The sequence below is a fragment of the Streptomyces griseoaurantiacus genome (assembly GCF_036189845.1).
In the GTDB taxonomy this organism is placed as follows: Bacteria; Actinomycetota; Actinomycetes; order Streptomycetales; family Streptomycetaceae; genus Streptomyces; species Streptomyces griseoaurantiacus.
Genome location: NZ_CP108326.1, coordinates 7351062 through 7408732 on the forward strand (window position 1 = coordinate 7351062; position 57671 = coordinate 7408732).

Here is a 57671-nt window from a genome sequence, read left to right on the forward strand (position 1 = left end):
CTCGTGCACCGCGGACCGGCACACGCGCCGCTGCTCGGCGTACGTCTCCAGGACCAGATCGCGCTTGGTGGGGAAGTGCCGGTACAGCGTGGCCGGGCCGACGCCCGCGTGGCGGGCGACCTCGCGCATGGGCGCGCCGAGGCCCTCCTCGCCGAACACCGCGCGGGCGGCGTCCAGTATGCGGGCCCGGTTGTCGCGGGCGTCGGCGCGGGCGGGGTGAGTCATCTGCTCGCTCATCGTCTCTCACTTTAGCCAACCGGACGGGGGCGTCCGTTACGTTCGGGAACCGGCGGGGCCCGCCGGGAGGAAGCGCGGGCCGGCCGCCCCGAGGGAACGAGGAGTCGCCATGAAGGCCGTTGTGATCAGGACGTTCGGAGCGCCCGAAGGGCTGGAGGTCGTCGACCTGCCGGTGCCCGCCCCGGGCCCGGGGCAGGTGCGGGTCGCGACCGAGGCGATCGGGGTGGGAGGAGTCGACGCCGTGATCCGCCGGGCCACCATCGGAGGCCTCGGCCTCAAGGAGGGCCATCTCCTCGGCAGCGAGGTCGCCGGCGTCGTCGAGGCGGTGGGGGAGGGCGTGGACGCCTCCTGGAAGGGCCGGCGCGTATGGGCCTTCACCGGGCTGACGGGCGGATATGCCGAGCGGGCCGTCGCCGCCGTCGAGGACGTCCTGCCGCTGCCCGAGGGGCTGACCCCGGCCCAGGCGGTGACCCTCGGCGGCTCCGCCGTCGTCGCCCACTTCGCCCTCGAACGCGCCCGGTTCGCGCCCGGCGAGAGCGTGCTGGTGCGCGGCGCGGCGGGCAGCATCGGCATCGCCGCGGTGCAGCTCGCGGCCCAGGGAGGCGCGGGCGCGGTGGCGGTCACCACCTCCTCGTCGGAGCGCGGCGGACGGCTGCGCGACCTGGGCGCCACCCACGTCCTCGACCGCGCGGGCGGGGGTGGCCCGGACGCGCCCGAGGGCTTCGACGTGGTGATCGACGTCGTGGGCGGCCCCGGACTCCCCGGATTCCTGGACCGGCTGAACCCCAACGGCCGCTACCTCATCGTCGGCGTGGTCGGCGGGCAGCTCCCCGCGGACTTCGGCACCCCCCTGGTGACGGGCTTCCGCAGGTCCCTGACCTTCGCCACCCTGAGCCTGGACACCGTGCCCGGCCCCGAGCGGCAGGCGGTGCGGGCGGCGCAGTTCGCCGAGGCCGCACGTGGCGGACTGCGCACGGCCGTGCACGAGGTACTGCCCCTGACGGAGGCGGCGGCCGCCCACCGGGCGATGGACGAGGGCACGGTGTTCGGCAGGATCGTGCTGGTCCCCTGAGCCGGGCCGCACGGAACGTGCCGGATCTTCACGAGTGCCCGAGGGCACCCCGGGCCAGGCTCACCGCCCCGTCGAGCCGTCGAGGAGTTCGCGCAGGATGTCCGCGTGACCGGCGTGGCGACCCGTCTCCTCGATCAGATGGGTGAGCGCCCGACGGACGGCCGGCGGGCGCCCGCCCGGCCGGGCGCGGGGCAGCGGCGCCCCGGGGTCGGTGCAGGTGTCGAGCACCTCGTTCGCCTCGGCGACCGCCCGCCGGTAGCGGGCGACCACCTCGTCCACACCGTCCTCGGCGGGGGCGTGGAAGGTGGCCTGCCAGTCGGTGACGCGGTCGCCGAGGAACGTGGCCCGCTCCACATGGGTCAGATGGTGGAGCAGACCGAGCAGATTGGTGCCCGAGGGCACCGCCGCCGAACGGACGCCGGGCTCGGGGGCGCCCTCGACCTTGGCGGCGACGGAGGCGCGCAGGTAGTCGAGGAAGCCGCGCAGGACGTCCAGCTCACCGTCACCGGTGCGCGGCGGCGGGGTGTCGGTGCGGACGGTGCGGCGGGAGGACGAGGTGACCATGGTGGCTGCCTGCTTCCGGGGGGTGATCGAGGTGGGGGACCGGGTCCGGGGTCAGTGTCCTCGGGCCGACCGTGCCTCGCACGCTTCCTTGCGGCTTCGGCAAACCGGCGGGAGGCGGCCCGCGTCCGTGAATCGGCGGGAGGCGGCCCGCGTTCGTGAACCGTCGGGAGGCGGCCCGCGTCCGTGAACCGGCGGGAGGCGGCCCGCGTCCGTGAACCGGCGGGGAGGCGGTCCGCGTCCGTGAAGCGGCGGGAGGCGGTCCGCGTCCGGCGCCGACGGTGGACCCGGGGCCGCCCCCGTGGTGGACTCTGCGCCCATGAGGTTCACCCACACGACGCTGCCCCAGCGGGTCGTCTTCGCCCCCCGGGACGCGCCGCGGGCGGTCGCCCGCGAGGCCGGGCGCCTGGGCGCCCGCCGCGTCCTGCTGATCGCCTCCCGCCGCGCCGCGGCCGCCGCCGACCCGATCGCGGCCGAACTGCCGGTCGTGCGCCGGCACGAGGAGGTCGTCATGCACGTCCCGGCCGAGGTGGCGGAGCGGGCGCGGGCGGCCGCCGCGGACGCGCGGGCCGACACCCTCGTCACCGTGGGCGGCGGCTCCGCCACCGGACTCGGCAAGGCCGTCGCCCTCACCACCGGCCTGCCGCTCCTCGCCGTCCCCACCACCTACGCCGGCTCCGAGGCCACGAACGTCTGGGGACTGACCGAGGGCGGCACCAAGACCACGGGCGTCGACGACGCGGTCCTGCCGCGTGCCGTCGTCCACGACGCCGCGCTGCTCACCTCGCTGCCCACCGCCCTGGCCGTCGCCTCGGGACTCAACGCGCTCGCCCACTGCGTCGACTCGATGTGGGGGCCGCGCGCCGACCCCATCGACCGGGCGCTGGCCACGGAGGGTATCCGGGCGCTGTCCGCCGGGCTGCCCGCCCTCGCCCGGAACGGCGGCGGCCTCGAGGGCATCGAACAGACGCTGTACGGCGCCCACCTCGCCGCCGTCTCCTTCGCCTCGGCCGGCTCGGGCCTGCACCACCGGATCTGCCATGTGCTCGGCGGCATGTTCGACCTTCCGCACGCCCAGACCCACGCCGTCGTCCTGCCGCACGTCCTCGCCCTCAACGCCCCGCACGCGCCCGAGGCCGAGGGGCGCATCGCCGCCGCCCTCGGCGCCCCCACCGCCGTGGCCGGACTCGCGGCACTGCGTGCTCAGGTCGGCGCCCCGCACGCCCTGCGCGAGCACGGCATGCCCGAGGAGGGCATCGCGCGGGCGGTCGCGCCGATCCTGGCCGCCGTACCCGAGGGCAATCCTGCCCCCGTCACCGAGGAGAACCTCACGGCCCTGCTGTACGCCGCGTGGAGAGGAGAACGAGGATGAGCACCGAGGCACACCCGGAACCCGCCCCCGAGAACGCCCGCCCGCGCCCCGCCACGGGGCCCGGCCCCGCGCGGGAGGCCGCCGAGGGAGCGCTCGTCGACGCCGTCGTCGCCTCCTTCGACGCCTGCCCCGACCCTCGGCTCAAGGAGCTGATGGTGTCTCTGGTCCGGCATCTGCACGCCTTCCTGCGCGAGGCGCGGCCGACCCAGGAGGAATGGGCCGCCGCCATCGACTTCCTGACCCGGGCCGGCCACCTCACCGACGACACACGCCAGGAGTTCATCCTTCTCTCCGACGTCCTCGGCGCCTCGACACAGACCGTCAACGTGAACGGCACCGCCCACGGGGGAGCCACCGAGGCGACCGTCCTCGGACCGTTCTTCGTCGAGGACGTCCCGCGGGTGCCGCTCGGCGGCGACCTCTCCTTCGGCGCCCCGGGCGAACCCTGCTGGGTCGAGGGCACGGTGACCCGCACGGACGGCACCGCGCTCGCGGGCGCGCGCCTCGACGTGTGGGAGGCCGACGAGGAGGGCCGCTACGACGTCCAGTACGACCCGGCACGGCGCTCCGCGCGCGGCAGCCTGCGCACCGACGAGGACGGAGGCTACCGCTTCTGGGGACTCACCCCGACGCCGTACCCCATCCCCGAGGACGGCCCGGTCGGGCGGCTCCTGCGCGCGGCCGGCCGTTCACCGCTGCGCGCCGCGCACCTGCACTTCAAGGTCGCGCACGAAAGCGCGGGCACGCTGGTGACGCACATCTTCCCCGAGGGGGACCCGGTCGGCCGCGAGGACTCCGTCTTCGGGATCAGGGACTCCCTGATCAAGCGGTTCGAGCGGCAGCCGGCCGGTACTCCCACACCGGACGGCCGGACCGTCGAGGGCACCTGGAGCCGGGTGCGTTTCGACATCGTGCTCGCTCCCTCGGAGGGCTGAAGGGGACCCGCGCGCGGGGACACGACCGGGCGTCCGGACTGCGGGACCCGGCGCGACGCGTGGAGCATGCCCCGCACATCGGCGATCTCTCCTCCCCGCGAGGCGTTGTCCGAAAAGTGATCCACTTCGCCACCGGCCACCCCCGGGCGGACCCGGGCCACCTGCGCCGACGCGCGCACGCCGGGCGACGGCGAGGGAGCACGCTGACCCGAATTCGCCCCCGCACGACCCGGTGAACCGTGCCGTGACCACCCACCGCGAAAACCGGGTCGCGCACCCGAATTCCCGCCGCTCAACGCCCCGTTGGCCACGCACACGAACGGAATGATCGCTTCGGCCGGCTCCCGCGCGTCCCCCGGGCCGCCATTGACATGGTCATCGCGCTGTCCAAAACTCTTGTGCTGTCCGAGCCAGTGGATCTTCGTCCGACTCTGATTCCCCCACCCTCCCAGTGACCACCTCGCCTCGTCCGGCACGTCGCCGGCCGGGCGTCCGCCGGTGCGCAGTTTCCGCACCCCGCACCTTCCGGTATCACGACTGAGAGGCTGCACCCGTCGATGACAACGTTGCCCGGCCTTGCCTCCTCCCCCCTCTCGTACGGCCAGCGCCGGCTGTGGCTGCTCACCCAGCGGGAGGGCGCCCACGCCGCGTACAACGAGCCGATGCCCTTCCGGCTGCGCGGCCCCCTCGACCGCACGGTGCTGCGCCGGGCGCTCGACGCGGTGACCGCCCGTCACGAGGTGCTGCGCACCCGCATCGTGCCGTCCCGGGGCGAGCCCCAGCAGCGGGTCGACCCCCCGGACAGCGGGTTCCGGCTGGCCGTGGACGACCTCACCGGCCTCCCCGACGCCGAGGCACGCGTCACGGAACTGGTGCGCCGGGAGAGCTTCGCCCCGTTCGACATGGCCGACGCACCCCTGGCCCGGGGACGCCTGCTGATCCTCGGCCCCGAGCACCACGTCCTCGTCCTCACCGTCCACCACGCCATGTTCGACGGCTGGTCCCGCAGCATGATGCTCCGTGAGACGGGCGCCCTCTACACCGCCCTGCTGCGCGGCGAACCCGACCCGCTGCCGCCGGTGCCCCTGCAGTACACCGACTTCACCCGCGGGCAGCGGACGTGGATGGCCGGCCCGGGGCCGCTCGCGCAGGAGACCTACTGGACCGACCTGCTCGAGGGCGCGCCCCCACTGCTGGAGCTGCCCACCGACCGGCCCCGCCCGCCCACGCAGGACCACACGGGCGCACGGGTGCGGCTGGAGATCGGCCCCGAACTGACCGTCGCGCTCAAGGCGGTCACCGAACGGCACGAGGGGTCGCTGTTCTCCACCCTGCTGACGGGGTGGGCGATCGTCCTGTCCCGGCTGTCCGGGCAGCGGGACCTCGTGGTGGGCACCCCCACGGCCAACCGCCGGGGCGAGCACCTCGACGGCCTGATGGGCTTCGTCGTCAACACCTTGGCGCTTCGGATACGCCTGGCGGACGCCCCGACCGGGTCCGCGCTGCTGCGGCAGGTACGGGCCACGGTCCGGGCCGGGGTGCGCAACGCGGAGCTGCCCTTCGAGCGGGTCGTGGAGCTCGTCAACCCGCCCCGCAGCACCGCGCACACCCCGCTGTTCCAGACGATGCTCGCCTGGGTCCCGCCCACGGACGGCCTCATGGAGCTGCCCGGAGTGGAGGTGCGGACGCTGCCGGTGCCCTTCGCCCCGGCCAAGTTCGACCAGGTGCTGGCCCTGCGCGAGGAGGACGGGCGGATCGTCGGCGAACTCGACTACGCCACGGCCCTGTTCGACCGGACGACCGTCGAGCGCCACCTGCGCTATCTGGTCCGCGTACTGGAGCAGCTGGCCCGGGCGCCGGAACGCGCGGTCGACGAGTACGCGCTGATGGACGAGGCGGAGACGGCCGCACTCCTGGCGGACTGGGACGCGACGGGGTTCCGCGCGCCGGGGGAGCGGCCCGGTGCGGACGGGGACGGCGCGGGCGCCCCGGACGCCCGCGCCGCCGCGGGGGAGGAGCGTGCCGCCCCGCCTTCCCGGCCCGCCGGGCTCCTCGCACGGTTCGAGGAGTGGGTCCGCACCGCGCCGGAGGCCACGGCGGTCGTCGCCGGTGACCGGAGCCTGACCTACGCCGCGCTCGACCGGCGGGCCAACCGGCTGGCGCACGCCCTGATCGCGCGCGGTGTGGGGGAGGACCAGGTGGTCGCGCTGCACGCCGGGCGCACGGCCGAGCTGGTGGTGGGCGTGCTCGGCATCCTCAAGGCCGGCGCCGCCTGGCTGCCCCTCGACCCGGGCCAGCCCGTCCGTCGCCTGGCCGCGATGGTGGCCGACGCCCGGCCCGCCCTCGTCCTCACCGACCAACGGGACCCGGACGCGGACGCTGGACTGGACGGGGACGCCGCACCGGACGGGGACGCCGAACGGGGCCGGGACGCGGACGCCGGTCCGCATGCCTTCCCGGCCGCCGCCCGGCCGCTCACCGCCGTCGAGGCGGAGGGCGGCAGCGAGGACGCCCCCGGTGTCACCGTCCCGGACTCCGCCCTGGCCTACGTGATCTACACCTCCGGCTCCACCGGGCGGCCCAAGGGCGTCGCCGTCACCCACGGCAATGTGCTCAACCTCTTCGACCAGTGGCTCGACCGCTTCGGCGCCACCCCCGGCGAGGCCACCTCGGCCTGGTCCAGCATCGGCTTCGACGCCTCCGTCCACGAACTGCTGCTGCCGCTCACCACCGGCGCGGCCCTGCACCTCGTCCCTGAGGAGGTGCGCGGGGACCCGGCCGCGCTGATGGACTGGCTGCGCGAGCACCGCGTCGTGCAGGCCTTCCTGCCGCCGGCCTACGTGCGGTGGATCGACGAGGCCCCGCACGAGCGCCTCGCCGGGCTGGCGCTGCGTCAGGTGCTCACCGGGGTGGAGTCGCTCCCCGAGGGTGCGCTGCACCGGATGACCACCGCCCTGCCCGGACTGCGGATCTGCTTCGGCTACGGGCCGACCGAGACCACGCTCTACAGCACCGCCCACCTCGACCCGCGGCCGGTCGACGGACCGTGCCCGATCGGCCGTCCGCTGCCCGGCACCCGGCTCTACCTCCTCGACGAACGGATGCGCCCGGTGCCGCCCGGCGTCGTGGGCGAGGTGTACATCGGCGGGGCGAGCGTGGCCCGCGGCTACCTGGGCCACCCGGAACTCACCGCCGAACGCTTCCTCGACGACCCCTTCGTCCCCGGCGGCCGCGTCTACCGCACCGGCGACCTGGCCCGCCGGCTGCCCGACGGCAACGCCGAGTACGCCGGACGCCGCGACGACCAGATCAAACTGCGCGGCTTCCGGATCGAACCGGGCGAGGTCGAGGCCGCCCTGCTCGCCCTGCCCGGGGTGCGCGAGGCCGCGGTGCTGGCCGACCGCGACCCGGCCGGCGAACTCCGGCTGGTGGCCGGCCTCGGACGGGGCGGGGAACCCGCCCGGCAGCCGCACGAATGGCGTGCCGCCCTCGCCGCGCACCTGCCCGACCACATGATCCCCTCGGCCTTCGTCGAACTGCCCGCCCTGCCGCTCGGCCGGGGCGGCAAACTCGACCGGGCCGCCCTCCTGGAGAAGGCCCGGGCGGCACTCACCTCGCGGGTCAACACGGGCACACCCCGCGACCACGTGGAGATGACCCTGCACCGCATCTGGTCCCGGCTGCTCCTGCACCCCCGCATCGGCATCACCGACGACTTCTTCGACGTCGGCGGCACCTCCGTCTCCGCCATCAAGGTGGCCCACGCGATCGGCGAGGAGTTCGGCACACCCCTGCCGATCCAGGACGTCATCCGGCACCGCACCATCGAGGCGCTCGCCGAACGGCTGCGCCGCGGCGGCCCCCGCCCACCCGGCGGCAACCTGCTGGAACTGCGGCCGGGCACCGGCCGGCGACGCCTGATCTGCGTCCATCCGGCGGGCGGCACCGCGTTCTGCTACCTCCCCCTCGCCGACGCCCTCCCCGAGGACATCGGGGTCTTCGGCATCCAGGCCCCGGGCATCGAACCCGGCGAGGAACCGCTTCCCGGCGTCGAGGCGATGGCCGAGGCGTACCTGGACCTCGTCGACGCGCGCCCCGAGGAGTTCCTGGTGCTGTGCGGACTCTCCTACGGAGGGCTGATCGCCCACGAGATGGGCCGGCTCCTGGCGCGCGCCGGCCACCGGAGGCTGAGCGTGGTCCTGCTCGACACCCAGGCCACCGAGGACCCCGCCGCGAGTGCCGCGATCGAACCGGTGACGTACGAGGAGTTCACCGAGAAACTGGTGCGGTTCAACGGCATGTACCCGGGCATCGAGGCCGACCAGCTCGCCCGCTACCACGCCACGTACAACCACAGCAGGGCCACCGCCCGCGCCCACGAGCCGCGGCCCACCACCGTTCCCCTCACCCTGATCGAGGCCGCGGCGGACGGCCCCGGACCCGGCGGCCCGCACCCCACCCGCGACTTCTGGCGGCGGCGGGCCCGCGCCGGACTCACCGTGGTGCCGCTCGACTGCGGACACTGGGAACTGCTGGAGGGGGCGCAGGTGACCTCGGTGGCCGAGGCGATCCTCGCCGACATGGACCGGCTCCACGCCGCGGAACCCGTCCGCCGGTCGGTGCCGTCCGGAACGCGGGGGCTGCGATGACACTGCCGCTCCACGGCACGGGCGGACCGCTCGCGCACGGCACCCCGGCCACGAGCGCGACCGGCCTCGCGCACGGCGTCCACCTCCAGGCCCGGCGCACCCCCCACGCCCCGGCCCTGGTGGACGGGCGACACCGCTTCGACTACGCGGCACTGGACGCCGCGGGCGCCGCGGTCGCGGCCGCCCTGGACCACGAGGGCGTCCGCCCGGGCGACGCCGTCGCGGTCGTGCTGCCCCGCTCCTGGCAGCTCCTCGTGGTGGTGCTCGGCGCGCTGCGGCGGGGCGCCCGGGTGGTGCCCCTCGACGCCCAGAGCCCGCCGGAGCGGCAGGCCCACATCCTCACCGACTCCGGCAGCGTCGTCCTCGTGCACGGCACGACACCACCGGAAGGACTGCCGGACGGACCGCGCCCCCTGCCCGCGGCACGGCTGCTGGCCGGCCTGCCCGACGTGCCCGAAGCGCCCGACGTGCTCGACGTCCCCGGTCGAGCCGGACCGGCCACCGGGGACGCCGGTGACGCCGGACGCGCCGCGGTCACCGCGGAGGCCACGCACCCCTTCCCCGAACGGCCCGCCGGGATGACCCTCTACACCTCCGGCACCACCGGCCGGCCCAAGGGAGTGGAGGTCCCCGAGGCCGGGGTCCTGCGCCTGGCCCGCCCCGGCTGGCTGCGGACGGAACCGGGGCAGCGGTACTCCTGCCTGTCCAACCCGGCCTTCGACGCGATCAACTTCGAACTGTGGGTCCCGCTGCTGACCGGCGGCTGCTGCGTCGTCCTGCGCGACGAGGACGTGCAGACCCCGCACCGGCTGGCCGCCGCGCTGCTGCGGGAACGCGTCGACACCGTGTTCGTCACCACCGCGCTCTTCCACGCCGTGGTCGACACCGTGCCCTCCTGCTTCGCCGGCACCCGCGAGGTCCTCATCGGGGGCGAACAGCTCAACGCCTCGGCGGTGCGCCGCTGGTACGCCCACAACGCCGGCGCCGCCACCGTGCTGCACAACGTCTACGGACCCACCGAGGTCTGCACCTTCGCCCTCATCCACCCGATCTCCGAGGACTTCGACGGGGACGTCGTCCCGGTCGGCCGCCCGCTGCCCGAGACCGGGGTGCTGCTCGTGGCACCCGGCACGGAACGGCCCGCCGCCCCGGGCGAGGTGGCCGAACTGCTGCTCTCCGGCACCGGCGTCGCCACGGGCTACCGCAACCTGCCCGAGGAGACCGCACGCCGCTTCGTCCGCCTGCCCCGGCAGGAGGGCGGGCGGGAACGCTTCTACCGCACCGGCGACCTCGTCCGGGCCGAGCCGGACGGCGCGCTCACCTGCCGGGGCCGCGCCGACCGCCAGGTGAAGGTGCGCGGTTTCCGCATCGAACCCGCCGAGGTCGAACGCCGAATCGCGGCCCACCCCGCCGTACGCCAGGTCCACGTGAGCACCCGCCCGCACCCGGAGACCGCCGCCCTCGAACTGCTCGCCCACCTCGTCGCCGAACCCGGCCTCGGCTACGAGGAGTTCGACCGGCACCTGGCCTCCGCACTGCCCGCCTACATGCGCCCCCACCACGTCTACCGGGTGGACGCGCTGCCGCACACCGGCAACGGCAAGGTCGACGGCCGGGCCCTGCTGCGCCGCACCGACCCGCCCTGGCAGAACCCCGCCGGGGCCGCCCCGGCGGCCGAGGTCACCGCACGGCAGCGCGAGGTGCTGGAACTGGCCGAGCGGGTCCTCGGAACCTCCGGGCTGCGCCCCGCCGACCGGTGGATACCCAGCGGCGGCGACTCCCTGCGGGCGCTGCGGCTCCGCTTCGAGATCCGCCGCCGCTTCGGACGCGAACTGACCCAGGCCGCGGTGCTGCGCTCCGACTTCGCCGCCCTCGCCGAGGCGATCGACGGCACGCCCGAGGCGACCCGCCCCCGCCACCCGGTGCCCGACCCGCCCGGCGGCGCGCGGCGCGGCCCCGCCACCAGCGAGCAGCAGCGGCTCTGGCTGCACCAACGGCGCTTCCCCGACTCCCGCGCCTACACCGTCGGGCAGGCGTTCCGCCTGGACGGCCCCGTGGACGCCGCCGCGCTGCGCCGGGCCCTCCGTGACCTGGTGGCCCTGCACCCGGCCCTGCGCACCGGGTTCGAGGAGTCACCCGAGGGCCTGACGCAGTTCGTGGGCGACCCTTATGACCCGTGGACCGCACCGGCCGACCTCACCGCGCACACACCGGCACCGGACGGCGTCCAACCGCCCCCCGCGGAAGCCGAGTCCGTGCTCATCGACACGTTCTTCGGCCTGCCCCACGACCTGTCCCGCCCCCGCATGCTGGACGCCTGCTGGCTGCCGCGCCCCGAGGGCGGCACCCTGCTGCTCCGCCTGCACCACATCGCGGTCGACGGCTGGTCGATGACCCTCCTCCTCCGCGACCTCTCGCAGGCCTACACCCGGGCACTCGACGTCCCGGACACCCCCCTGCCGGACGCCTCCCCGGCACCCACCCCCCTGGACCACGCGCACTGGCAGCAAAGGTGGTTCGCCCACGACACCTACCGGGCCCTGCGCGAGGAGTCCCGCAACCGAGGGGACGCCGAGGAGGAACCCGCCGAACCACTCCCGTCCGCCGGCCCCGAGGGCACCCGGGGACGGCTCACGCACACCGTCCTCGGCGCGGACCGCCGGGCCGCCGTCGACCGGCTCTGCGCCGAACTGGAGCTGAGCCGCTTCGAGTTGCTGCTCGGCGTGTTCGCCTGCGGCCTGTACGCCGTCACCGGCACCACCCGGCCGCGCATCGCCGCACCGGTCACCGGCCGCGCCGTGCCGGAGTTCGAGTCGAGCGTCGGCATGTTCGCCAACACCGTGCTGCTCCCGGTGACGCTCGCACCCCGGGGCGCGCTGCGCGCCGAGGTACTGCGGCTCGGCGCGGCCGTGCGCGAGACGCTGGACCGGCAGGACGTGTCCCTCGCCGACGTCCTCGACGACCGGGGCCACCCCGCCGGAGAGTCCCCCTTCGACATCCTCTTCGTCCTGGAGAACACCGAGTTCGACGCCCTCCGGCTGCCCGGCGTCACCGCCCGGCCCGCCTGGCGGGCACCCGCCGAGGCCAAGGTCCCGCTGACCTTCTCCGTGGTGGAGCGCCCCGACGGCTTCGACTGCCTGTGGGAGTACGCCGCGGGACACTTCACCGAGGCCGAGATCGAGGCGATGGACCGGATGTTCCGGACCGGCCTCGACCTGCTCGCCGACCGCAGGCCCGGCACCCCGGCCGAACTCGCCGCCCCCTACCGGCGGGCACTGCCCGCCCTCGGCCGGGGCGGCGCACCGGCCCCCGGCTGGGCCACCGTGGCCGAGGGCTTCGCGGCCCAGGCCGCCCGCACCCCCGACGCCCCCGCCCTGAGCACCGGGGACGGGGACATCACCTACGCGCGCCTCGCACGCTGGGCGGCCGCCCTCGCCGAGGAACTCCGCACCGCCACCGAGGAGTTCGAAGGGACATCCGAAGAGACGGACGGGACGGAGACGGAGCAGCGGCACGTGGCCCTGTTCCTGGAGCCCTCGGTGGAACACGTGGTCGCCCTGCTGGCCCTCGCCCGCCTCAACTGGACCGCCGTGCCCCTCGACCCGGCCTACCCGGCGGAACCGCTGCGGCAGATCCTGCGCCAGATCACCCCCGTGTGCGTGCTCCTCGCACCGGGCGGCGGACCCGCCTTCGACGCGGTGGACCCCGGAGGAACGGTACGCCGCACCGTCACCCTGACGGAGACCGAGCCCACACCCCCGCCCCCGCACGCCGGGCGACCGCTGTACACACTCTTCACCTCCGGCTCCACCGGGGTCCCCAAGGGCGTCCAGGTCCACGACCGCACCCTGACCAACCTGCTCCACTGGCAGGCGGCCGAGGGCGGCCTCACCGGGCCCGCCGTCACCCAGCAGTTCTCCATGCTGTCCTTCGACGTGTCGTTCCAGGAGATCTTCACCACGCTGTGCGGCGGCGGCTGCCTGAACCTCGTGCGCCCCGAGTGGCGGCACGACGTCCCGGCGCTGCTCGACCGGATGGAAGCGGCGGGCGTGGAGCGCGTCTTCATGCCGTACGTGGCCCTCCAACTGCTCGCCGAACACGCCGTCCACCTCGGCCGCTACCCCTCCCGGCTGCGCGAGGTGGTCACCGCGGGCGAGCAACTGGTGTGCACCGACGCGATCCGCCGCTGGTTCGCCGGACTGCCCGGCGCCCGCCTTTTCAACCACTACGGGCCCACCGAGACCCACGTGGTCAGCGCCCTGTGCCTGGAGGGCGACCCGGCGCTCTGGCCGGAACGCCCGGCCATCGGCACCCCGGTGGCGGGTGCGCGGCTGCGCGTCGTGGACCCGGGAGACCAGCCGCTGCCGCCCGGCCGCGTCGGCGACCTGCTGATCGGCGGACTCATGGCCTCCCGCTGCTACCTCGGCGACGCGGCCCTCAACGAGGAACGCTTCGTCGAACTCCCCGGCGAGGGACTCTTCTACCGCAGCGGTGACCGGGCCTCCTTCACCCCGGACGGGCTCCTTCACTACCACGGCCGCCAGGACCAGCAGATCAAGCTCAGCGGCCACCGGCTCGAACTCGGCCAGGTGGAAGCGGCGTTGCTGCGCCACCCCGACGTGGTGAACGCGGCCGTCGGACTGGAGGACGGCGCCCTGACCGCCTGTCTCGAATGCCGCGCCGGGGCGCCCACGTCCCGTGCGCTCACCGAACACCTCGCGCCCCTGCTCCCGCCGCACGTACGGATCGGCCGCTTCCGGGTGCTGGCCTCGCTGCCGCGCACCCCGAGCGGCAAGGTCGACCGGCGGGCGGCCCTGCGCGCCCCCGGCACGGAACTGCCCGCGGCCTCCGCCGGGACGGAGGGCGCGTCCGGGCGCGAGAGGGACCTGTCGGCCGCCTTCGAGGAGGCCACCGGGCTGCCCATCAGCCCCGACCGGACGTTCTTCGAGGCCGGCGCCTCCAGCCTCGGCCTGATGCGCTTCCACCTGCGGTGCGGCACCGCACTGGGCCTGCGCTTCGAGATCACGGACCTGTTCGAGCACGTGACGATCCGCGCGCTCGCCCGGTTCCTGGACCGAAGGGAGGCGGACCACGGGACGGATCACGCGCCGGGGCGGGGGACGGACGCCGGGGCCGCGGACGCGGGCACCGACGCCCCGAGGGCCCCGGCGAGCGGCACCGTCCCGTCGTCCTCCGCCGAACGGCCCGGCACCCCGCCGGCCCTGCCGGGGCACCTCGAACCGATCGCGGTGGTCGGCATGGCCGTCCGGCTGCCCGGGGCCCCCGATCTGGCGTCCTTCTGGGACCTGATCCGGCGGGGCGGCACCGGCATCGAGTACTTCGAGACCGAGGGCGAACTCGTGGGCGCGCGCAGCGCGATGGACGGACTCCTCGACTTCGACCCGGACCACTTCGGCATCAGCCCGCAGGAAGCCCGGCTGATGGACCCCCAGCAACGGCACATGCTCATGACCTGCGTCGAGGCCCTGGCACACGCGGGCGTCGCCGACACCTCCGCCCTCCGGGTCGGCATCGTGGCCGCCGCCGGGGAGAACACCTACTTCCAGGACATGCTCCGCGAGAGCGACCCCGGCCGCCTCCCGGACGACTTCCAGCTCGCCCTCCACCACGAGAAGGACTTCCTCGCCACCAAGGCCGCCTACCACCTCGACCTCACCGGCCCCGCCTTCACCGTGCAGGCCGCGTGCGCGAGTTCGCTCTTCGCGCTGCACACCGCCGCCGGACTGCTGCGGCAGGGCGACGCCGACGTCATGCTGGCCGGCGGCGTCCTGGTCGACACCAGGCTGAGCGGGGGCTACCGCTACCGTCCGCAGCACATCTTCTCCGAGGACGGCCACTGCCGGGCCTTCAGCGACGACGCCACCGGCACCGTCGGCGCCAGCGGCATCGCCATGCTCGTCCTCAAGCCGCTGCGGCTCGCCCGCGAGGCCGGGGACACCGTCTACGCCACGGTCACCGGGTCCGCGGTCAACAACGACGGCGCGGACAAGCTCGGTTACAGCGCCCCCGCGCTCGCCGGGCAGCGCGAGGTGATCCGCACCGCCCTGCGGCGCAGCGGACGCACCGGCGCCGACGTCGGCTACGTCGAGGCGCACGGCACCGGCACCCGGCTCGGCGACCCGGTCGAGGTGGGCGCACTGCGCCAGGCCTACGACGTGGCCGAGTCCGGCCGCACCGCCATCAGCTCGCTCAAGAGCCAGATCGGCCACCTCGGCGCGGCGGCCGGTGCGGCCGGGCTGGTGCGGGCGGCGCTGTGCGTGCACCACGGCATCGTCCCGCCCACCCGGGACTTCCGCGCCCCCAACCCCCGGCTGGGCCCCGACCCCACCCCGTTCCACTTCCCGACCGAGGCCCGCGCCTGGCCCGCCGGCCGGCCGCGGGTCGCCGCGGTCAGCAGCTTCGGCATCGGCGGCGCCAACGCCCACGTGGTGATCGAGGCGGGTGAGGAGGGCAGGCCCGCCGGCGAGGTCGTGCCCTCCCTGCCGCTCTCCGCCTCCGGCCCCGCCGCGCTGCGCGCCGACGCCGAACGCGTCGCCGACTACCTCCAGGCCCACCCGGAGTCGTACCCGGCCGTGCTCCAGCACCTCCAGTCGGGCCGGCCGGCCCGCCGCTGGCGCATGGCGGCGGTCTGCCCCGACCCGGCCTCGGCGGTGCGGTGGCTGCGCGGCGCGGAAGGCACCGAGGTCGAACCGTCGGGCGAGACCGTCGCGGCGCAGGGCCTCGACGCGCGGCACCTGGCCGAGGCGTTCCTCGCCGGCCACCGTCTCGACCGGCCGAAGGCACCGGCGCAGGCGCCGTGGGACTTCCCGCCACCGGCCTTCGCCCGGGCCGCGTACGACTTCCCGCGCACGGCGACGGCCGCGACGACGGTGAAGGCGGCGGAGGCGACAGGGGCCGCCCCCGGTCCGGAACGGCTCCCCGAGGAGAGGTGGCTGCACCAGCCGCACTGGGTGCGCCTCCGCCGGGCCGGCACGGCCACTACGGCGGACCCGGCACCCCGGCCCCTCGTCCTGGTCACGGACGACCCGGCCGGACCCGCGCGGGCACGGGAACTGCGCGCGCTGCGGCCCAGGGTGGTGCTGGTGACGGCGGGGGAGACGTTCGCCCGCCTCGACGAGGACTCCTACCGCGTCGACCCGGCCGACCCGGAGGCCCTCGGCCAGCTCCTGGACGTGCTGGACGGTCTCGGCACCGTGGACTGGCTGCACGCGCTGCCGCTCGGCGTGCCGGACGGACCGGTCGACGAGGAACGGCTGCGGCGGGCCCGCCGCGCCTGCCTGGACGCCCCGGCCGCTCTGGTCCGCGCGGCGGCCGGCCGGACCGGCATCGTGCCGCGCCCCGTCTGGCTCTCGTACCGGGCCCGGCCCGTGGACGGACCGGTGGACCGGCCCGAACTGGCACTGCTCACCGGCGTCACCGAGGTGGCACCGCAGGAGGGCGCCGCCCCCGGCCTGTGGGTGGACCTCCCCGCGGCTGACCTCGCCGCCGTGCCGCCGCTCGCCTCGCTGCTCGCGAGCGGCGAGGAACTGCCCACGCACCTCGCCCTGCGCCGCGGTTACTGGTGGCGGCGGGACACCGCGCCCGTCACGGCACCCGCCACCGCCGCCGACACCGGTGTGCCGGCCGGTCCCGACACCGTGCACCTGGTGCTGGGCGGGACCGGCGGCATCGGCGCCACCCTCGCCGGGTGGCTCCTGGAACGGACCGCGGGCCGGGTCCTGCTGCTGTCCCGGCACCCCGCGCTGCCGGAGCCGCTCACCGCCCGGGCCGACCGGATCGACCTCGTCACGGCCGACCTGACCGCGGCGACCCCCGACGCGCTCGCCGCCCTCGTCGCCGGACGGACCGGGCGGCTGGACACCGTCGTCCACGCGGCCGGGGAGGGCACCGGCGGACTGCTCGCCCGCCGGGACCCCGCCACCGCGCACGCCGGTTCGCTCGCCAAACTGAACGGGGCGCTCCTCGTGGAACGCCTCATCGAGCGGTTCCGGCCCCGCACGGCCCTCTACTGCTCCTCCATGGCCGGCACCCTCGGCGGAGTCGGCCAGTACGACTACGCGGCGGCGGCCGGCGTGCTGGACGCCTTCGCCCACCACGAGCCCGAACGGCCCCCGCACGCCGGGGACACCCTGCGGCTGTCGCTCGCCTGGGACGTGTGGCGGGAGGTCGGCATGGCGTTGCGCGTCCCGTCCGCCGACGCCCGCCACCGCGCCCACCTGGCGGTCGGGCTGACGGTGCCGGAGGGCCGCCGCACCCTCGAACGGGCACTGTCCGCCGGACTGCCGCACGTCCTGGTCTCCACCACCGAACCGCAGGCCTCCCGCGCCTTCTACGCCGGCCCCGCGCCCGCCCCGGCGGCGACGGCGCCCGCCACCCCGGCGGCGACCGTGCCGGCGGACGCCGCCACCTCCGCGTCGGCCGCCGTCCCCGGGGAGGGCGAGGCGGCCGCACTGGTAGGCGGCTGGCTGCGCGAGTGGCTCGGCCTGGACACCCTCGCCCCCGACACCCCGCTCTACGACCTCGGCGCCGACTCCCTCACCCTGCTGGAACTCATCGACCGGATCAAACGCCACTTCGACGTGGAGCTCGACCTCGCGGAACTGAGCCCCGACGTGACCCTCACCGAGGTGCTGACCCTCCTGGACCGCTCCCGCACCCCCGCACCCCCCGCCACCGGCGCACTGTCCGCCGGCCCCGCGCCCGACGTCCCCCTCGAGGTGTGGCGGGAGGGCACCGGCGAGGAGGTGCTGTGCCTGGTGCACCCGGTGGGCGGCGACATCCAGGCGTACCGCGCGCTGGTCGCGGGCCTCGACCCCCGGCTCACCGTCGCGCTGATCGCCGACCCGGCGCTGCGCCGGCCGGAAGCCCGCCCCGAGTGGACCCTCACCGAACGGGCCCGGCACTACCACGCGGCCCTGGAGGCGCGCTTCCCGGCCACCCGGTGGCGCCGGCAGCTCGCCGGCTGGTCCTTCGGCGCCTGGGTGGCCCTCGGCATGGCCGCCGAGGCGGAGGCCGCCGGCCGGCCCGCGGACGTACTCCACCTGCTCGACCCGCCGCCGCCCGGCTCCGGACCGCTCCACCAGGCCTACGGGGAGGAGGAACTGCAGGCGCTGTTCGCCCACGAACTCGGCCTCGGCGAGAGGCGGGCGGGCGAGGCGGCCCGGGAGTACGCCGAACGGCTCACCCGCCGCTGCCTGGCCAACCTCCGCTCCATGGCCGCGCACGACCTGCCGCCGCTCGCCACCACCCCGGCAAGGGTGTGGCTGGCCCGGCACCCCGTACCGGGCCTGCCGCGACTCGGCCCGCCCGCGGAGCAGCGCCGGCTGTGGGACACCGTGCTGACCGCGCCGAGCCACTGGGAGGAGGTGGAGACCACGCACTACGGCCTGGTCCGCCCGCCCCACGTGACGGCGGTGACGGACGCGGTCAACGCCACCGTCCGCTGACCGAGGGGGTGCGGAACGCCCCCGCCGCGCCCGTGCCCCCGCCCGTGCCCCCCACCGCCCCGCACGACCGCACGCCGCCCTCGACCGCCCGGACCCGACAGGGAGCACCATGGAAGACTACGAGCTCGACGCCCTCAAGCGGATCACCACCCGGCCGCCCCTGAAGTACCGCACCCTCGACGTCACCCCGCTCACCCCCGTCATCGGCGCAGAGGTCGAGGGCGTCGACCTGAGCCGGGACCTGACGGAGGAGCAACTCACCGAGATCCGCAAGGCGTTCCTCCACCACCACGTGCTGGTGTTCCGCCGCCAGCACATCGAATTCGAGGACCAGAAGCGGTTCGCCGCCCACTTCGGGGAGCTGCGCCCGGTCAACCCGCCGCCGCCGGAGGGCGACCCGTACCTCCTGGAGATCCGCACCGACAGCGGCGCGAACAACGTGGCGGGCAACGGCTGGCACGCCGACGGTTCCGCCGACGCCGAACCCTCGCTCGGCTCCATGCTGCACATCCTGCGCACCCCCGAGGGCGACGCGGGCGGCGACACCCTGTTCGCCAACATGCACCTGGCCTACGACATGCTCTCGCCCACCCTGCGCGCCATGCTGGACGGACTGACCGCGATCCACGACGGCGGGCTGTCCCTCAAGGGCTACACCATGCCCCCGGACTACGTGGTCCCCGTGGCCGAGCACCCGCTCGTCGTCCGGCATCCGGAGACCGGCCGCCGCCTCCTCTACGTCAACCCCGCCTACACCGACCGCATCCCGCAACTGTCCGCCGACGAGAGCCGGGCGCTGCTCGACCTGCTGTTCAAGGTGGTCGCACAGCGCCCGATGCTCGCCTGCCGGGTGCGCTGGGAACCCGAGACACTGGTCTTCTGGGACAACCGGTGCGTCCAGCACCACGCCGTCTACGACTACCATCCGCGGACCCGCTACGGGCGCCGCGTGGCGATCGACGGCGGCCCGCTGAGGGCCTGACCCGCGCCCGCCGGGCCGGGCCCGCCTACTGGTCCGACCCGGCGAAGCGGTTCAGCCCCAGCACACCGAGGAGCCGCAGCTTCTCCTCGCTCTCGGTGTGCGGCGGGGCGGTCAGCACCAGGAGGGTCTGCGACTGGTCCTCGGTGAACAGTGCCTGGCAGTGCAGTTCGAGTGCGCCGAGCTCCGGGTGCAGCAGCGTCTTGTGGTCCTCGAAGCGCCGGGCGACCTCGTGCCGCTCCCACAGCTCGGCGAACTCCGCGCTCGTCCGCTGCAGGAGCCGCACGAGCTCGCCCGCCCGGGACCGGGGACCGCGCAGCCCGTAGGACACGCGCAGGCCGGCGACCCGGGCGCGGCTCTGCCGGTCCCGGTCGGCCTCCGGGTAGATCAGCCGTTCCGCGGGATCGGTGAACCAGCGGTGGATCGCGCTGCGCGCCGGACCCGTGTGCCCGGAGGCGTCACCGAAGAGGGCGGTGGCCATCCTGTTCTGGACGAGCGTCTCCTCCAGGTCGGACAGGACGAGCGCCGGGGTGTCCTCCAGCCGGTCCAGGACCCGCTGCAACGCGGGCGCCACATGCGCCGAGGCCGAGAGGGAGACGGGTGCGTTGTGTCCCGCGACCCGGTACAGGTAGTCGCGCTCGCCGTTCGTCAGCCGCAGGGCCCGGGCGAGGGAGGCCAGCGTCTGCTCGCTGGGCTGCGGGCCCCGCCGCTGCTCCAGCCTCGTGTAGTAGTCCGTCGAGATCACGGCGAGCGAGGCGACCTCCTCGCGCCGCAGACCCCGGGTGCGGCGGCGCACCCCCACGGGAAGCGCGACGTCCTCCGGCTGGAGCGCCTCACGGCGGCGACGGAGGAAGTCGGCGAGTTCTGCACGGTCCATGAGGCCGATTGTCGTCCGTGCGGGTGAGCTGTGCCAGGGATCGCCGATCCCCCGACGAACGGACTCTGCACCGGTGCCGGCCCGGGGGCGACAGTCGGAGCATGAACATCTCCGGAAACACCGTTTTCATCCCCGGCTCCACCAGCGGCATCGGCCTCGCTCTCGCCCTCGCCCTGCACGAGAGGGGCAACACCGTCATCCTCGGCGGCCGCCGGGCCGACGTGCTGGAGCGGATCGCCGCGGAGCACCCCGGCATCGACACCGTGCGGATCGACACCACGGACCCCGAGAGCATCACCGCCGCAGCCCGGACGGTGCTCGCGCACCACCCCGACCTCAACGTCCTCGTCACCATGGCCGGGATCATGAAGGTGGAGGACTGGACGGCGCCCGAGACGTTCCTCGCCACCGCGGAGGCCACGGTGACGACGAACGTGCTCGGCCCGATCCGGCTGATCGCCGCGTTCGTCGAACATCTGCGGACCCGCCCGGACGCCACGATCATGACCGTCTCCTCCGGCCTGGCGTTCGCGCCGCTCCGGGTCACGCCGAGCTACAACGCGTCCAAAGCCGCCATCCACATGCTCAGCGAGTCCCTCCGGCTGCAGCTCGCGGACACCTCGGTGAAGGTCGTCGAACTCGTTCCGCCCTCCGTCCGCACCGCCCTGCTGCCCGGGCAGGAGACCAACGAACTCGCCATGCCGCTGGAGGCGTACGTGAACGAGACCGTCGCCCTGCTGGAGGCGGAGCCCGAGGCCAAGGAGATTCTGGTGGAGCGGGTGAAGTTCCTGCGCCACGGCGAGTCCCGCGGCGACTACGACCAGGTCGTCCAGGCGCTCAACTCCTCCGACCCGCACGCGGAGTGACCCCGGTCGGGGCCCCGCCGTGCCACCGGCGCACGGCGGGGGAGCGGGCCGGCCTCAGGCGCGGTGCACACCGAGACCGCTGCGGCCCGGCGCGACCTCCGGCCGCAGCACCCGGTCGGCCTCGTAGTCCCCGCCGTCCTGCGGACGGAACGGGACCGGCTCGGTCGTCCACAGGGTGAGCAGGCGCTCACGCAGCTCCTTGGCGGCGCTCTCCGCGTCCTCGGGCGTGTACCGGTCGGCGCCCGGGACCAGCAGCGGCGGGAGCACCGTGGCCCCCGAGTGGTAGAGCGTGCCGTGCTGCAGCGGGAACAGCAGCTCGTCGAGGTCGCCGTGGATGCCCCGACCGCCGTAGAGGCGGGCGGGGCCGCCCGTACTCACGACGGTCAGCGCCGGCCTGCCGGAGAGGAACCCCTCCCCGTAGCCGAGCGGCCGCCCGTCCGGCGCGCTGAGACCGTAGGCGTAGCCCTGGACGAAGACCCGGTCGAACCAGCCCTTGAGGATCGCGGGCATCCCGAACCACCACAGGGGGAACTGGACGACGAGCGCGTCCGCCCGGTCGAGCTTCTCCTGCTCGGCCCGGATGTCGGCGCTCAGCGCACCCGCGCCGTGGGCCTTCTTCGCGGCGGCCGCGACCAGGAACCGCTCGGCGGGATCGTGGGCGTAGTCCGCGGCGTCGACGACGGGGTTCCAGCCCATCGCGTAGAGGTCCGAGACCTCCACCTCGTGTCCGGCGGCACTCAGCGCGCGCCGGCCCTCCGCGGCGAGGAAGGCGGTCAGCGAGCGGGGATCGGGATGGGACATGACCCAGAGAACGTTCATGCCGTCGATCCTCGAACGGCACCTTCGCCGCCACGACTGGCCCGATGGACAACATGTGCGAAGATCGGGCCATGACCGTCTTCGCGGCCGACGGCCGCCACCGGGTGGCCGTCCTGGTCCGCGACCGGATGCTGCCGTTCGAACTCGGCCTGGTGCACCGGCTGTTCGGCCAGGCCCGCGACGACACCGGCACTCCGCTCTACGAGGTCCTCACCTGCGCCCTCGCGCCGGGCGAGATCCGCACCGACACCGACTTCACCGTCACCGTCCCCCGCGGCCCCGAGGCGCTGGCCGAGGCGGACACCGTCTTCGTGCCCGGCGCGGAGAACGACCGCGCACCCGAGGCCGGCCCGCTCGACCCGGCGCTGACCGCCGCGCTCGCCCGGGTCCGGCCCGGCGCACGCGTCGCCTCCATCTGCACCGGCTCCTTCGTCCTGGCCCGGGCCGGACTGCTCGCCGGACGGCGGGCGACCACCCACTGGCGCTCCTCCGCGCTCTTCCGGGAGAGCTTCCCGGACGTCGACTTCGACCCCGGCGTCCTCTACACCGACGACCAGGGCGTGCTCACCTCCGCGGGCGCCGCCGCCGGCATCGACCTCTGCCTGCACATGATCCGCGCCGACCACGGCGCCGCCGTCGCCAACGAGGTGGCCCGCGCGACCGTCGTCCCGCCGCACCGCGACGGGGGACAGGCCCAGTACATCAGCCGGCCACTGCCCGAACCCGCGGTCTCCTCCACGAGCCGGGCCCGCGCCTGGGCACTCGCCAACCTCCACCGGCCCGTCACCCTGCGGGAGTTGGCGGCCCAGGAGGCCACCAGCACCCGCACGTTCACCCGCCGCTTCCGCGAGGAGATCGGCACCTCGCCGGGACGGTGGCTGACCCGGCAGCGCGTCGAGCGCGCCTGCGCCCTGCTGGAGCGCACCGACCTCTCCGTCGACGAGGTCGCCGCCGACGCCGGCTTCGGCACCGCCGGCTCCCTGCGCCTGCACCTGCAGGCCGAACTCGGTGTCTCCCCGACCGCCTACCGTGCCACGTTCCGGGGCAACGACCGATCGGCAGCGCACCGGTGAGAACGCGGCCACCGGCGTGGGCCCGGCTCGCGCCGGTGGCTACGGTGGTGGTGTGAAGACCCAGGTGATCGTCCTCAACGGTGGCTCCAGCTCAGGCAAGTCCGGGATCGTCCGCTGTCTGCAGACGCTGCTGCCCGGGCCCTGGCTGGCCCTCGGCACGGACACACTGGTCGACGCACTGCCGCCGTCACTGCGGGAGGCCGGCGACGGGATCGGGTTCGCCGACGACGGCGGGGTGAGCGTCGGCCCCGAGTTCCGTGCGGTGGAGGCGGCGTGGATCGAGGGGGTCGCCGCGATGGCCCGCGCGGGCGCCCGGATCGTCGTCGACGAGGTCTTCCTCGGCGGCGCCCACTCGCAACGACGATGGCAGCGTGCCCTGGGCGACCTGCCGGTGCTGTGGGTCGGCGTCAGGTGCGAGGCCGCGGTGGCCGCGGGCCGCGAGATCGCCCGGGGCGACCGGACCGCCGGAATGGCCGTGGCCCAGGCGGACCTCGTCCACCGGGGCGTGACCTACGACCTGGAGGTGGACACCACGCGCACGGAGGCGATGGGGTGCGCGCGCCTCATCGCCGCACGGGCCGGGTGACCGACACCACCGCCACCTCCCCCGAGAATTCTTCCGCACACGGGGCAACCCCGCACGGCCCCCACCCCGTTCCTCTGGTGTGAGCGACATACGAACGGCACGGGCACGATGGCGGGGGCATGACCGGCGCGATGGGCAACAGCGGCAGCGCGCGGGACTTCGAGGCGTTCGTCGAGGCCCGCGGACCCCGCCTGCTGCGCATGGCATGGCTGCTGACCGGGGACCCGCACCAGGCGGAGGACCTGCTGCAGACCGCGCTGGCGAAGGTGTGGCCCAAGTGGCCCCGCATCGCCGAGGAGCACCCCGAGGCGTATGTGCGCAAGACACTCGTCACCACGCACGCCTCCTGGTGGCAGCGCCGCTGGCGGGGCGAGGTGCCCCACGGCGAACTGCCCGACCGGCCCTCGACCGGCGACGCCTTCGCCGCCGTGGACCTGGAGCAGACCCTGGCCGCCGCCGTGCGGAGTCTGCCCCGGCGGCAGCGCGCCGTACTGGTGCTGCGCTACCTGGAGGACCTCTCGGTGGAGGAGACCGCGCAGATCATGGGCTGCAGATCCGGCACCGTCAAGAGCCAGAGCGTCAAGGCGCTCCGCACCCTGCGCACCGCCCTCGGCGACCGGCACCCGGACACCGACGGGCCCGGCACCGGGGGCGCGGCGCCGGTCTGTACCGCGGACGGGAGGCAGTCGCATGCATGACCACGACATGACGGACACCGGCGAGGACGCCGAACTGCGGGTGCTGCTGCAGCGGGTGGTCCCGCACCTGGAGGCGCCCGCCGACCGCATGCGCCAGGTGCGGCGCCGCGTCCGGCGCCGCCGCCGCAGGCGGGCCGCGGCGGCGGGCGCGCTGGCCGGGGCGGGCCTCGCGTTCTGGCTGGCCACCGGCTCGCCCGGAGCACCGCCGGACGCCGCGCTCCCGGCCGCGTCTCCGCCGGGGCAAGCGGACACGAACGTCCGGCGGTTCACCACCGCCTCCGGTCTGACCCTGACGCTGCCGCCCGGGTGGCGGGCCCTCGACGTGCCCCGCGGCGACGACACCGCCGTCGTCTACGCCGCCGTGCAGCCGCTCGACGCCGACCGGGTCCCCGCGGGCTGCGGCGACACCACCGGCACCGTGGACACGTTCACCTGCGCGCCCCTGACCGCGCTGGTGCGGGGCGGCGCCCTCGTCGCCTTCGAGACCCTCGACGGCGTGACGTCGACCCCGCCGCCCCGCACCCGGCTCACCCCGGACCCCGGGCCCGGCGACGTCTGCCGGAGCCTGGGCGGAAAACTGCAGTACGCCGCCCTCGTCCTGCCTGCCCCGCATCAGGCCCGCTCCGTCCTCCGGGTGAGCATCTGCCTGGGCGAGCCCCCGGCGACCCCGGCGAACCCGAACAGCCACGGCCCGAGTTCGTCACCCACGGTCGACCCCCGCCGGGACACCGCGCACGCCTTCGACATCCAGACCGCCCCCGACGGCACCGCCGAGGCCTGGGGCGACCTCCTGGACCAGGCCGAGGCGCTCATCGGATCCGCCCGCCACGACTGACGCCACGCACCGCCACCGCCCCGGTCCACCACCACACCCCCGCACCTCCTCGCCCTCGAAGGGTCCCCTCGTGATGCCCCAGTGCCGCCCTTTCCCGTCCCGCCCGGTCCGCCACGGCACCGCGGTCGCCGTCGGCGCCGTACTCCTCCTGTGCGGCTGTTCCGTCCCCTCGGACACCGGCGCCGGGGCGGAGCGGCCCGCCGGCCGCACCACACCCACGACCACCGCCGGCCGGCCCGGCATCACGGAGAAGGAGGTCCACGCCGCGCGCGTCCTGCCGGGCGTGGGACCGGCCCTGCTCGCCCGCATCCCCGACTCCACCGGCCAGGTCCTCCTCGTCACCGGCAAGGACCGCGACGGCAACACCGCCACCGCCCGCCTCTACCGGCGCACCCCCGACGGCTGGGAGCCCACGAGCGCATCCTGGCCCGCCCACAACGCGCTCAAGGGCTGGACCGACGATCATCGCATCGGCGACCTGCGGTCCCCCGTGGGCGCGTTCACCCTCACGGACGCGGGCGGCCTGCTGCCCGACCCGGGCACCCGGCTGCCCTACGACCAAGGGACCGGATTCCGGATCGCCGGCACGGGCTCACGGGGCGAACCGTTGGCCGGCTCCTTCGACTACGTCGTCGCGATCAACTACAACCGGCAGCCCGGCACCACCCCGCTGGACTGGACCCGCCCCGAGGGCCCCTCGAAGGGCGGTGGCATCTGGGTCCACGTCGACCATCACGGGCCCACCCAGGCCTGCGTCAGCATCGCCCGGGACCGCATGAAGGAACTGCTGCGCGCCCTGGACCCGTCCCGCAAGCCGATGATCGTCATGGGCGACGCCGCCTCCCTGGCCCGCTGACCCGCCCGGCACCCGGCCGGGCCCGCCACGTCGGCGGCCGGTGGCCCGGTCGGCCCCGTCCGGCGGGGGTGGTGCCGGAACGTAGGCTGCGGAGATGGACGAACCCCTGCCCACCGCCCTCGCCCTGGTGAGGGAACGGTTCCCCACCGCCCGGACGGCCTTCCTCGCCGGCAGCGTGCTGACCCACCGCCGCACGCCCACCTCCGACCTGGACATCGTGGTCCTCATGGACGGGCCGCCCGCCCCCGGCCGGGAGAACCTCGTCCACCGCGGCTGGCCCACGGAACTGTTCCTGCAGACGGAGGCCGTCTGGCGCGACTTCGCCGACAAGGAGACCGCGAAGCGGAGTTCGCCGCTGCTCGCGATGTGCTCCGAGGGCACCCTCCTGTTCGACGAGGACGGCCTGGGCGCCTCGCTCCAGGAAGAGGCGCGCAGACGCTGGGCCGCGGGCCCGCCCCCGCTCTCGGACGCCGAACGCGACTACCTGCGGTACATCGTGACCGACCTCCTCGAGGACCTGCGCGGCTGCACGGACCCCGCCGAGCGGGTCTACCTCGTCTCGCACCTCCTCCAACGCGCCGCGGAACTCGTGCTCCTGGCCGGCGGACACTGGCTCGGCGGCGGCAAGTGGCTCTCCCGACGCCTGGCCGCCGCCGACCCCGGCCTCCACCACGCGCTCCACGAGGCCGTCAGGGAGGCGGCCGACGGCAACACCAAGCCCTTCGAGGCCGCGGTGACGAGGGCACTGGACACCGCCGGCGGGCCCCTGTGGGAGGGATACCGCATCGGGTGAGCCGGGGAGCGCGACCGCCGCCACGCACCCCGCGAGGCACCTCGCCGCCCACCCCCGCGCGGGCGGAACGGATCGCCTATCGTCACTGACGTGCCCGATCTCGAACTGCGACACCTCAGGTATCTCATCGCCGTGGCGGAGACCGGCAGCATCACGCGGGCGGCACAGCGGCTGACGATGACCCAGCCGGCGCTCTCGCGGGCGGTCAGGACGCTGGAGCGCACGGTCGGCGTCCCCCTTTTCGTACGCGGCTCCCGCACCACCGAACTGACCCCCGCCGGAGCGGCGTTGCTCACCGAGGCGTACGCCCTGGTGGACCGCTCCCGGGCGGCCCTGGACCGCGTCCGCGGCACGGCCTCCACCGCGGAGACCCTCACCGTGACCGCCCCGGTCTGCGACATCCCGGCCGTGACGGCGGCGAGCCGGTCCTTCGAGGCCGGCCGTCAGGGCGTACGCGTCGAGGTCGTGCCGCGCGAATGGCTCTCCGAGGCCGAGGAGTTGCGCAGGGGCGCGGTGCACGTCTCGTTCCTGCGGGACAGCCACGACCGGGAAGGGCTGGACGTCCACCGGCTCGCCCACGAACCCCGCATGGTGCTGCTCCCCGCCGGCCACCCCCTCGCCGGCCGCGAGCGGCTGACGCTCCTCGACCTGCGGGAGGAACCGGTCACCCACTGGGCAGGCATGACACCCGAGGAGGCGGACCACTGGACCGGCGCGGACACCGACCCGCGCCCGCGCCGGCACGGCCCCCTCGTACGGAACGCGACCGATGTACTGGCCGCCGTCGTCCTCGGCCGGGCCGTCGCCTTCGCCCACGGCTCGACACTGCCCCCCGTGCTCCCCGGGCTCCGCGTCCGGCCGGTCGAGGGCCTCTCCGGGAGCAGCCTCGACGTCGCGGTGCCGGCGCACGGCGCGCACCCGTTGGCCGAGGAGTTCCTCGCCCACGCACGCGAGCACTGGGCCGGGGCATGCCGCTGAGGCATGACCACCGCTGCCGCATCGGCATTACCGAGGTGATCACCGCCGCTGATTGGATCATCGGACACCACCCGCCACGGCCGGCCGCACCGGGCCGCCCGTACACCCCGACTGGAGTGCCGTGACATTCACCGTCTCGCCGGAGCCCTGGGACAGCGCCGACGGCGACCGCCTCCGCAACGACATGGAGAAGGAACTCGCCGCCCGCTACGGCATCCCGGACCAGGAGACCGACAAACCGACGGCGGAGAACGTCGACGTGTTCCTGATCGCCCGTGACGCCGCCGGCGGGGCCACCGGCTGCGGCGCCCTCCGCCTGCTGCCCGACGGCACCGGTGAGATCAAGCGCATGTACGTGTCCCCGGACGCCCGCGGCACGGGCGTGGCCACGGGCATCCTGCGCGCGCTGGAGGAGCACGCACGCCGACGAGGGGTGGAGACCGTCCAGTTGTCGACCGGCGTCGAGCAGCCCGACGCGATCCGCTTCTACGACCGCGAGGGCTATCGCCGCACCGACGGCTACGGCCCCTACAAGGGCCACCCCCTCGCCGTCTGCTTCGACCGCCGACTGACCTGAGGCCCGTTGTCGGAGGCCGCTGGTAGGAGTTGGTCACCGCGCGACCCACTTCACCGCCACCCCTTCGACGAGGTGTCACCTCACGCGACCTCCCCTGCCCTCCGCCACCGCAGACACGGACCGTGTCCACGGCATGCTGTTGCTCGACACCGGCGACGACGAGGACGCCTGGGAGGACGTCCTGTGGCGCATGGGCGAACTGCCCGGCGTACAGGACCCCTCCCCGGGGCCCGCGGCCGATGCCGGCAGGGGTACGGCGGTTCCCCGCCGCCTTCTCGTGGCGCACGACCCCGCATGGCGCGGCGCCACCGCCGAGGAGGCCGCCCCGGACCGGCCCGGGGTGTGGGTGCCGGACCTGGTCGTCCTCACCGACGAACGGACCGAACGGCATCCGGACATACGCCCGCTGCCCGCCTTCCGGGGCGGGGACACCTTCTGGATCACACCGCGGCACGCGGCCATGACCTACCTGGTGCTGCACCGCCTCCACCTCGGCTTCACCTTCGACGACTTCGCCACGTGGGGGCCCCTCGACCTGGACCGGGAGTCCGTGGACGAGGGGGACGAGGTGGACGAGGAGCGGTACGGGCCCGTGGGCGCCGAGCTGGAGAAGCGGGACGCTCCGCCCCGGTACACCAGGCCGGCCCGCGAACTGCCCGCGCTGCTCCAGGACACGGATCTCCTGGTGCGCACCGACTTCGGCGACGACGCGGCCTGGGCCGCCCTGGTCGAGCCGGTGCGCAGGCCCCCGCACAGCGATGTCATCGATGACTTCGGTCCCTACCTCCGATTCGTGGACGACCCGGCCTTCGCGGGAGCCACCCCCGAGCAGGTGATGGCGCAGCTCCGCTTCGGCGACGGCGAGGACGTCTCCGACGTCCTCCTGATCGCCGACGCCGTCACCCTGAGCGCCCCGGGAAGCCGATGCTCGCGGTGCCCCTCGCGGAGGACATCGGCCTCACCTTCCTGGTGGAACCGGAAGAGGTGGGAACCATGATCGCCAACCTGGGTGTGGGCAACCAGGGTCTCTCGTGGTCGCCGATGCCGGCTACGGCGTCAGCACGCCCTTCCGGCTCGGCCTCGAGGAGCGAGGGCTGGCCTATGTCCTGGCGTTGACCGGGAAGGAAGTCGCCCACCGGGAGAATGCCCGGCCGCACCGGCCCGCTTACGGCGGGCTCGGTCCGCCGACGCTGCCCCGCTACCGCACCCCACCACGAGCCGTCCGCGCCCTCACGGCCGAGGCCGGTGCCGGCCGGTTCACCGAGGTGACCTGGCGCCAGGGCAGCAAAGGCGCAATGACCTCACGGTTCGCGGTCCTGACCGTCCGGCCTGCGGGCAAGCAGTCCCTGGCCGCAGCTCAGGAGGCGGGCGGCGGCCGCAACCGTTGGGACGGAGTCCTGCCCACCCAGACGCTCCTGGCCGAATGGCCCGAGGACCAGGATGCGCCGACCGGTTACTGGACATCGAACCTGCCCGCCGCCACCCCGGTCGCCGACCTGGTGCGGTGGGCGAAGATGCGGTGGCGGATCGAACACGACTACCGCGAGCTCAAGCACGGCCTGGGCCTGGACCACTTCGAGGGCCGCACCTGGCGCGGCTGGCACCACCACGTCACCCTCGTCACCGCCGCCAAGGCATTCCTCACCCTCAGGGGGCTCGCCCCGAAAGCCCATACACCGGCCTGACCCTCTACCAGGTCCTCGACCTTCTCCAGGACCTGCTCAGGTGCTGGACCGGTGCATGCGCCACCTGCGGACGCCCCCTGCCCAGCCCACGAAACCGCCACAGACAGCCCAGAACCTAACGAAGCACTACTAGTGATCTGAGTCAGAGATTCGTCGGCAGTATGCGGCGACTTTGTCGAGGATCTCGTCGGCGGTCTTCGTCCAGACGAACGGTCTTGGGTGCTCGTTCCAGTCGGCGAGCCAGGCCCGGATGTCGCGTTCGAGGGCCTGGACCGAGCGGTGGACGCCGCGCTGAGCTTCTTCTGGGTCAGCTCGGCGAACCACCGCTCGACCAGGTTCAGCCAGGACGCGCTGGTCGGCGTGAAGTGCAGATGGAACCGCGGGTGAGCCAGCAGCCACTTCTTGATGTCGGGTGTCTTGTGGGTCGCGTAGTTGTCCAGGATCAGGTGAATCTGCAGGTCATCCGGGACTTCCCTCTCGAGCTTGGCCAGGAACTTCCTGAACTCCGCCGCCCGGTGGCGGCGGTGGAGGGAGCCGATGACCTTGCCGGTGGCGACTTCGAGGGCGGCGAACAGGGTCGTGGTGCCGGCCCGGACATAGTCGTGGCTGCGGCGCTCCGGAACACCAGGCATCATCGGCAGGACCGGCTGGGAGCGGTCCAGGGCCTGGATCTGCGACTTCTCGTCCAGGCAGAGAACGAGCGCCTTCTCCGGCGGATCGAGATAGAGACCGACGACGTCGCGGACCTTGTCGATGAACAACGGATCGGTCGACAGCTTGAACGTCTGCGACCGATGCGGCGCCAGGGCGAACGCCCGCCAGATCCGCGAGATCGCCGACTGCGACATGCCGGTGGCCGCGGCCATCGACCTGGTCGACCAGTGGGTGGCGTTCTTCGGCTTCTCCTCCAGCGTCTTGATGATCACCCGTTCGACGTCGGCGTCGGTGATCTTCCTCGGGACGCCGGGCCTGGGGTCGTCGCACAAGCCGTCCAGGCCGCGCTCGATGAACCGGCGCCGCCAGGTGCGGACCGTGTCCGGAGCGATCCGCAGCCGGCGCGACACCTCCATGATCGAGTGCCCCTCGGCGCACTCCAGCACGATCCGCGACCTCTGAGCCAACGCCTGGGCCGTCGTCCGGCGCCGTAACCAGCCTTCCAGCACAGCCCGCTGGGCATCAGTGACCGACAACGGCGGAATCTTCGGCCCCGGACGACTCATGCCCGACTAACGACGAATCTCTGACTCAGGTCACTAGGTTCTGTCCGGCGGATCATGTGACTGGCTGGTCACTCGTTGGTTCGGTCATGGGTCGGGGGGATCTGACGAATCGCGAGTGGTCGTTACTGGAGCCGCATCTGCCACCTCTGGGTGGCCAGGACGGCCGGTGGAACGACCACCGCACCGTGATCAATGGGATCCTTTTCCGGATCCGGACCGGTGTTCCGTGGCGTGACCTGCCGGAACGCTACGGCTCGTGGAAGACCGTCTATGAGCGACATCGCCGCTGGTCGGCGGACGGCACCTGGGACCGGATCCCGCACGCGGTTCAGGCCGATGCCGACCTGGCGGGTGGATCGACTGGTCGATGGCCGGGGTCGACTCGACGTCGTGCCGGGCCCATCAGCAAGCGGCCGGTGCCCGCAAGGCCAAGCCGCGGGTCCCGAAAAAAGGACGACGCCCCGGCACCACCGGCCCGACGAGGGACTCGGACGATCCCGGGCGGCCTGACTTGCAAGATCCACCTCGCGGGCGAAGGTGGCTGCCGTCCCATGGCCCTCCTGCTCACGCCGGGCCAGTGGGGCGATGCCCCACAGATGATCGAGGTCCTGGACCGCATCCGGGTCCTCCGGCCCTTTGGCGGACGCCCCCGGACACGGCCCGAGCACATCAGCGGCGGCAAGGCATACAGCTCTCGCCGCAACCGCCGCTACCTGCGCAGACGTCACATCCGGCACACGATCCCGGAACCGAAGGATCAGCGGGCCAACCGCCAACGCAGGGGCAGAGCCGACGGCAGGCCCGCCGGCTCCGACCGCGACCGCTACCGCCGGCGCAACGAGGTCGAGCGGACCATCATCCGGCTCAAGAACTCCCGCGCGGTCGCCACCCGTTACGACAAACGGGCCTACGTCTTCCACGGCACCATCACCGCCGCAGCGATCCGGCTCCGGCTCCGCCAGTGATCCGCCGGACAGAACCTAATTCTCCCCGTCGATCACATCCCCGATCAGCGTCAAAGGGAGCGAAGGACGCGGTAGCGGTCCGCCAGGGCGCGCTGAGTTACAGCCGCGTTCTCATCCAGCCATTCGTAGGCATGTGGCGTCCCGGGATGAACGTGGAGCTCGAGCGGGACGTCGGCGGCCGCCAGTTTCTGCGCGTAAGCGAGGCTCTCGTTCCGCAGGAGATCGAGATCGCCCACCTCGATGTAGGCGGCCGCCAGACCACGGGCATCGCTCAATCGCGCGGGAGAGGTCGTCTCCGAGGCCGGACCATCGGCGCGGGCGTTCCAGGAGGTCGCGTTCATGCCAGCGGTCCATGCGAGGAAGGGGTCGAGGGCCGAGCTGGCGACCGTGGTCCTATCGTCGAGCATGGGGTACAGCAGTATCTGCTGGGCGATCGTGATTCCACGGTCCCTCGCCAGGACGGCGGCCGACGCCGCGAGCCCTCCGCCCCCGCTGTCACCCATCACGGCGATGCGCGTAGGGTCCACCGCCAGCCGGTCTGCTTCCTCAAGCAGCCACATCACCCCAGCGAAAACGTCCTCGCTGAGCTGCTGGCCTTTTCCCTCGGGAGCCACGCGGTAGCCGACCGACAAGATGGGGACGGACGTCTCGGCCACGTAGACACGCATCCTGCGATCGTAGTGATCGAGGGTGCCGGCCACCTGACCGCCTCCGTGAGCGTAGACGACGGCGGAGCCGGGACGGGCGCCACCCTTGCTGTACCAACGGGCCTCGAGCGAGACGTCACCGCCGACGGGGATGGAGACGTCCTCTCGATCGACACCGGCCGGGACGGGCGGCGCGAGCCTGCCCATTTCGGTGTACTGGTAATTGATTCGATCGCGTAGTGCCCGCACATCGTTCGCGGGAGGATCGGGCATGCTCAAAAACTCCGGAGGGAGTTGCGCCAGCGCCTGCGCGAGCTGATCGTCGAGACGGTAATCGGTCATTGATGTTCTCCTCAAGACGTGAGTCGAGGCCGGGGCGCGCCCAATAACTTAATGTCGAAGCAGAGCCCGAAGCATGCCCAGGTCGTGCCTCCCGCTGCATCCGGTACGCCGAGCGGCTGAATGGCCCACAATGCGTCGCACTCGAAAGGCATCGACTTCTTCGAACCATTCACCGCAGAGCGGAATTTCAGGAATTTCGGGCGAGGTTTGCCCGCAGGACCTCTTCGAGGTTGAGTTCGACCTCGCGCGTGTGAGCGCCAGCCGCAAGTGCTGCCTTAGCGAGTTCCCCGGAGGCAGGGGTGAATGTTTCCCCGAGGTAGCGGTCCTCCGCGCGCAGTGCATCCTCGAGTGGGCCGTCGGCAGCGTCGATCGCCTTGGTAGCTGCGACGCGGACACCTTCGGGCAGGTTGGCGATGGTCAGTGCGACCCAGTTGACATAAGCGTCCAGCTCCGCGGCGGGCAAGGCCCGGTTCACCCATCCCCAACGCTCGGCGGTCGCGGCGTCGACGAGGCCGCCTGTGAGCACGATCTCGAGGGCGCGAGCGCGACCCACGAGACGGGGCAGGTGAGCAGTTGCGCCAGCGCCGGGGACGATACCCGTAAGGGTCTCGAACTGGCCGAATGCGGCGGTTTCGAGCGCTGCGAAGCGGAGGTCCAGGCTGGAGATCATCTCGGGGCCGCCGCCACGGGCAAGTCCTGCGACCTTCGCGATGGTGGTCTGGGGCAGACGCCGCCAGCGTTCGTGGAGCCGCATCATCGGGCCGGTTCCGACGAGCGTCTCCTCCGCGATCGGCAGGGCAGCGTACGTCTCAGGGTTCTCGACGAATGTCAGGTCGCCGTGCGCCATGAAGAACTCCGGGTTGGCGCTCTGGACGACGATGACGTGCAGGTCGGGATCGTTCTCGGCCGATGCGGCAACGGCGTCCAAATCGAGGAGGAGTTGGGCCGTCATGAGGTTGACGGGCGGGACATCGATCGAGACCCACAGCACGCCGCCCTGGCGCTTCAGGTGGAGGGTGGTCAGGGGCTGCTCAGGCATGGTTTTCCTTTGATCGGGGTGGTATTTCTGGTATACCTGGTGCATGGCAGGTACTTCAACGAAACCTGGTACCCCTGGAGACCAGGCCGCCCCGGGCACCATCGTTGGTCCGCAGCGTGAACTCCTGGATCAGATCCTCGATAAATGGGGTCAGCTGCTACTGACGTCGCTGTGCCAGCAACCGCGACGCTTCAACGAACTCAAGCGAGAAATTGACGGGATCACGCAGAAGTCTTTGACGCAGGCGCTGCGTCGCCTGGAACGCAACGGCCTCGTCGAACGTCAGGTGCTGGAGCAACGTCCCATTGCCGTGGAGTACCGCATCACACCGCTCGGGCGCACTCTCGATAAGCCATTCTTGACCCTTCTTGCATGGACGGCCGATCACCTCGCCGAAGTGGAACAGCACAGGGATGCGTACGACGCTGACAACCGTTAGCTTGCGGCTCGGTTTGCTACCTCCAGCGCCGCCCGTGTCGCTAAGGGCTGTCCCGTAATGCCTGCTGGATCAGCGTGCGGCGTCAGATGCGGTGCATCGCAAGGCGGAGGGGCGTCCGCATACTGGATGTATGCGGACGTTCCGACAACGCGGCGAGTTGCCGTAGCTGTCGTCGCACGCCCGCCGGGGATTGCGGGACAGCCCTTAGCCTCGATCTTTCTTGACGGTCCGCCGACTCCGTCGGCGGACCGTTTAGTTTTCGGTGGCTGATGCCGGGCAAGCCGACAGTCCGTGTGCCGCCTCGAGTGGGCGCCGGGCTCCACTGCTCCGGTAGGGATGGTGCTCCTCGTAGGGGCGTGAAGTCGCTGGTCCTCCGGGCTTCGGCAGAAGAGCGAGCCCGTGCGAGAACTGTGGTGATTTCGCCGGTCCACGGCCAGTGGCGGGCGATGCGGAGGATGCGACGCCGGCCAGTCGTGAAGAGTTGGGCAACCGCGGAGAAGAGGCGGAGTCGAAGCCGGCGGGGCTACCAGAGCGGGGCCTTCAGGCCAGGGCGAGCATGGGCATCCAGGCCAGCAGGTCGAGTTCGAGCTGGACAAGGACCGCGCAGTTGACCAGTAACTGCTGGGAAGCCGGCCATCAGTCTCGTGTCCGGAGTGCTGCCGCAGGTCCAGGAGGCAGCGCAGCCGGACACCCGGCTCACCCGGCTCGTAGGTAGTGCGGTCCTGCGGTCCGCCGGGGCGGTCGCCCACCGTGTGGCGAGCAGTTCCTGGACCGTGAACGCAGTCTCGTCATCGGCGGCGGCGACCTCCACGACCGGGAGTCCCCGCTCCGCCAGCTGCGCCTCGTCGATCGGCTTCATACCCGGCACGACGCGCCGGTGCCCGCCAAAGGTCTCGCGTTCGGGCAGCGTCACCCGACCGGGTACGCAGCATCTTGAGTGCTGGCCCTCCGCCGCGCGCTGCAAGCGCTGTGCCTCACCGTTTTCGGTAGGACCATTCCACCCACACGGGCGCCGCACTCGAGGAACGCCCGACAGTCCCCCCCTCAAGGGCTGCCATCAACGGCGCATGCTCACCACCGTGCTGCGCGGGCCAGCCTAGGGCTGCGTCCGGGCCCCGTCCTGTGCCGACGGGGCGGCACCGGACAGGGCCCGCAGGTCGGCGAAGGCCCGCTGGAGATGTGTCTCCAGGTCCTGCGAGGGGTCGTCGATCCAGGCCTGGGCGGCGTGATGGAAGGTGCCCCAGCCGGTCTGCGCGGCGAGGCCCGCCAGCCGACCGGGGACACCCCGCCGCCGCAGGGCCTCCGTCAGCGCCTCGACGAGCGACGCCGCCTTGGCCATGTCGCGTTCGCGAAGCGCCGGTGTCACGGCGATGATGGCCAGCCGCGGCTCGGTGAAGGGGCGGTTCTCCTCGAGGATCCGTCCGGCCGTCCGGAAGGCGCGCAGCAGCATGTCGAGCGGCGCCAGGTCGCCGGGCGCCTCCTCCACGGCCCGCACCAGCGCGTCCCGCAGGTCGGCCTCGCCGTCGAAGAGCACCTCCCGCTTGTCCGGGAAGTGCCGGAAGAACGTCCGCTCGTTCACGCCGGCGCGAGCGGCGATCTCGGCCGCCGTGGTCCGGTCGTATCCGCGTTCCCGGTACAGCTCGAGGGCCGCCTGCTGGAGGCGGCGACGCGCTTCTGCTCCGCTGCGTGGCACCCGTCGAGCATACATGCGGGCCAGTGACTGGCGTTACTTGACGCCATTCACTGGCACTACGTAATGTCAGTGAATGGCGCTAAGAAGCGCCAGTCACTGACGTGTCCTGGAGTTCCCCATGCATGTGTTCGTCACCGGCGGTTCCGGCCAGACCGGTCCCGCCGTCGTCACCGAGCTTCTCGCGGGCGGTCACACCGTCACCGCCCTGGCGCGCTCGGACGCCGCCGCCGCCCGGCTGGAGGCGCTCGGCGCCACCCCGCACCGCGGCTCCCTGGACGACCTCGACAGCCTCCGCAGGGGCGCCGAGGCGGCCGACGGCGTCCTGCACATGGCCTACGGGGGCGACTTCTCCGACCTCGACGACATGAAGCGGCGCGACCGGGCCGCGATCGAGGCGCTCGGCGGACCGCTGGAGCACTCGGGCAAACCGCTCGTCGTCACCTCAGGCACGCTGGTCCTGCGCGAGGGCCGGGTGAGCGGCGAGCGGGACGAACCGGACACGGCCGGCCTCGCCGGCTTCCGCCTCGTGGGGGAGCGGGCCTGCCTGGACCTCGCCGCCCGCGGAGTGCGCGCGAGCGTGGTCCGCCTCGCCCCCACCGTGCACGGCCCCCGGGACCACGGCTTCGTCCCCATGCTCATCGCCACCGCACGGCGGACCGGCGTCTCGGCCTACGTCGGGGAGGGCGCCAACCGGTGGCCCGCGGTGCACCGCGAGGACGCGGCGGTCCTGTTCCGCCTGGCCCTGGAGAAGGCACCCGCGGGCAGCGTGCTGCACGGGGTGGACGAGAGCGGCGTCACCCTGCGCACGGTCGCCGAGACGATCGGCCGGGGCCTCGGCGTGCCCGCCGCCTCGGTCGCCCCCGAGGAGGCCGCGGCCCACTTCGCGAACCCGTTCATGGCCCGCGTCTACGCCTTCGACGGCCCCGCCTCCAGCGCCCGCACCCGGACACTGCTCGGCTGGTCCCCCCGGCGTCCCACCCTGCTCGAGGACCTGACGCACGGCGACTACCTCACGCGGCCGGCCGCCTGACCGGGCGACGGGCCCGCCGGACGGCCCGCACCGGGCCGCCGGTCAGTCCGGCGCGGCGATGCGCCGGGCGGTCGCCACCACGAACGCCCGTCGGCGAGCCAGTTCCGCCGGTGCGACGGTCGCCTCGCCGGTCAGCATCTCGGCCACCTGCGGGAGGCTGTACCAGCTCGTCACCAGGCCGATGACGGCGAACATCAGGTACCCGGGGTCGACCCCGGGGTCGATCGCCTGCCGCTCCTGGGCCCGCCGGGTCGCCGCCACCTTCCGGCGATAGTGCTCCGCCCGGGCCCGCAGGTCGGTGGAACGGTCGGCCCGCAGCCCCTCCCAGAGCAGCAGGCGCGCCAGTTCCGGGTGCGCGGCGTAGTAGTCGAAGGTGCGGCCCGCGACCTCGCCCAGGTCGCCGAAGTCGATCCCGTCCGGCGCGGCCGCGGCCGAGAGCCGCTCCAGTGCCTCGGTGACGACGGTGGCGAAAAGATCGTCCTTGTCCCCGAAGTACGCGTACAGACGCTCCTTGTTGACGCCGGCCCTCCGGGCGATCCGGGTCATCGTGGTGCCGTCGGGGCCGCGCTCGGCGAATTCCGCGGCTGCGGCCTCCCGCAGACGCCGCTGAGTCTCTGCGCTGTCGCGAACCATGGGGGCAGCGTACCGACACCAACGTTGGCGACGGGTGTAGGGTGGCGGCTCGTCCGCCGCCAACGTTGTTGTTGGTTCAGCGGTTCCGTGGACCGGCCGGCGCCCACGCGCCCGCCCGAGCCCTCGGTGCCGAGTTCTGGAAGGAAAGAACGATGAGAGCAGTGGGGTTCACCGAGTTCGGAGGGCCGGAGGTGCTCGGTGTGCACGACCTTCCGGACCCGCACCCGGGCGCCGGGGAGGTCCGGATACGTGTCCGGGCGGCCGCCGTCAACCCGACCGACGTGGCGAGCCGGACCGGCCTGCTCGGGGTCGGCACCTCGCGCCCGCCCTACATCCCGGGCGCCGAGGCGGCGGGGGTGATCGACGAGGTCGGAGCGGGCAGCACCTGGCGGATCGGCGAGGAGGTGATGACCATGGCCGTGCCGATGTCCGGGCACGGAGGGGCCTACGCCGAGTACCTCCTCGCTCCGGACGACTCCCTCGCGCGCGTCCCCGCGGGCACCTCGCTCGAACAGGCGGCGACGCTGCCGATGAACGGCCTCACCGCCCTCCAGATCCTGGAACTCATGTCCCTGAGTCCCGGGGAGCGCCTCGTGGTCACCGGCGGGGCCGGGGTGGTCGGCAGTCTCCTCGTCCAGCTCGCCAGGCGCCGGGGACTGACCGTGATCGCGGACGCGGCGCCGAAGGACTTCCCGCTGCTCCGCTCGCTCGGCGCCGACCACGTCCTCGAGCGCGGCGACGACCTCGCGGCCCGGATCCGCGCCGTCCTCGGCGACGGTGTCGACGCGGTGGCCGACACCGCGCTGCTGCACGAGAAGGTCGTGCCGGCACTGCGCGACGGCGGCATGTTCGTCTCACTGCGCCGTTGGAGGGGAGAGCCCGAGCGCGGCATCCGTCACGAGGCCGCCTGGGTCCCCGACGAGTACCGCTCCCCGGAGAAACTCGACGCGCTCCGCGAGGCCGTCGAGGACGGCGGGCTCGTGCTGCGCGAGGCGGACGCGCTCCCCGCCGAGGAGGCGGCGCGGGCCCACCGCCTGCTCGAGGCCGGCGGCCTGCGCCGACGGATCGTCCTGACCTTCTGACCGCCCGCACGACGCCCGGCCTCCCGGCCGCCGTCGGCGCCCGGCCCGGCCCTCAGCCCACCCGGGGCCAGCCGCGCAGCAGCGCGGCGATCCGGGAGGCGGTGCACGCCGGATCGCGCAGCAGGTCGCGCAGGGCGAGCGCGTCCTCGCGCGCGGGTTTGACCGTGATCCCCGAGGCCTCCAGGTACATCACCCCGGTCGCGGCCGCCACGGCCAGGTTGGAGCGTTCCAGCCAGCGGCAGCGTCCGAGGAGGTGCACCAGCGCGGCGGCACGGGCGTAGGGGCCGTCGTAGACGGGGGTGTCCAGCAGTTCCGCCCGGTGGCAGGCGACCGCGGCGACGGGCACCCCGTAGTCCTCGGGGGCGGGGTCCGCCGCGCCCGCGACCTCGGCGACCTGCAGGATCCAGGGGACGTCGATGTGCAGGTCCATTACGCGGCGTGCGCTCCCCGGGCGCGGCGGTCGGCGTCCTCGGCCTCGTCGAACACCGCCTGGTGCTCGTCGAGGAACCGCCGCGCCGCCTCCAGACCGCGCTGCCGCAATCCGTCGGCGTCCTCCCGTACGAGCGCGGCGATGTAGTCGCCGACGCTCATGCCGCGGTCCTTGGCCCGGGCCGTGGCCAGTTCCGCGATCTCGTCGTCGACCCGCCAGCCCTTCTGCGTCTTCGCCATGCCCCGATGGTAACAGCTGGTACCACCACGGGGGAGGGGCGTTGTCAGTGGCGGCAGGCAGGATGACCGGCATGACTACTCCCGCAGCAGTGATCATGGATGCCGCCGCCTACGCGCAGGCCGTCGAGGACGCGGTGACGGCCTCGGCCGCCTACTACGCGGACGGGACCTCCGCACTGGACGACGAGGCCTACGACCGGCTGGTGCGGGGCATCGCCGCCTGGGAGGCGGACCATCCCGAGCAGGTGCTGCCCGGCTCCCCGACGGGAAAGGTCGCCGGCGGGGCCGTGGAGGGCGACGTCCCGCACACGGTGGCGATGCTGAGCCTGGACAACGTGTTCTCGCCGGAGGAGTTCACCGCCTGGACCGCCTCCCTCGCCCGCCGCGCGGGCCACGAGGTCGAGCGGTTCAGCGTCGAACCCAAGCTGGACGGGCTCGCCGTCGCCGCCCGCTACACGAAGGGCCGGCTGGAACGGCTCATCACCCGCGGGGACGGGACGGCCGGGGAGGACGTCTCGCACGCCATCGGCACCATCGAGGGACTGCCCGTCGAACTGGCCGAACCGGTCACCGTGGAGGTGCGCGGCGAGGTCCTGATGACGACCGCCCAGTTCGAACACGCCAACGAGGTGCGCACCGCACACGGTGGGCAGCCCTTCGCCAACCCCCGCGGCGCCTCGGCGGGCAGCCTGCGCGCACGGGAGCGCGCCTACACCGTGCCCATGACGTTCTTCGGCTACGGCCTGCTGCCCCTGCCCGGGACCGACACGGCACTCGCCACCCGGCTCGCCGACGAGGCGCACAGCGAACTGATGGCGCGGGCCGCCGCGTACGGGATCAACACGACCGCCACCACCGCGGTGCCCGGCAGCACCGCCGGCACCGTCACGGAGGTGCTGGACCGGGTGCGGGAGATCGCCGCCCTGCGCGCCGAGCTGCCCTTCGGCATCGACGGCATCGTCATCAAGGCCGACCTCGCCGCCGACCAGCGCGCGGCGGGCTCGGGCTCACGCGCCCCGCGCTGGGCCATCGCCTACAAGCTGCCGGCCGTCGAGAAGATCACCCGGCTGCTCGAAGTGGAGTGGAACGTCGGCCGCACCGGCATCATCGCCCCGCGCGCCGTACTGGAGCCGGTCGAGATCGACGGCGCCACCATCACCTACGCCACCCTGCACAACCCCGCCGACATCACCCGCCGCGACCTGCGGCTGGGCGACCGGGTCATGGTCCACCGGGCCGGCGACGTCATCCCACGCGTCGAAGCCCCCGTCGCCCATCTGCGCACCGGCGAGGAGCAGCCCATCGTCTTCCCCGCCGTCTGCCCGCGCTGCGGGGCAGGAATCGACACCGGCGAGCAGCGCTGGCGCTGCGAGAACGGCCGCAACTGCCACCTGGTGGCCGCCCTGTCCTACGCGGCGGGCCGCGACCAGCTCGACATCGAGGGCCTCGGCCACACCCGCGTCGTCCAGCTCGTCGACGCCGGCCTCGTGACCGACCTCGCCGACCTGTTCAGCCTCACCAGGGAGCAGCTCCTCGGTCTGGAGCGGATGGGCGAGACCAGCACCGACAACCTCCTCGCCGCCCTGGAGACGGCCAAGGGCAGGCCGCTGGCGCGGGTGCTGTGCGCCCTCGGCATCCGCGGCACCGGCCGGTCCATGTCCCGCCGCATCGCCCGGCACTTCGCGACCATGGACCACATCCGCGCCGCGGACGCGGAGGCCATGCGCCGGGTCGAGGGCATCGGCACCGAGAAGGCCCCCTCGATCGTCGCCGAACTGGCCGAACTGGCGCCCCTCATCGACAGACTCGTCGCCGCCGGCGTCAACATGACCGAACCCGGCGCCACCCCGCCCGCCCCCGAGGAGCCCACCACCGGCGAGCAGGCCGAGGACACGCGGGGAGGCGCGGAGGCCGCCGAGGAGAGCCCGGGCGGGCCACTGGCCGGGATGACCGTGGTCGTCACCGGCGCGATGACCGGCCGCCTGGAGAAACTGAGCCGCAACCGGATGAACGAACTCGTCGAGCAGGCCGGCGGCCGTTCCTCCTCCAGCGTCTCCAGGAAGACGACTCTCGTCGTCGCCGGGGAGGGCGCGGGCTCGAAGCGGGCCAAGGCCGAGAGCCTCGGGATCCGCCTGGCCACCCCGGAGGAGTTCGCCGCCCTCCTCGCCGACCACCTCGACTGAGGGCCACTACGAGACCACCGCCCCCGCCTCCGCCTCCGCGCCCCCGTACCCAGGGGCTCAGCCGACCGTCTGGGTGCCGATGACGGACAGCAGACGGAGTTTCTCGTAACTCTCCGAGCCGGGGGCGGCCGTGTAGACGAGCAGCCGGTGCGACTGCTCGGTGTCCAGGAGGGACTGGCAGTTCAGCTCCAGGAGCCCGACCTCCGGGTGGAGGAACCGCTTGACCTGCTGAGGGCCGACACCCACCTCGTGGGTGTCCCACAGTGCGCGGAACTCCTCGCTGCGCTCCAGCAGCAGCCCGGCGTAGTGCGCCGCCCGCGAGTCCGGACCCCGCAACGTCGCGACCTCCCGCAGCCCGGACGTGAACATGCGGGAGAGATGGGCGTGGTCCTCCGGCGCGTACAGGGTGCGGGTCTCGGGCCGGGCGAACCAGCGATAGCCCATGCTGCGCTCGGGACCGGTGAACCGTGTGGTGTCACCGGTGAGGGCCACACCGAGCGGGGTCTGGCGCAGGGTCTCCCCGAGTTCGCCGACGATCTCGGCGGGGGTGTCGGCGAGACGGTCGAGGATGCGCAGCAGACCGGGGCCGACGTGGTCCCCGGCCGCGCCGCGCACGGGCGGACCGAGCCCGATGAGACGGAACAGATGGTCGCGCTCCTCCAGGGACAGATGCAGCCCCTGCGCGATCGAGGCGGCCATCTGCGGGGAGGGCTGCGGGCCGCGCTCGCGCTCCAGCCGGGCGTAGTAGTCGGTCGACATGTGGCAGAGCGCCGCGACCTCCTCGCGCCGCAGACCACTCGTCCTGCGGCGCTGCCCACGGGGCAGCCCCACGTCCTCGGGCTGCAGCGACTCCCGCCGGTGCCGCAGGAACGCGGCCAGTCCGGCCCGGTCGATCGTCATGTTCCCTCCTCCGTGACGCCTCCTTTTCTACCGCCTCCCACCAGTGGTCACGGCGGCCCACCACGGATCGTCGATCCCCCTCTGGGAGCGGCGCCGGGCCCATGACGCGCCCGGTCGTCCCCGCACCGCACCGGCCTCACCCCCTCACCCCGCTTGCCACGGCGAAACGCGAGGTAAGTCCCCCGTGTCCACGGCCCCGCGATCAGTGGCTAGGCAGGCCCTGCACCCGGCCGGCGGACTGCGTCACGGTGGTCTCACCGCACACCACGAAGGAGCCCACTCATGCCACGTACCGACATCGACATCACCGTCCCCGACCTGTCGGGCAGGCGCGCCGTCGTCACCGGCGCGAGCGACGGCATCGGACTCGTCCTCGCCACCCGCCTCGCGGCCGCCGGAGCCGAGGTGCTCCTGCCGGTCCGCAATCCCCGCAAGGGCGAGGCGGCACTGGCCGCGATCCGCACGGAGGTCCCCGACGCGGACGTGTCGCTGCGCACACTCGAGCTGTCCTCGCTCAAGTCCGTCACGGCACTGGGCGAGACCCTGCTGGCGGAGGACCGCCCGATCCATCTGCTCGTCAACAACGCCGGCGTCATGACCCCACCCGAGCGGCAGACGACCGAGGACGGATTCGAGCTGCAGTTCGGCACCAACCACCTCGGTCACTTCGCCCTCGTCGCCCGTCTGCTGCCACTGCTCCGAGCCGGCCGGGCCCGCGTGACGACGCAGATCAGCGTCGCGGCCAACCAGTACGCGATCAACTGGGAGGACCTCAACTGGGAACGCTCGTACAGCGGCGGGCGCGCCTACAGCCAGTCCAAGATCGCCGCCGGGCTGTTCGGCCTGGAACTCGACCGCCGCAGCGCGGCCGGCGGCTGGGGCATCACCAGCAACCTGTCCCACCCGGGCATCGCCCCCACCAGCCTCCTCGCCGCCCGCCCCGAACTGGGCCGTGCCAAGGACACGGTGGGCGTGCGCGTCATCCGTGCCCTGTCCGCCCGCGGCATCCTCCTCGGCACGGTCCGCACGGCGCAGCTTCCCGCCCTGTACGCCGCCACCTCGCCCGAGGCCGAGGGCGGGGCGTTCTACGGTCCCGGCGGGCCCGGCCACCTCGGCGGCCCGCCCGTGCGGCAGAAGCTGTACAGCCGACTGCACAGCACGGACGAGGCCGAGCGGGTCTGGGCCCGTTCCGAGGAACTGACCGGAGTCCGCTGCGCGTGAGCGCGGCGGCGACCGGTGTCCGGGCCGCCACCGCCTGCGCGGCACGGCGTCCCGAAGGTCGACGGCGGCGGGGTCAGACGGCCTTCCCGCCCCCGCGCGTGACCAGGGGGACCGCCTCGCCGTCACCCGGCAGGTGGGCGGTGAGGCCGCGCCGCGCGGCGGCGCGGACGAACCGCCCGGCGATGTCCCGCTGTTCGACGTAGGTGGGCGGGTTGTCGAACAGTTCGTAGTGGATGGCGCAGAGGGCGGAGGCGCCGAGGATCGCGCCGGCCTCGACGGCCTGCTCGGGCGTCAGGGTGACGGGCACGTCGGCCTCGTAGCCCTCGAACTTGGCGATGACCCCGTTGACGGGCAGGAACGCCAGGTCGAAGGGGCCGTGTTCGCGGGCGATGCTCCACCAGTCGCCGTGCCACATGGTGTCCCCGCAGTGGATGACGCGGGCCCCGGCGCCCTCCACCACCCAGGCGACCTGGTCCGCCTCACTGCCCCGCCAGTCCAGGGAGGCGACCGGCGTCACCGTCAGCGGGCCGATGCGGCGGGGCCGCCCCCGCTCCTGCGGCACGGCCTCGATGCCGTCCTCCGCCAGCGCCGGTGCGAGGGGAGCGTGACAGCCGACGGTCCCGGAGGCGGCGAGGCGCGTGACCAGTTCGCGGTCGTAGTGGTCGGGGTGGAGATGGGTGAGCAGGGTGTGGGTTCCCGCGGGTACGTCCACGGGCGGGAGGGGCCGCTTGGGCCTGCCCAGGGCGGGCTCCAGCGGCTCGACGTTCTCCAGCGGGTCGATCAGCAGCCGGGTTTCGCCCAGCCGGATCTCGACTCCCGCCCACCCCAGGCGGCGCAGACGAAGGGTGTCGGTCGGGGTGTGGGTGCTCATGACGAACCTCTCCGGTGCGGCCGTGGCCGCCTCGATGCGGTGGAAGGGAAGGAAGAGGAAGGGCGTACCGGAGCCGGCCGGTACGGAGGGTGCACAAGCGGGGGCACCGACGGCCGGGACGGCGGAGGCGCCGCCGACACGGACGTCGCGGCGGCCCTCACCGGGGGAGTGCCGCGCGTACCGCCTCCGCGAGGGGCGTCGGCCGGCGGCCCGTCAGATCGGTGACCGCGCTGCTGACAGCGGCGAGATACCCCTCACGCGTCGAGGCGCCGAACGAGGTGACCAACCGCACCGCGGCCTCCGGGAGACCGGCGGCCCGCAGCCCCTCGGCGAACGTCTCGTCGTCGACGGCGACGAGCTCGACCTCGTGGCCGCCGAGCTCCCGGGCCAGGGCCAGCAGGTCCTCGGCGCTGACGGCCTCCGGCCCCGAGATGTCGTACACCCGGTCCTCGTGACCTTCCTGGGTCAGCACCGCCGCCGCGGCCGCCGCGCAGTCCTCCCGCGTGACGTACGCCGCCGCACCCGTGCCGTGATTGGTGACGAGACGGCCGGAGACGAGTGCCCCCGCGATCGCGGAGGCCTGGAGGTGCGCGTAGAGGTGATTGCGCAGCATCGTCCACCGCAGCCCGCTCTCGCGCAGCGACCGCTCCGTGCCGGCGTGGTCGGGGACCACCGAGGCGGGATTGCCGGGCACGGGCTCGGGGACGGAGGTGTAGACGACATGGGTCACCCCCGCCGCGGCCGCCCCGGCGAGGGCCGCACGGTGCTGCTCCAGACGCGCGCCCACCCGGTCGGTGGAGATCAGGAGCAGCTTCTCGACGCCCTCGAACGCGGTGGTCAGACCGCGCACGTCCTCGAAGTCCGCCGGCCGCACGTGGGCACCACGCTCCGCGAGGTCGGCCAGCGCCTCCGGCCGGCGCGTGGTCAGCACGACCCGGCGGGGATCGACCGTACGGAGCACGGCTTCGGCGGTGGCGCGCCCCAGGGATCCGGAAGCACCCGTGATACCGATCATCACTCTGCCTAACTGTAGCTATGGCGATTGCGAATTGCCGTAAGCGTAGCCACGACGGCTACGAAATGACAAGATGGGCCCATGGCCCGCTCCACCAACACCCAGTTCGCCGTCGCCGTGCACGTGCTGACCTACCTGGCGGGCGTCACCGACGGCCACCCGGTCAGCTCCGAGGAACTGTCCAGCAGTGCCAACGTCAACGCCGTCTACGTGCGCCGCGTCCTCGGCCCGCTGCGCGAGGCGGGACTGGTGCGCTCGCGCCCCGGCGTCCGCGGCGGCTGGGAACTGGCGGGGGACCCCGCGGGGATTCCACTGGCACAGGTGTGGTCGCTGCTCCAGGGCACCGATCCGGTACTCGGTCTGCACGGACCGGACCCCGCCTGCGCGACCGGCCGCCAGGTGCAGAAGAGCCTGACCACGCTCGACCGTGCCGTCGCCGACTCGGTGACGGCCACACTGCGGCACTTCACCGTGCGCGACGTCCTGACGGGCACGCTGGAGACACGACCGTCGGCCTCCGAGTCCTGACCGCCCGCGCGCCGGCCCGGGCGGGGACGGCGCAGGCTCCCGGGTCGATGCACGGTTCACGGTCACGCCCGAGGTCCGTGGACCGTTGGCGCTGTGGAAGGGGAACGTGCGGGCGGTCCACCGCGGACTGGTCCTGCGTGCTGCCAGGCAGTCTCCGCCCGCAGACGCACCGTCGCTGACGACGCTGCACCGGGCGATCCGCCGTGATCTGACGCCGGGGGAGCGGGCCGGACTTGCCGGGGGGGGGAGAGAGTGGGCGGCAGGGGAGTGGGCGGCGCGCGAGCATGACGCTTTCCTGGCCCGGCCGCGGGGCCGGCGCAACCAGGTGTGGGAGACGGACCACATGCAGGCGCCGGTGCCGGCCGACGTCGAGGGCAAGGCCCGCAGGCCGTGGATCACCTGGTTCACCGACCGCGCGACGAACGCGGTCACCGGCGTCGCGGTCACGCCGGGGGACCCGTCGCGGGAGTCGGTGCACGCGGCGCTGCGCTCCACGGTCCCGCGCCCGTTCGGCAGGGTGCCCGAGAAGGTACGGGTGGACCGTGGCAAGGATTTCCCGTCCCGGACGGTGACGGCCGCTTTCGATCTGCTGGACGTGACGCCGCTCGCCGGCCTCGAACCGGATCCCTTCCCGGAACTGCCGTCGCTCGGCGGTCAGCTCGGCGCCCTGCGCGTACCGCACACCACCGGCCTACCGAAGGGATCACCACCCGTCACCTCTCCGACAACACCTCGAAGAGATCAGTGGGCCAGCACAGTGGCCAGGCGGGTCAGCGATGCATCGAGTTCACCGGCGGCGACGACCGGCTGCCGCACCAGGTGTGCCGGGTGTGTGACCGCTGTCCAGTCGTAGGTCAGGGTCACCTCGGTGCGGCCGTCGTCGGTCGGAGTGAGGTTCCAGGTGAAGCGGTGCCCGGGCGGGCGCCGTCCGGGCTGCCCGGGGGCCCAGCCGATGACGTGGTTCTCGGTGAAGGCGACGACACGGTTCTCGATCCGGTGGTCGCCGTGCTCCTCGCTGTGCACGACCATGATGAAGGTGTCGCCGACGGCGGCGAGCGGCTGGGAGGTCTCGGCGTGCCGGAGTCGGTCGGTGGCGTCGAGCTCGGGGTGGCGGCGGGGGTCGCGGAGGACGGCGAAGACCCGTTCGGCCGGTGCGTTCAGTACCTGGGAGACGGTGGTGCGGGTCGGGCCCTCCATGGTGACCGGGTCGGGGTAGAACCGGGCCCAGGCGATCCGTCCGTCGCGTGTGGTGAGGATGACCGGGCCCCGCAGCAGGACCGTCGCCCCGGTCGGGGCGGTGCCCCGGTACTCCCACTCCGACCACGATTCGTCGCCGTTCTGGGCGTGGCGCAGGATCTCGACGTGGAGGTCGGGCAGCCCGGCCAGGATCTTCGTCCAGTTTGCGGCGACCTCGCCGGAACCGATGAACCCTTCGGCCGGTCGCAGCGGTCGTTCGGCGACGTAGTCATCGGTGAAGCAGGCGGCGATCCGTTCCGGGACGTGGGAGTTGATCGCGTCGCGCAGTGATTGAAGAGCCTGGGGGAGCATGGCGGGGATCTCCTAGCGGTGGTTCGTCCTGTCATGTCGATCATGCGTATCGGAGGTGCCGCCGGACAACCGGACACTGCCGGGACACCGCCCGGACAGCCGTCCCGACCCGGCGGGCATAATCGACATGGTGAACGATTCAGCGGGACCGGCACAGAAGGCGATCAGCTTCGCGGCGCTCCTGCGGGACTTCAGGGAGGCCAGGTCGCTGACCCAGCAGGAGCTGGCCACCGCTGCCAAGGTGTCCGTCGACGCGGTCAGCGCGCTGGAACGCGGGCGACGGACCCGGCCCCAGCCGCACACCGTGCGGGCTCTGGCCACGGCGCTGCAGCTTCGCGACGCCGACCGCATGGCGCTGCTGTCCGCTCTGGGGCGGGCCGGGGACGCGGCGCTCGAAATGCCGTCTCGCAAGCTGACGCCGCGCACGCCGTCGCCGCCGAGCGTCGAGGTGGTCGGGCGTGACGACGAGGTCGCGGAGATCGTCGCCGCCCTGGGCACCGCGCCGGGCCGGCTGGTGACGCTCACCGGCCCGGGCGGGGTGGGCAAGACCACCGTCGCCCTCGTAGCCGCTGATGCGATGGCCGCCGGGCGCCCGGGCGCCGTGTACTTCGCCGACCTCACCGACGTCACCGAATCCGAGGACGCCCTCGCGACCGTGGCCCACGCGGTGGCCTGTGCAGCCGACACCTGGACTGGACTCGCGGAGCATCTCGCGGGGATGTCGGCCCTGCTCGTGCTCGACAACCTGGAGCGTGTCACGGCCTGCGGCCCCCACCTGACCGAGCTGCTCACGGCCTCCCCCGACACGGTGATCCTGGCCACCAGCCGGGTCCCGCTGCGCTTACGCCGGGAACGTGAGGTGCGTATCGCTCCGCTCGGTCCGAGCGCGGCGGAGTGGCTCTTCGGAGAGCGGCTGGCCGCCGCCGGGGCACCGCCCATGGGGAGGGCGGACGACAGTGCCGTCGCGCAGCTGTGTCGACAGGCCGACGGGCTGCCCCTGGCCATCGAGCTTCTGGCTGCCACGGCGGCCCGGCTGGGGCCGCGGGCGCTGCTTGAGCGGATCGACGCGCTCACGGAACTGCCTGTGGCCGGCCCGCAGGACCTGCCTGCGCGGCAACGCTCCATGGCGGCCACCGTGGAGTGGAGCTGCCGGATGCTCGGCCCCTCAGCACAGCGGCTGCTCCCCCGGCTTGCCATGGTCCCGGGCAGCTTCTCCCTCGCCACCGTCGACGCGATCGCCGCGCCGGACGCGGCGGATGCGGTGGGGGCATTCGCCGAGCTGATCGAGCACTTCCTGGTGACTCGCGCCGACGACACGGGGCCGGTCACGCGGTACCGGCTGCTGGAGCCGGTCCGCCGGCACGCCGTCGAGACCCTGGAACCGGCCGACCGGGAACACGTCCGCAGGGGCGTGGCCCGATGGGCCCTGCGGACGGGGCGCGAGCACGGCGCGCGGATCCGGGGCCGCGGCGACATGACAGCGGTCGAGCGGGTCGAGACCGACCGTCATGTGCTGCGGCTCGGTTTCGACCACCTCGTTGACACCGGCCAGTACGACGCCGCCGCCGAGCTGCTGTGGTCGGTGTGGCTGCCACTGTGGATGACCGGGCACACTCACGAAGCCCACGCCTGGACCAACCGCCTGCACGAGGACGACCTGAGCGAACATGGGCGGGCCCGCTGGCTGGTGGCGCGCGCCGGGTCCCATCGCGTGGCCGCGGATCTGTTCACCACGGCGGAGCGGGCGATGCACCTTGCCGAGCGGACCGACGACGCCTCGCTGGCCGTGGAAGCAGCGATCTTCGCGTCGGCGGCGGCGCTGCGTCTGGAGGACCTCGACGGCTCACAGACTCTGCTGGCCAGGGCAGACGTTCTGATGAAGAAGCGCCTTGATGTGGAGCGTGACGTGTGGGCGGCCGTGCACGTGCCGATCGGCCACGGCGACGGTGCGCTGTTGCGCGGCGACCGGGCCGCGGCGGCGCGGCACTGGCGGGCCGCCGCGGACACGGCGCGAAGGCTGGGCAGCGACTTCTCGGTCCCAGCGGTCCTCGCGGAGTGCGCGCAGGCCGCCCGCAGCGAGGGACGCCTGGACGACGCCGCCGTGATGCTCGCCGCCGCCGCCGAACTCTCCCCCCGGCAGGACGAGCGGCTGCGGACACAGTTGGCGGGTGTGGCCGCAGCCGTGGCCGCCGACCTCGGTGACGTGGCATCAGCGCAATGGTAGGAGGGGGTGGTTGGTTTGGGTTCGGTTTTGGGCTCCGATCGGCTTGGTGTGCGGTTGTGGGAGCTTGTCTGGTGTGTCGGGGCGGTTTCTGGGTGGGGTTGAGCCGGGTCGTCTGTCCGTACGGGTGTTGTCTGGTCGTTGTCTGGTGGTTTCTCCGGGGTGTGGGGGTCAGGGTCGGGTTTATCGGGTCGGTCGTGCCTGCGGGCGGGCCTCCGTCGACCCCGGGGAAGCCCCCTATGACGGCTGCTCCCGTTGTGTTTGCCGCGAGCCCGCTGACTGGTCGCGTCCGGCCGGTCCTGAGCCTTGTCCGGCACCTTGTGGCGGCTGGATGACGGGTCTTGGTCGTCAGTGGCAGCTGGTTCGTGTGGCTGGCCGACGCGGTGGGGGTGGTGTTCGTCCCGCTGGCCGGGCCGGCCGGCTTCGGTGACCGCCGCGTCGGTGAGCTGCGGCCGTGGCTGCACGAGCTGTCGCCGGGTCGGGTCTTCCTGGGGGCCTTGTTCGGCTGGTTGACCGGTATGGCATTAACGCAGAATGCTGTGCTGCAACAGGTGCTGGCACAGCAGCCGGACGCTGCCGTCATCCACGGGGCAGGCTTCTGCGGCACGTGGCCGCAGCTGCTGGGCGCTCCCGGGATCCGGTCACGGCGCACCGTCGGCCTCGGGATCTTCCCTCTGACCCTCAGCGGGGCAGAACTGACCATGATGGGACCTCCTCCCCCGCGCGCCGGGCTCGACGTGCGGGGAGCGGCTGCGGCGTTCAACGCGGAACTCGCCGCCCAGCTGACCGGCGCCACCGCGCACGCCCAGTACGTCATGGCGGGGCTGGGCGCGACGGCCATGCTGCCCGTGATCAGCGACGCACAGATCCTGCTGCCTGGCGTGTTCGCTCAGCTCACCGTCCCGTCCTTCGAGTATCCCCGGATCGATGCGCCGCCGGCACTGCGGCTGATCGGGGCGCTGCCGCCCGGGCCGCCCACCGCATGGCAGCCGCCTTCCTGGTGGCCCGAGCTGTCGCAGCGCCGGGTCGTCGCGCTCGCGCAGGGCACCGTGGCCGACCACGACCTGACTGATCTCGTCCAACCGGCGCTCGACGCGCTCGCCGACGAGGGCGTGCTCGTCGTGGCCGGGCTCGGCGGACGCGAAATAGTCGCCGGCGAGCTGCGCGTGCCGTCGAACGCGCGTGTTGAGTCGTTCCTCCCGTTCGACGCGCTGTTCCCACTGGCCGACGTCGTGGTCACCAATGGCGGATACGGCGGTGTGCAGCTCGCCCTGCACCACGGTGTGCCGCTCGTCGTGGCGGGCGGCAGCGAGGACAAGCCCGCCGTGGCCGCCCGGGTCGCGGACTTCGGAGTCGGTGTCGACCTGCGCACCGGACGACCGGGAACCGCCGCGGTCGGACAGGCCGTCCGGCGGGTGCTTGACGAGCCGGCGTTCCGACGCCGGGCGCAAGGACCTGAGTGAGGAGTACCGGTCCGCAGACCCAGTGCATGCCGTTCTCGACATCATCGACGGCGTGTGACCTCTCGGGCGGCAGTGGGGGAGCGGTGTGAGGGCCGCGGCGACCGGCGGTGTGTGTGGGGGGAGGGAGGAGGAGGTGAGGGCGGTGATGTGGTCGGTGAAGTCGGGATCGGGCAGGGGCAGGTCGATGGCGTCGTCGATGCCGGAGACGGCCGCAGGTGAGGCGACCCCGGTTGTGCGGACACGCTGACGATGAGCCTTTTCCATCCTCACGCTGAGCTGGCCAGTTACAGGGTGAGGATGGCCTGGGACACGGCAGGTGATTCGGGTGGTCGAGCACCGGAGCGTGCGAAGAAGTCGCCAGGTCTTCGGTGTTGGGGTGGTGGTTGGTTCGGTGGTGGTGGGTGTCACCGCGACGGGACTGTACAGACATACCGACCGGGTCCGGACCGCTGCTCGTGCCCCTAGCGCACACGCCACGGGTGGGCCATGAAGACATCAACACACCCAAAAGGCCCGCCCAGGCATCGCGAGCCCTTGAACACCACCCAGACCAGCACAGACAGGCCCTACACCCACCACAACACGGACACCGACCCCACGAACACGAACGAAACCCACAAAACCACCAATAATTACACTCCCCCACCCGCACCCACCCACGCAGGACTCGGCTCCGGATGGTGCTTGTGGCTGTGCTGAAGTGGGCAGTGTCGGGTGCGGGAGGCGCTTGTGTATCACCATGCGCGTTGCTTCCCGTGGGGTGTGGGGTTGGGGTGTGCCCAAAAGGGGTGCCGACGTTGCATGCCGCATGTTGCATTGCAACAGGGGGCTGGGGCAGGGATCTTTCTGTGGGGAGTGCGTGCGTGAGCTTCACGGGAACGTGGTGTTCTTTGGTGTGACGGGGTACACGGCTGCGCATGGCACCGAAGACCGAGGGTATTCAGTTTCTGCGGGCTGTGCGGCAGTTGCACCGCGTCCGTTCCTTCTACATCGCAGGTGTTCTGCTGTGGGCGGGGTCCACCGTTTGGGCCGGATGGCGGGCGCCGGGAAGCCGGCAGATGTGGGTGTCCGTCCTTCTCCTGGCGGTCTTCACCGCTCTTCTCGCCGCGGCGGGCCTGTTGCTGCGCTCGCTGAGGGCTCCCGCTGCTCGTCGGCCTGCGCATCATGCGGCCCCGCGCAAGGCTGCGAACACCCGCCACGCTCACGCCTGATGGCACGTCAGCCTGGCCGGCTTCTGCGGGAGCAGGACACGGTTTCGGATCTGTCGGGGCCTGTAGCGCCGATGGCCGGGCATACGGGTTTCACTTCCTACCGAAAGGGACTCGTCATGCTCGGCATAGTCGCGGCAGTGCTGTTCTTCATCTCGTTCCTCATCAATGCGGCAGACCTCAGTACCAACGATGTGTTCTCCTCGACGAACGTCATGCTGCTGGGTCTGACCGCACTGGCGCTGCATGTGGCGGGAATCGGCAGCACCTGGCCGCGCAGACGCTGACCAGTTCCCCCGGCGGGCCGGCGGAGTTCCCTGCTGCTCCCAGGCAGCAGGGAGTCCCACCGCTTTGGAACGCGAGGCGGGGCCCCTTTCACACCTGTGGTGCGCCATCGTGGTGTTGACCGACGGAGAGGACGCTGGAGGAGCATGGCTCGGCCGAGTGCGGCCGCTGTACAGCCGGCCCAGAGCACGAGGCCGGACGGACCTCCGTGGGCGCAATGGGCGTTCCTGGCCCTGTGGCTGGTTCTGGCCCCCGTGGTCATCTGCAAGTTGCACCAGTACGGCTGCTTCACAAGACGGCGCTGAAATCCCGCACGCCATCGTTCTTCTGTCCAAGTGATCGAGTGTCTGCCGGATCCGGAACGGTTCGCTCTGCCCTGCCCTGCTGCCGTGCCCTACCCTGTCCTGCTGCCGTGCTGTGCTGTGCCGTCCCCTGCTGCCGTGCCGTGCTGGTGGAGGGTGTCGGTGGTCGCGGCGGGTGTCGGGCTGCGGCCGTTGGCGGATCTTTGTGGGGCTAAGTGGTGTGACGGCCGTGCGGTGTTCAGTTCATGGTCGCGGTGAGGGCGGTGGTTTTGTAGCTGTCGTCCGGTCCGATGTCCGGTAGGTCACCAGGTCGTTGTCGGCAGCGGCGCCGGCGGCACGGCGGACTTCACTCTCACCTCCTCCGGAGGGATCACCGCAGGCTCCACCGTCACCCAGGCCGGCGGCCGGGAGAGCGCCGTCCAAGGAAGCATCGACGTGCAGATCGACGGGCCCGGCACGCCTTCGGCGACCTCGAGGGCCACCGGCCCGCTCTCCTGGTGGTCCACGACGCCGTCGACGACACCATCGCCTACCGGGCGGAGTTGCCGGTCCGCGTCGACGACCCGGTCCTGTCCGACGAGCCGGTCCTTTGGCACGGTCTCGTGTTGCCGGACTCCTGGTGGAGCGACCTCGCCGGGACGCTGGACAAGGCGTCGGTCGCTCGACACCGGCCGCGTCGCCGTACGGCAGCCCTACTCGCTGCTCCGCCCGGACACCGCGGCCCGCGTCCGCGCCGCCTTCCCTGTCCTGGGCAGCCCGGCCGGCCTCGCCGTTGAAGCGACCGTGTGCGCGCAGCTGCTCCAGACCGTCAGCCGCGGGGACAACCTCGTCCTCAAGGACCGGTGCGACTTCTCATTTCGGCGTCACCAATGGTTCTCATCTGGATGTCATGCGTCTCTACTAAGGGCTGTCCCGTAACTGCTGGTCATGGAGCTGCCCACGCTGCGGAAACTGGGTCGCTACTGAGTTCGCGGTGTCGTTATCGTCCGGTCTGACGCCCCGCCATGCCAGCGGCCCACGTTCAGAGAGCGATGCACATGACCAGCCAGCAAGCAACGACGACCCTGTGGCGCCCCACCGGCCCCAAGGAGCTGGATCTGGTTCGGGACCTGAACTGGCGTGCGTGGCCGCCCCGGCTGCCCGGGCAGCCGATCTTCTACCCGGTCCTGAACGAGGACTACGCGATCAGGATCGCCCGGGACTGGAACGTGAAGCACGACGGCGCAGGCTTCGTCACCCGTTTTGAGGTCGAGTCGGAGTTCTTGAGCCGGTATCCCGTCCAGCAGGCCGGCGGGCAGACGATCCTCGAGCTCTGGGTTCCGGCCGAGGAGCTGGACGACTTCAACGCCCACATCGTCGGCGAGATCCAGGTGGTCCACGAGTTCCGCTGAGGCGAGGGGGATGCTGTGGCGGCACGCCGGGCCGGTGCGATGATCCCAGGGGGGCTGGTGTGATCACGTCGTCGGAGCCGTCCTGGATAACCCCGTTCACCGGGCGCCTTCGGGGAGCTGGTGACCCTGCTGCGGCGCGACGGTGCGGACTCGGTCCGCAAGGGCCGACCGTGGGGCCTGTCCTTGGAGGACCGGACACTGCTGGTCGCGGCTTACTGGCCTATCAACTTGACGATGCGCGAGCTCGCGCCGCTGTTCGGAGTGTCGAAGTCCGCAGCGGACCGTGTGATCGACCATCTCGGCCCCATGCTCGCGCTTCTGCCCCGTAAGCGGTTCGCCAAGGACGCCGTGCTCATCGTGGACGGCACTCAGGTGCCCACGCGCGACCACGCCGTCGCCCAGCAGTCAAAAAATTACCGCTACTCCACGAACCACCAGGTCGTCATCGACGCCGATACCCGGCTCGTCGTCGTGGTCGGCCGACCGCTTCCCGGCAACCGCAATGACTGCAAAGCCTGGGAGGAGTCCGGGGCCAAGGCCGCCGTCGACAACACCATGACGATCGCCGACGGCGGCTACCCAGGCACCGGCCTCGTGATGCCTCACCGCCGCCGCAGGGGCGAGGAACTGCCGGACTGGAAGCAAGCACACAACAAGTCACACAAGCAGGTCCGGGCCCGCGTCGAGCGCACCTTCGCCCGCATGAAGACCTGGAAGATCCTCCGCGACTGCCGCCTCAAAGGCGACGGAGTCCACCGCGCCATCCGCGGCATCGCCCGCCTGCACAACCTCGCTCGGCGCCGGATAGACGAGCGCGGGACACGCGGCGGCCAAGCACGCCCGAAGTGATCCAAAGATCATTTACGGGACAGCCCTTACAGGCCATCTCATTTGGGGAGTCTGCGGTAGCAGATGAGAGTGCAAGCGAGGCTGGTGAAGGCGAGGAAGTGCTCGGCTTTGCGCTCGTAGCGGCGGTGGAGTCGGCGGCAGCCGGCGAGCCAGGCCATGGTGCGTTCGATGGTCCAACGGTGCCGCCCGAGTCGCTGTGAGGCTTCAACGCCTCTGCGAGCAATGCGGTGCTGGATGCCGCGCCGTGACAGCCATTGCCGCAGGTGGTGGTAGTCATAGCCCTTGTCGGCGTGGAGGTTGGCAGGCTTGCGCCGGCGGGGGCCTCGGCGGGACCGGATGGGGGGTATGCCCTTCACGAGCGGGATCAGGGCTTGGCTGTCGTGGACGTTGGTACCCGAGATGCCGACGGACAGGGGCAGACCGGTCCGCTCGGTGATCAGGTGGATCTTCGAGCCGAACTTGCCTCGGTCAACAGGATTCGGACCTGTCAGGTCCCCCTTTCCAGGGCCCGCATGTTCACCGAGTCGATCGCACACCGCGACCAGTCCAGGTCGCCACGGACACCGAGTTCGTCGAGGACCAGGCGGTGCAGCTTGGCCCAGACTCTGGCCTTCGTCCACTCAGTGAACCTGCGGTGGGCCGTCGCGCCCGAGGATGGCGTCCCGCTGTGTGGTGTAGGGGATCTCCGCGGTTGAGTGCGCGGGTTCTGCTCCCTCGGGTGCACCGTCTGCCGGTGTCTGCTCCCTGCTCAACTGGCAGGCCACCGTGCAACTGTCCGGAGTGAACGGGCAGTTCGACCCCAGGGGGTGCACGGTGGCCTTGTCCCAGCATGACCTACTTCGCCTGCTTGAGTCACTACGTTCGGCAGATGGTCTTGAACTCGTCCGCGAGGTCGCCGAACGGCTGCTGCAGGAACTGATCGAGGCCGAGGCCACCACAAAGATCGGCGCCGAGTGGGGAGAACACACCGACACCCGCACCACCTGGCGCAACGGCCACCGGGAGAAGACGGTGACCACACAGGCCGGCGACCTGGAACTCGCGATCCCGAAACTGCGGGCCGGGAGCTTCTTCCCGAGCCTCCTGGAGCGCCGGCGGCGCATCGACCAGGCCCTCTATGCAGTGATCATGGAGGCATACGTCCACGGCGTGTCCACCCGCTCGGTCGATGACCTGGTCAAAGCCCTCGGCTCCGACACCGGGATATCGAAGAGTGAGGTCTCCCGGATCTGCGCCGAGCTGGACGAACAGCTCGACGCTTTCCGGACCCGGCCACTGGACCACATCCGGTTTCCCTACCTGTTCCTCGACGCCACCTACGTCAAGGCCCGTGTCGACCACCGCATCGTCTCGCAGGCGGTCGTCATCGCCACCGGTGTCACGCAGGACGGCGGACGCGAGGTCGTCGGTGTCATGGTCGGGGACAGCGAGACCGAAGCGTTCTGGGCCCAGTTCCTGCGTCACCTGCGCGAACGCGGACTGGGTGGCGTCCGCCTGGTCATCTCCGACAGTCACAGCGGCCTGGTCAAAGCGATCCGCAAGGTCATGCTGGGCGCCGCCTGGCAAAGGTGCCGGGTCCACTTCGTCCGCAACGTCTTCGCCGCGATCCCGAAAGGCTCGGCGGAGATGGTCGCCGCGACGATCCGCACGGTCTTCGCCCAGCCCACCGCGGACGCTGTCCGTACCCAGCTCGACACGGTCGCCGACATGCTCGGACGGCAGTTCCCCAAGGTCAGAGAGATGCTGCTGGAGGCGAAGGAGGACCTGACCGCGTTCGCGGACTTCCCCCACCAGCACTGGAAGAAAATCCAGTCCACCAACCCGCTGGAACGACTGAACCGGGAGATCAAACGCCGCACCGACGTCGTCCAGGTCTTCCCGAACCCACCCGCCGTCCTCCGCCTCGCGACTGCGGTCCTCGCCGAACTCCACGACGAATGGATCGCCTTCCCACGCCGCTACCTCTCCAACGAGAGCATGGACGCCCTCTACCCCGACGACAACATCGTCCT

43 protein-coding genes and 7 pseudogenes (2 of these 50 cut by a window edge) are annotated in these 57671 nt (G+C 72.8%); 30 read left to right on the top strand and 20 right to left on the bottom strand.

Annotation, left to right across the window (positions count from 1 at the left end; all coding sequences use genetic code 11):
- A protein-coding gene (locus OHB09_RS32295) for a TetR/AcrR family transcriptional regulator (protein WP_093595085.1) crosses the window boundary here: on the bottom strand, positions 1-237 show its 5' portion. The gene continues 387 nt to the left of window position 1, outside the view; the window shows 237 of its 624 coding nt (coding positions 1-237); its start codon is at positions 235-237; its stop codon lies off the left edge, out of view.
- A 109-nt stretch (positions 238-346) separates the two neighbouring features.
- On the opposite strand from OHB09_RS32295, the gene OHB09_RS32300 reads away from it, so the two are divergent.
- Positions 347-1309, top strand: coding sequence for a zinc-binding dehydrogenase (locus tag OHB09_RS32300; protein ID WP_191853779.1), 963 nt, complete (start codon positions 347-349; stop codon positions 1307-1309).
- A 60-nt stretch (positions 1310-1369) separates the two neighbouring features.
- On the opposite strand, the gene OHB09_RS32305 is transcribed toward OHB09_RS32300, so the two are convergent.
- Positions 1370-1873 carry a mycothiol transferase gene (locus OHB09_RS32305; protein ID WP_191891626.1) on the bottom strand — a complete coding sequence of 168 codons (504 nt, stop codon included), beginning with the start codon at positions 1871-1873 and terminating at the stop codon, positions 1370-1372.
- A 316-nt stretch (positions 1874-2189) separates the two neighbouring features.
- Here OHB09_RS32305 and OHB09_RS32310 point away from each other — a divergent pair, with 316 nt between their 5' ends.
- From OHB09_RS32310 to OHB09_RS32330, 5 genes are all read left to right on the top strand, one after another.
- Positions 2190-3242 carry a maleylacetate reductase gene (locus OHB09_RS32310; protein WP_328922956.1) on the top strand — a complete coding sequence of 351 codons (1053 nt, stop codon included), beginning with the start codon at positions 2190-2192 and terminating at the stop codon, positions 3240-3242.
- Positions 3239-4177: a dioxygenase family protein gene (locus OHB09_RS32315; RefSeq protein ID WP_328922957.1), complete on the top strand. Its 939-nt coding sequence runs from the start codon at positions 3239-3241 to the stop codon at positions 4175-4177. Before OHB09_RS32310 ends, OHB09_RS32315 begins: the two co-directional genes overlap by 4 nt.
- Before the next feature lie 557 nt (positions 4178-4734).
- Complete coding sequence (locus tag OHB09_RS32320) at positions 4735-8826, top strand: non-ribosomal peptide synthetase (RefSeq protein ID WP_328922958.1); 4092 nt, start codon at positions 4735-4737, stop codon at positions 8824-8826.
- Positions 8823-18293, top strand: coding sequence for a non-ribosomal peptide synthetase (locus OHB09_RS32325; protein WP_328922959.1), 9471 nt, complete (start codon positions 8823-8825; stop codon positions 18291-18293). The genes OHB09_RS32320 and OHB09_RS32325 overlap by 4 nt, the downstream gene beginning before the upstream one ends.
- 109 nt (positions 18294-18402) lie before the next feature.
- Positions 18403-19275 carry a TauD/TfdA dioxygenase family protein gene (locus OHB09_RS32330; RefSeq protein WP_006140275.1) on the top strand — a complete coding sequence of 291 codons (873 nt, stop codon included), beginning with the start codon at positions 18403-18405 and terminating at the stop codon, positions 19273-19275.
- A 25-nt stretch (positions 19276-19300) separates the two neighbouring features.
- Here the strand turns inward: OHB09_RS32330 and OHB09_RS32335 are convergent, their stop codons facing one another.
- On the bottom strand, positions 19301-20149 hold the full coding sequence (locus OHB09_RS32335) for a helix-turn-helix transcriptional regulator (protein WP_328922960.1): 849 nt from the start codon (positions 20147-20149) through the stop codon (positions 19301-19303).
- Between the two features lie 101 nt (positions 20150-20250).
- Between OHB09_RS32335 and OHB09_RS32340 the strand changes: the two genes are divergently transcribed.
- Positions 20251-21015 carry an SDR family oxidoreductase gene (locus OHB09_RS32340; RefSeq protein WP_093595106.1) on the top strand — a complete coding sequence of 255 codons (765 nt, stop codon included), beginning with the start codon at positions 20251-20253 and terminating at the stop codon, positions 21013-21015.
- Between the two features lie 54 nt (positions 21016-21069).
- Here OHB09_RS32340 and OHB09_RS32345 read toward each other — a convergent pair whose 3' ends face one another.
- Positions 21070-21834, bottom strand: coding sequence for an NAD(P)H-dependent oxidoreductase (locus OHB09_RS32345; RefSeq protein WP_328922961.1), 765 nt, complete (start codon positions 21832-21834; stop codon positions 21070-21072).
- A 44-nt stretch (positions 21835-21878) separates the two neighbouring features.
- On the opposite strand from OHB09_RS32345, the gene OHB09_RS32350 reads away from it, so the two are divergent.
- From OHB09_RS32350 to OHB09_RS32395, 10 genes and pseudogenes are all read left to right on the top strand, one after another.
- Positions 21879-22907 (top strand): GlxA family transcriptional regulator, encoded by a 1029-nt coding sequence (locus tag OHB09_RS32350; RefSeq protein WP_328922962.1) that lies wholly within the window; start codon positions 21879-21881, stop codon positions 22905-22907.
- Positions 22908-22959: 52 nt separating this feature from the next.
- Positions 22960-23493, top strand: coding sequence for a chloramphenicol phosphotransferase CPT (gene cpt, locus OHB09_RS32355; RefSeq protein WP_093595112.1), 534 nt, complete (start codon positions 22960-22962; stop codon positions 23491-23493).
- A 119-nt stretch (positions 23494-23612) separates the two neighbouring features.
- Complete coding sequence (locus tag OHB09_RS32360) at positions 23613-24191, top strand: SigE family RNA polymerase sigma factor (protein ID WP_328922963.1); 579 nt, start codon at positions 23613-23615, stop codon at positions 24189-24191.
- Positions 24184-25026 carry a hypothetical protein gene (locus OHB09_RS32365; protein WP_328922964.1) on the top strand — a complete coding sequence of 281 codons (843 nt, stop codon included), beginning with the start codon at positions 24184-24186 and terminating at the stop codon, positions 25024-25026. The genes OHB09_RS32360 and OHB09_RS32365 overlap by 8 nt, the downstream gene beginning before the upstream one ends.
- A gap of 73 nt (positions 25027-25099) precedes the next feature.
- Positions 25100-25882 (top strand): hypothetical protein, encoded by a 783-nt coding sequence (locus OHB09_RS32370; RefSeq protein ID WP_328922965.1) that lies wholly within the window; start codon positions 25100-25102, stop codon positions 25880-25882.
- Positions 25883-25976: 94 nt separating this feature from the next.
- Positions 25977-26675, top strand: a complete 699-nt coding sequence (locus OHB09_RS32375) for a nucleotidyltransferase domain-containing protein (RefSeq protein WP_234528804.1) — start codon at positions 25977-25979, stop codon at positions 26673-26675.
- 90 nt (positions 26676-26765) lie between these two features.
- Positions 26766-27653 (top strand): LysR family transcriptional regulator, encoded by an 888-nt coding sequence (locus OHB09_RS32380; RefSeq protein ID WP_234528803.1) that lies wholly within the window; start codon positions 26766-26768, stop codon positions 27651-27653.
- Between the two features lie 121 nt (positions 27654-27774).
- Entirely contained in the window at positions 27775-28230 is a 456-nt protein-coding gene (locus tag OHB09_RS32385) for a GNAT family N-acetyltransferase (protein WP_006140286.1), read from the top strand.
- A gap of 460 nt (positions 28231-28690) precedes the next feature.
- Positions 28691-29227: a DUF6924 domain-containing protein gene (locus OHB09_RS33385; protein ID WP_450272589.1), complete on the top strand. Its 537-nt coding sequence runs from the start codon at positions 28691-28693 to the stop codon at positions 29225-29227.
- Positions 29226-29915 (top strand): annotated as a pseudogene (locus OHB09_RS32395) (IS701 family transposase); the annotation flags it as partial. The gene OHB09_RS33385 and the pseudogene OHB09_RS32395, both read left to right, overlap by 2 nt.
- Before the next feature lie 129 nt (positions 29916-30044).
- On the opposite strand, the pseudogene OHB09_RS32400 reads toward OHB09_RS32395, so the two are convergent.
- A pseudogene (locus tag OHB09_RS32400) lies at positions 30045-31135 on the bottom strand (IS630 family transposase).
- An 86-nt stretch (positions 31136-31221) separates the two neighbouring features.
- On the opposite strand from OHB09_RS32400, the gene OHB09_RS32405 reads away from it, so the two are divergent.
- Positions 31222-32100 (top strand): IS5 family transposase, encoded by an 879-nt coding sequence (locus tag OHB09_RS32405; RefSeq protein WP_252306920.1) that lies wholly within the window; start codon positions 31222-31224, stop codon positions 32098-32100.
- A gap of 50 nt (positions 32101-32150) precedes the next feature.
- On the opposite strand, the gene OHB09_RS32410 is transcribed toward OHB09_RS32405, so the two are convergent.
- Positions 32151-33089, bottom strand: coding sequence for an alpha/beta hydrolase fold domain-containing protein (locus OHB09_RS32410; protein WP_191853792.1), 939 nt, complete (start codon positions 33087-33089; stop codon positions 32151-32153).
- A 187-nt stretch (positions 33090-33276) separates the two neighbouring features.
- Positions 33277-34128, bottom strand: coding sequence for an enoyl-CoA hydratase/isomerase family protein (locus OHB09_RS32415; RefSeq protein ID WP_328922967.1), 852 nt, complete (start codon positions 34126-34128; stop codon positions 33277-33279).
- 43 nt (positions 34129-34171) lie between these two features.
- Here OHB09_RS32415 and OHB09_RS32420 point away from each other — a divergent pair, with 43 nt between their 5' ends.
- Positions 34172-34567, top strand: a complete 396-nt coding sequence (locus OHB09_RS32420; protein ID WP_078630905.1) for a winged helix-turn-helix transcriptional regulator — start codon at positions 34172-34174, stop codon at positions 34565-34567.
- A 372-nt stretch (positions 34568-34939) separates the two neighbouring features.
- Here the strand turns inward: OHB09_RS32420 and OHB09_RS32425 are convergent.
- The 4 genes and pseudogenes from OHB09_RS32425 to OHB09_RS32440 form a co-directional block, all read right to left on the bottom strand.
- Positions 34940-35164: pseudogene (locus tag OHB09_RS32425) on the bottom strand (transposase); the annotation flags it as partial.
- 77 nt (positions 35165-35241) lie between these two features.
- Positions 35242-35316, bottom strand: a pseudogene (locus OHB09_RS32430) (hypothetical protein); the annotation flags it as partial.
- 20 nt (positions 35317-35336) lie between these two features.
- A pseudogene (locus OHB09_RS32435) lies at positions 35337-35426 on the bottom strand (DUF6207 family protein); the annotation flags it as partial.
- A gap of 237 nt (positions 35427-35663) precedes the next feature.
- Positions 35664-36260 (bottom strand): TetR/AcrR family transcriptional regulator, encoded by a 597-nt coding sequence (locus tag OHB09_RS32440; protein ID WP_319119597.1) that lies wholly within the window; start codon positions 36258-36260, stop codon positions 35664-35666.
- A gap of 118 nt (positions 36261-36378) precedes the next feature.
- On the opposite strand from OHB09_RS32440, the gene OHB09_RS32445 reads away from it, so the two are divergent.
- Positions 36379-37290: an SDR family oxidoreductase gene (locus OHB09_RS32445; protein ID WP_234525481.1), complete on the top strand. Its 912-nt coding sequence runs from the start codon at positions 36379-36381 to the stop codon at positions 37288-37290.
- Positions 37291-37332: 42 nt separating this feature from the next.
- Here the strand turns inward: OHB09_RS32445 and OHB09_RS32450 are convergent, their stop codons facing one another.
- Complete coding sequence (locus OHB09_RS32450) at positions 37333-37923, bottom strand: TetR family transcriptional regulator (RefSeq protein WP_006140294.1); 591 nt, start codon at positions 37921-37923, stop codon at positions 37333-37335.
- 152 nt (positions 37924-38075) lie between these two features.
- Between OHB09_RS32450 and OHB09_RS32455 the strand changes: the two genes are divergently transcribed.
- Entirely contained in the window at positions 38076-39005 is a 930-nt protein-coding gene (locus tag OHB09_RS32455; protein WP_328922968.1) for an NADP-dependent oxidoreductase, read from the top strand.
- 52 nt (positions 39006-39057) lie between these two features.
- On the opposite strand, the gene OHB09_RS32460 is transcribed toward OHB09_RS32455, so the two are convergent.
- Both OHB09_RS32460 and OHB09_RS32465 read right to left on the bottom strand, forming a co-directional pair.
- Positions 39058-39435, bottom strand: a complete 378-nt coding sequence (locus OHB09_RS32460) for a hypothetical protein (RefSeq protein ID WP_006140296.1) — start codon at positions 39433-39435, stop codon at positions 39058-39060.
- The gene (locus OHB09_RS32465; RefSeq protein WP_006140297.1) at positions 39435-39674 is read right to left on the bottom strand and encodes a hypothetical protein; all 240 of its coding nucleotides are present in this window, start codon (positions 39672-39674) and stop codon (positions 39435-39437) included. The genes OHB09_RS32460 and OHB09_RS32465 overlap by 1 nt, the downstream gene beginning before the upstream one ends.
- Before the next feature lie 71 nt (positions 39675-39745).
- Here OHB09_RS32465 and ligA point away from each other — a divergent pair, with 71 nt between their 5' ends.
- Positions 39746-41857, top strand: coding sequence for an NAD-dependent DNA ligase LigA (ligA, locus tag OHB09_RS32470; protein WP_252306921.1), 2112 nt, complete (start codon positions 39746-39748; stop codon positions 41855-41857).
- A gap of 57 nt (positions 41858-41914) precedes the next feature.
- On the opposite strand, the gene OHB09_RS32475 is transcribed toward ligA, so the two are convergent.
- Entirely contained in the window at positions 41915-42757 is an 843-nt protein-coding gene (locus OHB09_RS32475; RefSeq protein ID WP_006140299.1) for a helix-turn-helix transcriptional regulator, read from the bottom strand.
- Between the two features lie 282 nt (positions 42758-43039).
- Here OHB09_RS32475 and OHB09_RS32480 point away from each other — a divergent pair, with 282 nt between their 5' ends.
- Positions 43040-43978, top strand: coding sequence for an SDR family oxidoreductase (locus OHB09_RS32480; RefSeq protein WP_006140300.1), 939 nt, complete (start codon positions 43040-43042; stop codon positions 43976-43978).
- 73 nt (positions 43979-44051) lie between these two features.
- Here the strand turns inward: OHB09_RS32480 and OHB09_RS32485 are convergent, their stop codons facing one another.
- A complete protein-coding gene (locus OHB09_RS32485) occupies positions 44052-44849 on the bottom strand; it encodes an MBL fold metallo-hydrolase (RefSeq protein WP_006140301.1) in 798 nt (265 codons plus the stop codon).
- A 157-nt stretch (positions 44850-45006) separates the two neighbouring features.
- The gene (locus tag OHB09_RS32490) at positions 45007-45864 is read right to left on the bottom strand and encodes an NAD(P)H-binding protein (RefSeq protein WP_328923081.1); all 858 of its coding nucleotides are present in this window, start codon (positions 45862-45864) and stop codon (positions 45007-45009) included.
- Between the two features lie 81 nt (positions 45865-45945).
- Here OHB09_RS32490 and OHB09_RS32495 point away from each other — a divergent pair, with 81 nt between their 5' ends.
- Positions 45946-46392: an Rrf2 family transcriptional regulator gene (locus OHB09_RS32495; protein WP_234525470.1), complete on the top strand. Its 447-nt coding sequence runs from the start codon at positions 45946-45948 to the stop codon at positions 46390-46392.
- A 741-nt stretch (positions 46393-47133) separates the two neighbouring features.
- Here the strand turns inward: OHB09_RS32495 and OHB09_RS32500 are convergent.
- The gene (locus tag OHB09_RS32500) at positions 47134-47940 is read right to left on the bottom strand and encodes a nuclear transport factor 2 family protein (protein WP_328922969.1); all 807 of its coding nucleotides are present in this window, start codon (positions 47938-47940) and stop codon (positions 47134-47136) included.
- A 127-nt stretch (positions 47941-48067) separates the two neighbouring features.
- Here OHB09_RS32500 and OHB09_RS32505 point away from each other — a divergent pair, with 127 nt between their 5' ends.
- From OHB09_RS32505 to OHB09_RS32515, 3 genes are all read left to right on the top strand, one after another.
- Entirely contained in the window at positions 48068-50164 is a 2097-nt protein-coding gene (locus OHB09_RS32505) for an ATP-binding protein (protein WP_328922970.1), read from the top strand.
- 338 nt (positions 50165-50502) lie between these two features.
- Positions 50503-51624 (top strand): glycosyltransferase, encoded by a 1122-nt coding sequence (locus OHB09_RS32510; protein ID WP_328921383.1) that lies wholly within the window; start codon positions 50503-50505, stop codon positions 51622-51624.
- 1210 nt (positions 51625-52834) lie between these two features.
- Complete coding sequence (locus tag OHB09_RS32515; protein ID WP_167796130.1) at positions 52835-53119, top strand: hypothetical protein; 285 nt, start codon at positions 52835-52837, stop codon at positions 53117-53119.
- Between the two features lie 602 nt (positions 53120-53721).
- On the opposite strand, the gene OHB09_RS32520 is transcribed toward OHB09_RS32515, so the two are convergent.
- Positions 53722-54015 (bottom strand): hypothetical protein, encoded by a 294-nt coding sequence (locus tag OHB09_RS32520; protein WP_328921382.1) that lies wholly within the window; start codon positions 54013-54015, stop codon positions 53722-53724.
- 435 nt (positions 54016-54450) lie between these two features.
- On the opposite strand from OHB09_RS32520, the gene OHB09_RS32525 reads away from it, so the two are divergent.
- Both OHB09_RS32525 and OHB09_RS32530 read left to right on the top strand, forming a co-directional pair.
- Positions 54451-54810, top strand: coding sequence for a hypothetical protein (locus tag OHB09_RS32525; protein ID WP_234525776.1), 360 nt, complete (start codon positions 54451-54453; stop codon positions 54808-54810).
- Positions 54811-54869: 59 nt separating this feature from the next.
- Positions 54870-55659: pseudogene (locus OHB09_RS32530) on the top strand (transposase).
- 38 nt (positions 55660-55697) lie between these two features.
- Here OHB09_RS32530 and OHB09_RS32535 read toward each other — a convergent pair.
- A pseudogene (locus tag OHB09_RS32535) lies at positions 55698-56311 on the bottom strand (IS5 family transposase); the annotation flags it as partial.
- 161 nt (positions 56312-56472) lie between these two features.
- On the opposite strand from OHB09_RS32535, the gene OHB09_RS32540 reads away from it, so the two are divergent.
- A protein-coding gene (locus tag OHB09_RS32540) for an IS256 family transposase (RefSeq protein ID WP_328921381.1) crosses the window boundary here: on the top strand, positions 56473-57671 show its 5' portion. Its footprint extends 22 nt past the window's final position; 1199 of the gene's 1221 nt are visible here — the first part of the coding sequence; its start codon is at positions 56473-56475; the stop codon falls past the right edge of the window.

Coding starts and splice junctions, on each gene's coding strand:
- OHB09_RS32325 (WP_328922959.1), top strand. CDS start 8,823: ATGACACTGCCGCTCCACGGCACGGGCGGACCGCTCGCGCACGGCACC.
- ligA (WP_252306921.1), top strand. CDS start 39,746: ATGACTACTCCCGCAGCAGTGATCATGGATGCCGCCGCCTACGCGCAG.
- OHB09_RS32305 (WP_191891626.1), bottom strand. CDS start 1,873: ATGGTCACCTCGTCCTCCCGCCGCACCGTCCGCACCGACACCCCGCCG.
- OHB09_RS32405 (WP_252306920.1), top strand. CDS start 31,222: ATGGGTCGGGGGGATCTGACGAATCGCGAGTGGTCGTTACTGGAGCCG.
- OHB09_RS32500 (WP_328922969.1), bottom strand. CDS start 47,940: ATGCTCCCCCAGGCTCTTCAATCACTGCGCGACGCGATCAACTCCCAC.
- OHB09_RS32445 (WP_234525481.1), top strand. CDS start 36,379: ATGCATGTGTTCGTCACCGGCGGTTCCGGCCAGACCGGTCCCGCCGTC.
- OHB09_RS32375 (WP_234528804.1), top strand. CDS start 25,977: ATGGACGAACCCCTGCCCACCGCCCTCGCCCTGGTGAGGGAACGGTTC.
- OHB09_RS32505 (WP_328922970.1), top strand. CDS start 48,068: ATGGTGAACGATTCAGCGGGACCGGCACAGAAGGCGATCAGCTTCGCG.
- OHB09_RS32345 (WP_328922961.1), bottom strand. CDS start 21,834: ATGAACGTTCTCTGGGTCATGTCCCATCCCGATCCCCGCTCGCTGACC.
- OHB09_RS32480 (WP_006140300.1), top strand. CDS start 43,040: ATGCCACGTACCGACATCGACATCACCGTCCCCGACCTGTCGGGCAGG.
- OHB09_RS32495 (WP_234525470.1), top strand. CDS start 45,946: ATGGCCCGCTCCACCAACACCCAGTTCGCCGTCGCCGTGCACGTGCTG.
- OHB09_RS32335 (WP_328922960.1), bottom strand. CDS start 20,149: ATGGACCGTGCAGAACTCGCCGACTTCCTCCGTCGCCGCCGTGAGGCG.
- OHB09_RS32485 (WP_006140301.1), bottom strand. CDS start 44,849: ATGAGCACCCACACCCCGACCGACACCCTTCGTCTGCGCCGCCTGGGG.
- OHB09_RS32320 (WP_328922958.1), top strand. CDS start 4,735: ATGACAACGTTGCCCGGCCTTGCCTCCTCCCCCCTCTCGTACGGCCAG.
- OHB09_RS32420 (WP_078630905.1), top strand. CDS start 34,172: ATGGCAGGTACTTCAACGAAACCTGGTACCCCTGGAGACCAGGCCGCC.
- OHB09_RS32450 (WP_006140294.1), bottom strand. CDS start 37,923: ATGGTTCGCGACAGCGCAGAGACTCAGCGGCGTCTGCGGGAGGCCGCA.
- OHB09_RS32460 (WP_006140296.1), bottom strand. CDS start 39,435: ATGGACCTGCACATCGACGTCCCCTGGATCCTGCAGGTCGCCGAGGTC.
- OHB09_RS32360 (WP_328922963.1), top strand. CDS start 23,613: ATGACCGGCGCGATGGGCAACAGCGGCAGCGCGCGGGACTTCGAGGCG.
- OHB09_RS32310 (WP_328922956.1), top strand. CDS start 2,190: ATGAGGTTCACCCACACGACGCTGCCCCAGCGGGTCGTCTTCGCCCCC.
- OHB09_RS32350 (WP_328922962.1), top strand. CDS start 21,879: ATGGACAACATGTGCGAAGATCGGGCCATGACCGTCTTCGCGGCCGAC.
- OHB09_RS32340 (WP_093595106.1), top strand. CDS start 20,251: ATGAACATCTCCGGAAACACCGTTTTCATCCCCGGCTCCACCAGCGGC.
- OHB09_RS32330 (WP_006140275.1), top strand. CDS start 18,403: ATGGAAGACTACGAGCTCGACGCCCTCAAGCGGATCACCACCCGGCCG.
- OHB09_RS32370 (WP_328922965.1), top strand. CDS start 25,100: ATGCCCCAGTGCCGCCCTTTCCCGTCCCGCCCGGTCCGCCACGGCACC.
- OHB09_RS32410 (WP_191853792.1), bottom strand. CDS start 33,089: ATGACCGATTACCGTCTCGACGATCAGCTCGCGCAGGCGCTGGCGCAA.
- OHB09_RS32525 (WP_234525776.1), top strand. CDS start 54,451: ATGCACATGACCAGCCAGCAAGCAACGACGACCCTGTGGCGCCCCACC.
- OHB09_RS32515 (WP_167796130.1), top strand. CDS start 52,835: ATGGCACGTCAGCCTGGCCGGCTTCTGCGGGAGCAGGACACGGTTTCG.
- OHB09_RS32465 (WP_006140297.1), bottom strand. CDS start 39,674: ATGGCGAAGACGCAGAAGGGCTGGCGGGTCGACGACGAGATCGCGGAA.
- OHB09_RS32315 (WP_328922957.1), top strand. CDS start 3,239: ATGAGCACCGAGGCACACCCGGAACCCGCCCCCGAGAACGCCCGCCCG.
- OHB09_RS32490 (WP_328923081.1), bottom strand. CDS start 45,864: ATGATCGGTATCACGGGTGCTTCCGGATCCCTGGGGCGCGCCACCGCC.
- OHB09_RS32300 (WP_191853779.1), top strand. CDS start 347: ATGAAGGCCGTTGTGATCAGGACGTTCGGAGCGCCCGAAGGGCTGGAG.
- OHB09_RS32415 (WP_328922967.1), bottom strand. CDS start 34,128: ATGCCTGAGCAGCCCCTGACCACCCTCCACCTGAAGCGCCAGGGCGGC.
- OHB09_RS32475 (WP_006140299.1), bottom strand. CDS start 42,757: ATGACGATCGACCGGGCCGGACTGGCCGCGTTCCTGCGGCACCGGCGG.
- OHB09_RS33385 (WP_450272589.1), top strand. CDS start 28,691: ATGACCTACCTGGTGCTGCACCGCCTCCACCTCGGCTTCACCTTCGAC.
- OHB09_RS32365 (WP_328922964.1), top strand. CDS start 24,184: ATGCATGACCACGACATGACGGACACCGGCGAGGACGCCGAACTGCGG.
- OHB09_RS32455 (WP_328922968.1), top strand. CDS start 38,076: ATGAGAGCAGTGGGGTTCACCGAGTTCGGAGGGCCGGAGGTGCTCGGT.